The organism is Paramesorhizobium endophyticum, assembly GCF_014640615.1.
Classification (GTDB): domain Bacteria; phylum Pseudomonadota; class Alphaproteobacteria; order Rhizobiales; family Rhizobiaceae; genus Paramesorhizobium; species Paramesorhizobium endophyticum.
On the sequence record NZ_BMHH01000022.1, the window covers coordinates 1 to 57,671 of the forward strand.

Below are 57,671 nucleotides of genomic sequence, written 5' to 3' on the forward strand. Positions count from 1 at the left end.
CGCAGGAATGTGCCAACTACTTCAAATCCTGCGGATATGACCCCGAGTAAAGTGGACGCGCTCTAGAACGCATCGTGCTTACCCCTCGCATTATACGATGCGAACAAAAGATCGAATTTGCGGCGCGTTCGATAATACCGCTCAATCACAACAATGACTCCCGGAGTGTCTCATGGAGAGAACGGACGCGCTGCACACGCAGGAATCGATCGGCGCCCATTCGCCTGGGGGCGGTATGATACCGACGGATCGGCTTGGCCTCGCGACTGCGCTGAGCCGGTTTCAGCATCAGAGACGACAGGCCGCTTTTCTCATCATAGTGCTGACGATCGGGTTGCTCTTTTTTCTTCAAGCCCGCTCCAGTGAATTCACCGTCGGCATTGTCGAAACGTTCGGAATCGGACTGATCGCGGCGGCCATCATCGGCCGACTCTGGTCGACGCTTTACATCGGCGGCCGGAAAAATGGCGAACTGGTTGCGAGCGGACCATATTCGATCACCCGCAATCCGCTCTACCTTTTCTCGGCAATAGCTGCGGCTGGAGCGGGGGCGCAAACGGGAAGTATCGTCGTAATGCTGGCGTTTGCCGCTTGCACCTGCATCATCTTCGCGGTCGTGATCCGGCGCGAGGAAAAATATCTCCGCCAGACGTTTGACGAGTACTACGACGAATATTGCGTGCGTGTGCCGCGATTTCTGCCGCGGTTCTCGGCATTCGTCGACATGGATTGGGTAATGGTAAGCCCCAAGCGGCTCTACGCGACCTTTTTGGACGGTCTGGTCTTTTTCGCAGCCGTGCCTGTTTCCGAAGGCATCGATTGGCTTCAGCAGCAAGGCATGATTCCTGTCCTGCTGCGGCTTCCTTGATCCAGGCAACTTTACATAACTTTACACTGACTTAACGGCACTTAACGTTGAGGCCGATAGGGTTCCCGTCACTCAATGTAGGATTACACGCGATGCAGCCAAAAGGTCTGGCGAGCTATTTCTTTCAGTTCGGGCTTGATCCGTTGATGGTGCGGCGCGCCGCGGAGGGGTTTGGAATACGTTTCACATGCGTTGGCCTCCTGATGTTCGCTTGCCTTGCCGGCTGCGCGAAGGTTCCCTTGCAATCGGGCGCTTCACTATCCTCATACGACAATCTCGTTTCCGAAAAGAGCCTCCTGGCCAAAGCGGCGATCAAAGCAGACCGTGACGCTCTCCTCAGTGCGCGTACGGTGCGGATCATCCCGACGGGGTTTACGCCAACGGCGGCGGCGATGGTCGAGGATCCGAAAGATCTCCGTTTGGTGGCGAACGCGATCGATCGTTCGTTGTGCGTGTCTCTCAGTGATCGGCTGCAGGTGGTGGGCAGCGGCCAAGCCGCCGATTTGACGGTACGCGCCAATGTGACTGTCCTGGTGCCGACAAACGCGGCCGCGGCCGCGCTCTCCACCGCCACTTCGCTCGGAACCTCCGTCGTCCTCCCCGTCTCCGTGCCGCGGTTGCCGTTGGGCTTGGGCGGGCTTGGGGTCGAGGCGGAGGCGATAGGAGTCGACGGCAAGCAAAAGGCGGCCATGGTCTGGGCGAGAGGCGCCAATTCGATCACCGAAAAGCCGCGGATGTCGAAGGTCGGCGACGCATATAGCCTGGCCTCTAAATTCGGCAATGACTTTGCCGCGTTGATTGTCAAAGGCAAATCTCCGTTCGGTGGCATGCCAGAGATCCCGTCCCTCCAGAAGATGCGCTCAGGACTCGGAGGAAAGGCCAAATACACCGCTTGTGAAACCTTCGGGCGAGCACCTGGAGTCGCCGGGCTGGTTACAGGCCAGCTCGGGATGCCTCCGGGATGGTCCGACAAGGGTGATGCGACAGCAAGAAAATAAGCGCCTGCGTGGCTCAACGATGAACATGAAACATTAATCTCTCTCCTCGACTGAAATTAAAGGAATTGGAATGACAGGCTTGCAACAGGCGGTCCGTTCGCTCGCTCTTATCTGTGTCTGGCTGCCCCTGGCCAGTTGTTCAGGCGAAACAGACACGTCAAAGGCCGGTGCGGCCCCTCAAGCCGAAGTCTCAGTTGTCGAAGTGAAGGCGGAGACGCTTCCTGTCGTCACTGAACTGCCGGGCCGCGTGGCGCCGATGATGACGGCGGATGTTCGTCCCCGCATAACAGGCATGGTTTTCAAGCGCGTGTTCGAGCAGGGCTCGACTGTCAAGGAAGGCGACGTTCTTTATATCATCGATCCGGCGCCGTTCCGGGCCAAGGTCGAGGCAGCGAAAGCCGCGCTGGATTTCGCGATTGCCGCTCAGGCGCTTGCCAAGCAGCGTGCCGACCGGCAAGCGGAGCTTCTTCGCAAAGGCGTTGCCAGCAAGGACAGCACCGACACCGCCGTTGCAACGCTTGCGCAAAGCAATGCCGATGTCGATCGCGCGCGGGCGGATCTGACGACGGCCGAGCTCGAATTGCAGTACACGGAAATCCGCGCGCCGATCTCCGGCAAGATTGGTCGTGCGCTCGTCACGCAGGGCGCCCTGGTCAGCCCCACCTCGGATATCATGGCCTCCCTCCAGCAGATCGATCCGGTCTATGTCGATTTCACCCAGCCGGCGGATAGCGTCATTGCCCTCAAGAATGCGCTTGCTGAGGGCAAATTGCAGGCGGATGCGCCGGGAAGCGCCCGTTTGAAGCTCCTTTCCACGGGCGGCGAGCCATATCCGCACGATGGCAAGCTTCTGTTTTCTGAGGCGTCGGTCAATTCGGCCACCGGCCAGATCATCTTGCGCGGCGAGTTCCCCAACCCCGAGATGAACCTGCTGCCCGGTATGTATGTACGCGGCCGTCTCGAGCAGGCCGCGCTCGACGGCGCCCTTGCCGTGCCCGAGCAGGCTGTCCAGCGTGACACCGCCGGCAATGCTCAACTCTATGTCGTCGCAGACGGCAAAGTGCAGCTTCGAACGGTTACGCTCGGCTGGATCGTCGATGGCCGCTGGGTCGTGATGAAAGGCATCAATCCGGGCGACAGAGTGGTGGTCGAAGGCTTCCAGCGTATCGCTCCTGGCGCGCCGGTGAAGACCACGCCCTGGACAAATCCCTCCCTCGCCAGCGCCGACAGTTCAGACAAGGGTTAAGACCGATGGCAGCCTTCTTTATAGATCGCCCGGTGTTCGCCTGGGTCATCGCTATTATTATCATGCTGGCAGGCGCGATTTCGCTCACCGTTCTGCCCGTCTCGCAATATCCCAAGGTGGCGCCGCCCCAAGTCAAGGTCTCGGCGGTCTATCCCGGCGCCTCGCCGGAGGATACCTATGAGGGCGTCACGCGGTTGATCGAGGAAGAGCTGAGTGGTGTGCCCGGCATGCTCTATTTCGAGTCGACCTCCGACGCCTCGGGGTCCATCGGCATCACGGCGACCTTCGAATCGGGGACAGACCCGGACGACGCCACCGTCGAGGTGCAAAACCGCGTGCGGCGCGTGGAGGGAAGACTTCCGAGTTCCATCGTGCAACAGGGGATCAGCGTCGATGCCGCCAGCAGCGGTACGATTCTTCTGGTGGCGCTGACCTCTAAAACCGGTCAGACCGATGGCCTTTCGCTCGGCGATTATATGAGCCGGAACGTTGCGAGTGAGTTACGCCGCATCCCTGGTGTGGGCAATGCCCAGCTCTTCGGCAGCGAGCGCGCCATGCGTGTCTGGGTCGATCCGGACAAGCTTCTCGGGTTCGGCCTTGCGCCCGCCGATGTCACGGATGCGATCCGAGCACAGAACGCGCAGGTGTCCGCGGGCCGTCTCGGCGCCGCACCCGTTGGGCCCGAGCGCAGAACGACGGGTTCCCTTATCGTCAAGGGACAGCTCACTTCTCCCGATGAGTTCGGCGGCATCGTGCTTCGCGCCGCGCCCGATGGCTCCACGGTGCGCCTGCGCGACGTTGCCCGCATCGAAATCGGGGCGGAATCCTATGGCACCTCGACGCGCATCAACGGCAAGCCTGCGGCTGGCGCCTCCATCGAGCTTGCGCCCGGCGGAAACGCCCTCGACGTGGCGACGGCTATCCGCGAGCGAATGCAGGAACTGCAAACATCGTTTCCCGAAGATATCGAATGGATGATCCCTTATGACACCACGCCATTCGTCGAAATCTCCATCGAAAAGGTTCTGCATACCCTGATCGAGGCGATCGTTCTCGTCTTTGCCGTCATGTTCCTGTTTCTGCAAAACATCCGCTATACGCTCATTCCCACTCTCGTCGTGCCGATCGCCCTGCTTGGTGCGTGCGGTATCATGTTCGTGCTGGGCTTCTCCATCAACGTGCTCACCATGTTCGGCATGGTCCTGGCGATCGGCATTCTCGTGGATGATGCCATCGTCGTCGTGGAAAATGTCGAGCGGATCATGATGGAGGAGGGGCTTTCGCCCAAGGAAGCCACCAAGAAAGCAATGACGCAGATCACCGGCGCGGTCGTAGGCATCACGCTGGTGCTGACTGCGGTCTTCGTGCCGATGGCGTTCTTTCCGGGCGCTGTCGGAGTGATCTATCAGCAGTTCTCGCTGACGATGGTCGCATCCATCCTCTTTTCGGCCTTTCTAGCTCTATCGCTGACGCCGGCGCTTTGCGCCACGTTCCTGAAACCCATTCCCAAGGGTCATGCCCATTCCAGGAAGGGGTTCTTCGGATGGTTCAACCGGACGTTCGATGCCTCGTCGCATAGCTATAGCAACTGGGTTGGCCGGCTGCTGCATAAAAGCGCACGCGTTATGCTCGTCTATCTCGTGATCGCAGGCGTGACCGGCTACCTGTTCCTGCGGCTGCCGACGGACTTCCTGCCCATGGAGGATCAGGGGACATTGCTTGCCCAGGTGCAGGCGCCTGCGGACGCGACGTCCGCGCGAACGCTCGAATCCATCGAGAAGATGGAGAAGACCGTACTGGACAATCCGGCGGTGACACGAGCTGTCGCCATCAATGGCTTCAGCTTTTCCGGCGCGGGCGAGAATGCGGCGCTGGTGTTCATGACGCTCAAGGACTGGAGCGAGCGCACTGCCGAACAAGGAGCGGCAATGATCGCCCAGAAGCTCAACGCGCAATTCCAGAATATCAAGGACGCCGTCGCTTTCGCCACGTCGCCGCCCGCGATCTCGGGACTCGGCAGCACCAGCGGGTTCGCGTTCCGTCTTCAGGATCGTGGCAACAAGGGAACAGAGGCGCTATGGGCCGCGCGCGACCAGTTCTTAGGCGAAGTGCGCAAGAGCCCGGTTCTGGCGGGCGTGCGCGAAGAGGGGCTTGCCCCCGCGCCGCAGGTGGTGCTGAAGCTTGATCGCGAGAAGGCTAACGCTTTCGGTGTCACCTTCGCCCAGATCAACCAGACGATCAGCACCAATCTCGGCTCGTCCTATGTGAACGATTTTCCGAATGCCGGACGAATGCAGAGAGTGACCGTTCAGGCCGAACCAGGCAAGCGCGGCGACATTTTCGATGTGCTGAACATGAGCGTTCGCAACAGCAATGGCGAGATGGTGCCGCTTTCCGAGTTCGCCAGCTACGAATGGTCGAAGGGGCCGATTCAGCTCGTCGGCTACAACGGGTTCCCCGCCATCCGGATTAGCGGGCAGGCGGCCCCCGGCCATTCTTCCGGCGATGCGATCGCCGAGGTCGAGCGCATCGCGGACCTGCTGCCGGAAGGTTTCGGATATGAATGGACCGGTCAGACGCTTCAGGAAATCCAGTCCGGCGCGCAGGTTCCCATGCTGCTCGGCCTCTCATGCCTGCTGGTCTTCCTGTGCCTTGCCGCACTCTACGAGAACTGGGCCATTCCTCTGGCCGTCATGCTGGTGATACCGCTTGGCGTGATCGGATCGCTAGCGGCAGTGATGCTGCGCGACATGCCGAACGACGTCTATTTCAAGGTGGGGCTCATCACCATCATCGGCCTGTCGGCGAAAAACGCCATTTTGATCATCGAATTCGCCAAGGATCTGCGAGCATCGGGAAAATCGCTCGCCGAAGCTGCCGTGGAGGCGGCGCATCTTCGTTTCCGTCCGATCCTGATGACTTCGCTGGCCTTCACGCTCGGTGTCGTGCCTCTGGTCATCGCGAGCGGGGCCGGGTCGGCAAGCCAGCGCGCCATCGGAACCGGCGTGATGGGCGGCATGATCTCGGCCACGGTGCTCGCCATCTTCTTCGTACCGGTGTTCTTCGTCTTCGTGATGCGCTGGACGAAGACCACTCCGAGACAACTGGAAGCCGATGCGGCAGGGACCTCGACGGAACCGCAGCACGGTTGAAAGGCGATTTGTCAGAGACCCCGGATCAAATCCCGAAAAAATCTAAACGCGGAAGAAGGAGCATCATGAAAAAGCGTTTGATAATACTGGCCGCCTTTGCGACAGCGGCTGTGACCCCGACCATTGCGCAAGCCGCCGTTCGCGGCTTTGCGACCACCGATGTCAACATGCGGTCTGGGCCAAGCACGGCCTATCCCGCCGTGACCGTCATCCCCGTGGGCGAACCTCTCAGGATCAACGGCTGTCTGCGGGACGTCAACTGGTGCGACGTCTCTTGGACAGGCGGCCGCGGCTGGGCCTACGGACGGTATGTGCAGGCCGATTACCGCTCTACCCGCGTGTACGTCGAGCCCGACTATTATCCCCGTCTGGGCATTCCCATCGTCACTTTCGATGTGGACACCTACTGGGGCCGGCACTACCGCGACCGCAGCTTCTACCGTGAGCGGGACCGCTGGCGCGGTCACGACTGGCGCCACGACCGTCATCTGCCGCGAGGCTGAGGAGCGATTCCCGCCACAGCAGTAAATGTGAGGTTGCCAGGGACGCGATCAATCCCAACGCCCGGCAATCTCCGACCCCACAATCGTTTTGTACTCAACAATGGAGACTATGAATGCGTAAGATCGTCCTTTCAGCCGTCATTGCGGCAGCCACTCTGTCCGCCATGCCGGCTTTCGCAAAGCAATGGAAGCTTCAGGCGTCCGTTCAGCGGCAGATCCAGTCGGACATCAACCAGTTGGACCAACGGATCGATGCGGCGGCGCAGAGGGGTACAATTTCACGGCGGGAAGCCACAAGTCTGCGCGGCGACGCTTCAAGCGTGCAAAGCCTTTACAATCGCCTTTCGCGGAATGGGCTGGACCATGGTGAAGTTGGACAGCTTGAGACGCAGGTAAACCGAATCCACCAGCGTTTGAAGTTTGAAAAGCGTGATTGGGACGGCCGCCGCGGCTAAGCCGAGGTAGCGGCAGCATACTGTCGGTTTGCTCCGACAGCATGCTGCCGCTGGATAGGCCAAGCGGTGGCAGGCAACGATGCCAGGCTTTCCGAACAGGTGTGCGCCACAATGAGTGGATATTGCCAGCGTCCGCTTACTCCGATGAGGGATTCCAGGGCGTGAGCCGTCAAGGCTAAGCCCGGGATCGCTCCCGGCGTCCCGGTCGGCCATACGATGAGATCGAACTCAACGGTGAGCCTCCCATAGAAAATCGTTTCGCTGGATTTCTGCTGTTGCCGACAAATGACATGCGGCGGGATCGTTCCCGCCTGATCGGAGGCTTCACCCAGCGGCGCCGACAACGGTTCCCTGGGCCAGCGCGCACAAAGTTTCATGCCCTTCGACAACCGCGAATATCTCGCATTGGCAGACGGCCTGCCGCTTGCCGGAGCTCTTGGTGTTCGCACGCGCAATCAATTCCGTCCCGCGCGCAGGCTTGAGGTAATTAATCTTGAACTCCGAGGTCAAGGCATTGCCGCCCAATGCAAGCCCGCCGGCAAAGGTAATGGCATTGTCTGCCAGATAGCTCTGAGCACGCCGCCATGCACGAAACCATGCTGCTGTTTCAAATTGTCGGAGATCGTAAGGCTCAATTCTGCACTTCCCGGACCAACATTCGTCAGGCGCGCGCCGATGAATTGGCTGAACGGCTGGGCATCGAAGACCTGGTGGGCAAACGAGAGAATATCTTCCATGTCATCCCATCCTCAAGCGATCTGTGGCTCGGCTGATCGGCAGGCAGATGGCGCGGGAAGATTTAGCAGCCCGGATTGCTGCCAATGATAATCGGAAGGCAAAGGCGGCGGATGATGATTAGCCCTGTAGTTGCTTTGTGGGCACTGGAAACGGCTTGCTTCAGGATGCCGCTTCAATTTAGGATTCATGACGAGGCCGCACAGTCCGAACCTGTTTGGCGCGATGAAAGCCTTTTTGGGCTTGCAGGGATTGGGCCGGAACGAATCCGCCCCCTCAAGGCCAAGCCGCTTCGCGGTGGCGCTGCGCGCCAGCCTTGACCGGTCGAATGCGTTCCGGCGTTTGGCTCTGAAGCAGGAAAGGCGCGGCGTGCGCTGGCAGGCAGCGCCAGCCGCAACGGCTTGGCGCAAATGCTGGCAATCACAGCGCATTGTCGATGAGAGGAGAAGCCCGAACATGACCCATGCAGCCCTTTATGCCCGCTATTCGTCCGACAATCAGCGCGAGGCATCGATTGAAGACCAGTTCCGGCTTTGCCGTGAACGCGCCGCCCAGGAACGGTGGGAGATTGTCGGTTCCTACGAGGATGCTGCCCTATCCGGCTCCAGCACAATCTTGCGTTCCGGCATCCAGCGGCTTGTGCGGGACGCGCAGCGCGGCGACTTCAAAATCCTGCTGGCGGAGGCGCTGGACCGGATCAGCCGCGATCAGGCTGACGTGGCAACCCTCTACAAGCAACTGAAATTCGCGGGCGTGAGCATTGTCACTTTGGCCGAGGGCGAAATCAGCGAGTTGCATGTCGGCCTGAAAGGCACGAAACGCCTTATTCCTGAAAGACCTCGCGATGAAGACGCATCGCGGTTTGCGCGGGCGCGTCGAGAAGGGCAAGGCGGGCGGCGGTTTGTGCTACGGCTACAAGGTGGTGAAGAAATTCGACGCCAACGGCGAGCCGATCCGGGGAGACCGGGAAATCCTCCCCGAGGAAGCGCAGATTATTATCCGCATCTTCCGCGAGTTTGCTTCCGGCAAAAGCCCCAAGGCGATTGCTGTTGACCTTAACCGGGAAGGCGTTCCCGGCCCGCTTGGCCGTGCATGGGGTGACACCAGCATTCGCGGCCACGTCAGCCGGGGGACCGGCATCATCAACAACGAGCTTTATGCGGGCGTTCTGGTCTGGAACCGTCTGCGGTACATCAAGGACCCATCCACCGGCAGGCGGGTGTCGCGCATCAACCCGGAAAGCCAATGGATCAGGACAGAGGTTCCGCATCTGCGCATCGTGGACGATGAGCTATGGAACGCCACCCGTGCGCGGCAGAAGCAGATATCGGAAATCTTCGGCCCCAATCCAGCCAATTCCCTGGAAGGCCGCATGAAGCGCGTGCGCCAGACAGGTCGTCCCGTCCATCTCCTTTCCGGCCTTCTGACCTGCGGTTGTTGCGGCGGCAAGATCGGCATCATCACGCCGAACCGCTATGCCTGCCTCAATCATCATCGGCGCGGCACCTGCGACAATGGCCGGACCATCACCAGCGACAAGATCGAGGCCCGCGTGCTGACCGGCCTGAAAGAGCGGCTTGTGTCCAGCGAAGCAGTAGCGGAAGCTGTCAAAGCCTATGCTGAAGAAATGAACCGCCTCAATCGCGACCGCCGCGCACAGGTGCAGACCGATCAGAAGGCGCTTGCCAAGATCGAAAAGGCCATTGCCGGGATCATCGCGGCTATCGAAGACGGCATGTATCAGCCGAGCATGAAAGCGCGCATGGATGAGCTTGAACGGCAGAAGGCCGAAATTGCCGCCCGCATGGGCGAAGCGCCCGCCGATGTGCCGGACGTTCATCCCAATGTCACCAATGTTTACCGGCTGCGGGTGGAGCGGTTCATAGACGCTCTGGACGATTCCGATGGCGGGCGGCAGGCAGCGAAGGCGTTGCGTTCCTTGATCGGGGAAATCATTCTCACTCCCGGCCAGAAGCGCGGCGAGGTTCATGCCGAGCTACGCGGCGAGTTGTTCGGCATACTCGAATTGGTCAGAGGCGAGGATTATCATAGGCTGGACAAAGTTATGTTGACGGCCAATGCCTGCCCCCGCAACCATTCTTGTCGAATAAACCCCGTTGCCCTCGCGACGGGGGTTTTTGTTGTCGTCATCCCCAAGCAGCATGATCGCGCCCAATTCGCCCACAAGCTCGATCTGCCGCTCTCCGGCCTCATCGGGAACGAGACGGATCGTGCCGATCAGCTGCGCAGCTTTGCGGCGCGGAGACACAGGATGGCTGGATGGCCCGAAATGTCCCCATGGATATTCAACCGTCAGACCAGAGGGTGCATGCGCGAAAGACGGGAGAGCGCCCCTGTTGGAAGGAATTTCCACCGCCAGGACAGATTGTTTTCCACGTGCCCGCATTCACTGTCTGTGTCGCCATTGGGCAAGGGCGGGAACTGATTGCGAAGGGAAGACGAGCACGTGGAAAAACGCTGCCGGGCGCGTCTTGAGCTCGAGGCAAGCTTGCCGCCGGACGAAGGGCGTCTCTACGGCTCTGTCATCCACGCACCGCGGCAATTCGGCGGCGTGCTGTCATAAAGACGTTCCGCATGGCGGCTGGACGCAGCAGCCATGTCGCCAGCAGGAAGATCGCGGAGCCTGCCGCGCCGCCCGCGACCAGCGTAACCAGAGGCGGCATGCCCTGCAGAGGTAGGATGGCGAGGCTGGCGGCGGCTCCGCTGGCGACGGCCACCGTCAGTGAAACGGCGATATCGCGCCAGGGAACGGGAACCGGCGTCAGCCGTCTGGAGATGAGGATTGAGGTGAGAAGCTCGCTCACCGCTCCTCCGGCCAGTGCAATCGCCGCGCCAAGCGCGACCATATGCGGAATGAGCAGGATCGACAGGCCGATGGTCGCGACCGATCCGAGCGATGTCGCGCCGATCAGCAGCCATGTCCGCTTATGTGCGTAGATGACGGTGCCGTAGACGAAATTCGTGAGGTTCGCGCACAGCACGGCAAAGGCAATCACGGGAAAGAGGAAGCCCAGTTCTCCGTGATAGCTTTGCGGCAGGAGAAGCCCGGTGATCGGCCCGTTGAGGGCAACAAGCATGGCGGCGACGGGCAGGCAGAGCTGCATCAGGAGGGCCATGATCTGAGACAGCAATTCGGCCGCCGCTGTCGCCCCTTTTTCATCGAAGCGGCTCATCACCTCGGGAAACGCGCCCATGTTGATGGCATTGCCGACCATGTCGATGGGCTGGCGGGCGAGCACATAGGCCGCGGCAAAAACGGCGACGGCGGCGGCGTTGTGATAGGCATTGAGGAACAGGCGCTCGGCGCTGTTGAGGCCGAAACCCACCAGCGCCATGACGATGAGCGGTATGCCGAGCATGAAAAGCTCGCGTCCGGTGAAGCGTGGCGGACCCGTAACCACGTGCCGGGCCGCCACCGCAAAAGCAGTAATGCCGGCGATGAGCATGCCGGCGCTCGAACCCAGCGACACCACCAGGAAATTATCCGGAAACACCGTTATCGCTGCGATAGGCAGAATGAGTTGCAGCAGGGCGCGCAGGGATTCGACCAGCGAATAGGCCGAATGTCTCTGTTGCATCTGCAAGACGGTGAGGGCAAAACGCGCGACGGCGCCGACAACAAGATAAACGCAGACAGCTGTGGCGAATTCCTCCCAGCGCGCCGGGACGACAAAGAACGAAGCGACAGCCGAGATCACTAGCGCCAGCGCGGTCGTGCCGATGAGTACTTTACCGGCGAGCGCGAGACTGCCGCGTGATATCTCGCCCTTGCCGCCAAGCCGCAAGAGGGCGATGCGCAGCCAGTTGGTCAGCGCCGTGTCCGTCATCTCGCCCACGGTGACCACGAGGGTCAACAGGCCGTATTCCTCCTGATTGAGGAGGCGGGTAACGATGACCAGCACCAGCAGCGCGGATATCCGCGTCAGGAGGATGGCCGGGCCGTAGATGAGGGTGGAGCGCAGAAGCAAGGAGTGGACCCTGAGAAAGTGAAGGCTGTCGGGTACCCTGTCTAGCCGTCATTTTGAGACTTGTCCCGAGAATCTACCGCGGCCAGACATGCCTCCATGGGAATTGCTTATTTTTTCCTTGTGAGAGGTTCTCGGGACAAGCCCGAGAACGATGATAAGATGACGAGCTACGGCAATCCTACTGCTTGAGTCCCAAGGCCTTGAGCAGCGCATCGTCGGGCACTGCCGGTCCTGTGGGCTGGATCAGCGTCATGCCATAAGGATTGGAATATTCCCAGACCGACCAGGGAATATGGAATTGCTCCGCAAGCGTCCTGGCGGCGGTAATATAGCGCGACCGGTCGGCCTCCGGGGCGCCGCTGCGGCCATCCGCCGACATGAGGATCACGCCGAACTCGCCCATGAACAGCCTGCTGGCCGGAATGCCATGCTTGCTCGCCCAGGCCATCGCCTCGCCGAAACGGCTGCTCAGCTGGTTCGGCCCCCATTGGTCCTGGAAATATTCCGAGATGGCCGGTTGGGCCTCGGCCATGTTCGCCTGTTTTTCGCTCGCGCTTAACCCCGCATCGTCCATCTTTTTCAACAAGGCCGCGCTTACGCCTTCGGGGGTGCCGCAGGATGCCGGCCATGGGAAGCCGGACACGAAGCCGTTTGAACGGTCCGAGCGCTGATGGGTGAATGCATGGGGCTCATACATGTGGAAGCTGTAATAGATGTTCGGATCGTCGAAATCGGGCAGAAGGTCGGTGAGCCCGGTTATGCTTCCGCCGCAGGCGCCGGTCGCCACGATGGTGAGGTTGCGGCTTACAGAGCGGATATCGCGCACGGTATCGGTCATGATGCGCTGCCAGTCATCAGTGCCGCCGGCATCGCACGGATAGTGGGCCGGTTCATTAAAAGGCTCGAACGCGACCTGGCCCGCGCCGGCCTCGACGAGCATGCGGGCCACGTCCTTCACCATGTCCCGGTAGCGGGCAATGCCCTCGCTGTCCGCCGGGCCGTTGATGAGGTCCATGGAATAGGCTGGAACCTGCGAATTGCTGTGCAGATTGAACACGATTTTGAGGCCCGACGCGGTGACCTGCCCGACCGCATCGGACAGGACCTTAAGCGCCTCCTGCCGCTTCGCGCCCTGGCTGGCGAGCAGCGGGCCGGGATCGACGGTGAGGCGGATGAAGTCGAAGCCCATGGATTTGATCCGCTTGAACTCGTCGCCTTGCGGCCAGTCCGTAAGCGGCCTTCCCCCGGAGAGCCATTCCTTCTGGCTCAGATATGGCGGCCAACGATAGGAGCCGTCCGGGTTGAGGGGCGACCAGTTCAGCCATTCGTGTACGCCAACGCCGCGATGCAGGGGAAGAGGCGCAGCCGCCGCGCCGGTGACCGCCAGGCATAGCGCCGCTGCAATAACCATTAATGCTTTCACACCCAATCTCCTCAGTTCAGGACAATAACGTTTAGAGTATGGTCCTGGAAAGCCCGAGGAGGATAAGTTCATGCGGCTTAAATAAAAATCTGGGGCTCTGTTCTGATTTTGTTAGAACGAACCGGGCTTTAGGAAAGAGCCGTAGAAAAGATATCCCCGCAATGCGTTTATTGCGGGGTCGGGAGTTGGAGCGTTTCGATGAAACTCGGCTGGTATATCAACCGATTGCGCAACATGGAGCCGGCCGAGATTATGCATCGGCTTGTCGAGCAGCAGCGCAGGACCGTCTCGAGATATCGCGGCGGCGGCTGGCGGCGCGTGTCGGCCCGCGCGCTCAATCCGGTTTTCCCGCAATGGCGCGAAGCTTTGCTCAAGGCGACCCCGGCCCAGAAGGAGGCCATAGAGATTGCCGCGCAAGCCGCGCTTGGAGGAAAGTTTTCGGCGCTCGGGCGCGATTGGCCCGCGCGCGATCCCGACGACCTCTATCCCGCTGATTTCTGGCGCCTCGATCCGGTGACGGGCACGCTCTGGCCGGGTGCTGAAGCCTATACGTTCGACATCGATTTCCGGCATTCCGCAGAGCGCGGCGACATCAAATATGTCTGGGAAGCGGGCCGGTTGCAATATCTGCCCGTGCTCGCCGCTTATCTCACCCTGACCGGCGACGAGCGGGCAAGACGCGCCATCGAGACTGCGATTGCGAGCTGGCATTCCGCCAATCCGCCCTTTCGCGGCGTCGCATGGGCTTCGGGCATCGAAGTGGCGCTGAGGGTTATCAGCCTCATCGTCACGCTTGATCTCGCGGGCGAAAAGATTGGCGGCGAGAGCCGGGGACAGTTCGCGCAAATCCTCGCCGCAAGCGCTTATTGGCTGGCGCGGTTCCCTTCCGCTTATTCGTCCGCCAACAACCATCTGGTAGCCGAGCTTGCGGGGGAGCATCTTGTTGGCCTTGCCTTCGGTGAGAAAGCGGAAGGCGCGCGCGCGGCATTGCTGGCCGAAACCCTCAAACAAATTCTGCCTGACGGGCTCGGTGCGGAACAAAGCCCGACCTATGGTGCGTTCACCGCCGAAATGATCCTGCTCTGCGCGGCAGCGGCAAAGGCGAAGGCGAAGGATGCCCCCTTTCCGCCTGATGTGACGGCGCGGCTCGCCGCCTTTGCCGATGCCGTGAACTGGCTGCCTGACAACGCCTCCTATGGCGATGACGACGAGGGCCGGGCCCTGACGCTCGGGAACGAGGGCGACTATACGGGCTCGATCGCCGCAGCCATATCAGGCTTTCTCAGCCAGACGGGTGCCATGCCGGAAGCGGGGGATTTCCGCTCGATCTTCTTCGGCGCGCCCGCCAAATCCCTGCCCAAACCTATGGGGCTCAAGACTTTCGACGATGGCGGCCTCTCCGTCTGGCGCGGGACCATCAATGGCCGGGATGTCGAGATGATGTTCGACCACGGCCCGCTCGGCTATCTCTCCATCGCGGCGCATGGCCATGCGGATGCCCTGTCGCTCACGCTGTTCGTCGATGGCGAGCCGGTGCTTGTGGATCCGGGTACCTGGGCTTACGGCTCGGGCGGTGTGTGGCGCGACTGGTTCCGCTCCACCCCGGCGCACAACACGCTCAACATCGAGGGTAAAAGCCAGAGCATCATTTCGGGCAAGTTCAACTGGTCGCACAAGGCGGCGGCGGCCCTTGTGTGCGTCACGCCGGAGCCGGACTGGAGCCTTTGCGCCCGCCATGATGGCTATGAAGGGCGGTTCGGGGCCGTGCATCAGCGCACCCTGTCACGCCATCCAGAGGGCATTCTGGTGACCGACCAGCTTCTGGGGAAAGGGCAGGAGGCGGAAGTGGTGTTTCAATTGGCTGCGGGCATCGCAACGCGGACCGATGGAAATGTCGTCACATTGATGCGGAACGATGAGAAGCTGCTGGCCATCCGTTTTCCCGATCCTGCCATCGAAATCCGCGCGGGCGGCGACAAGCCGGGGGAGGGAGGCTGGGTTTCCCCGCGTTTCGGCGTCCGGCATCCGGCAGCGCGGATCGCCTGGCGCGGCACGGTCACCGAGGCAGGGAGCAATTTCGAGATCAGCCTGATCGCGCCGCAGGCCGCTGGGTAAGCGCCGCACCGGACAGGCCAGCGATTAATCATAGGCAGACTTTTTGCAGGTTCGGGTAGGGCAGACCTGCTAGTGTCCGGCACGCAAACACGGGACGTATCCTCTTCATGAATATGCATGCAATCGAAGCGATGGAAGGCGTGGATCGCCTGGAGATCGTCGAGTCGCCGGACCGCCTGGCGGCGGTCGAGGAGCCGTGGACGCGGCTGTGGCGTGAATGCGACGGCCTTATCTTCCAGAGCCATGGCTGGGTGTCCGCCTGGTGGAAAACATTGGGGCGCCCGGAGCAGACCGGGCTTCGCATCGGCCTTGCCTGGAAGGGGGACAGGCTTATCGCCGTCATTCCGCTGGCGATCACCCGGCGGAAGGGGCTGCGCTTTCTTGAATGGGCCGCAGCCGCCCATTCCGACTATTGCGATATTCTTTGCGCGCCGGAATGTCCGGATGCGGTGCTCGATGCACTGTGGGCCCGCTTATGCAAGGCTGGGGGATTCGACCTTGCCTTCATCAACCGGCTTTTGCCAGACGCAGCAGCGCGGCGGGTTTTTTCTCCCGGCAAGCGGACAGGCGTGAGGCTTCATCTCAATCACCGGCAGGAAATCAGCTACCGCATTGCCGGCGATTGGCAGAGCGGGGCGGCCTGGTTCAAGACCCGCTCCACGAACGCCCGCCAAAATCATCGCCGCAAACTGAAGATGCTGGAGAATGGCGGAGCCCTGCGCATCCGCCTGCTTGGGCCCGACGAGCCACTCGAACCTGTCCTCGACCGGCTGGTGGCGCTCAAGCGGCACTGGCTGGAGAAGAGCGGCCGCTCTTCCGAGCTTTTCGAGGGCGGGGGACCGGCGCTCAAGGCGTTGGTCGATGTGCTGGCGCGTGCGGGGATACTGCATCTGTTCGTGATCGAGCGTGACGGCATCGTTGTCGCCGTTTCGGTCAATTTCGTCCAGCACAACACGATGATGGTCTGGATGCCGACTTACGATGCGGAATTCGCGCGTGCGTCCCCAGGACTGTTGCTGCTCTTCGAATATGTGCAATGGTCGATCGATCATGGTCTCGGCATGGTCGATCTGCTTTGCGGCGAAGAGGCGTATAAGGGCCGTGTTGCGACCCACACCGTCACGTTGGAGACGCTCGTCGGCGCGCGCACGGCGAAGGGCTCGCTCGCGCTGCTCATGGACGGGCTGCGGCAGAAGCTGAGGCGGAAGGAGACGGATGTTTCGGCAGAAGATGGGCAGTAGGGCATAAGCGGCGCCAGGCACCCCCTCATCCGACCGCGCTTATGCGCGGCCACCTTCTCCCACAGGGGGAGAAGGCCGGCGCACTGCACTACCGCTTCCGCCAACCGCTAACGTTGCCAGTTGGGCAATAACCATCATGCCAGACACCTCCCTTCTCCTCTTGTGGGAAAAGGTGGCCGCGCGTAAGCGCGGTCGGATGAGGGGGTGCCTGGCAATTCCATTAAAAACAAAATCTGGCGCACACCAACCGGCTCGCTCAGTCCACCAGCCGTCTCACCAGGGGCGCTTTTCCGCTCTTGGTGCGCGTCACGCTCTCGACGGTCTTGATCACAACATCAATGCTGGAGGGGATTTTCTGCCGGGCGTTGGCGAGAATGGCGCTGGTGCTCCCCTCGCCGAAATCCTTCAGCGGGACGACATGGATTTCGATTTCGGCGAGGCTTTTCTGGATGATCTGCATCTGGGCGATGCCGGGAACGCCGCGCGGTATGTGGTTCATGCCGATGAGACGCCGCCCATCGGGTGACAGGACATAGTCCGTGCGCCGCCCTTCGATCCCCTGGAACGGAAGGAGACCGAGCGTCACGGCGTCCAGTTCATCGGGGCTCAGCCCGCGAGGGAGCCTGGCCAGATCTCCGGTCCGGAAACGCACCAGCGGTTGCGCGGCGTTCCAGTACGAGGTCCCGACGATCTCGTAAAGGCTCGACTCGTCCTCGTCATAGGCGGGTATGAGTTCGACCCGCCCATAGGCCGGAAGGAAATAATGCTCGTCGGGCCTGATGGCATAGGAAGCGCAGACGCGTTCCGCCTGGCCGTAAAAATCGATGACCGGCACCTGGAGAATGTCTGAAATTTCGCCGGATACGCCCGCATCGAGCACTTCCGACGAAGCAAGGACGAGTTTCAGCCCCGGAAGCCCGCCGTCTTTCAGCGCTGTCGCGCCCAGCCTTGCAAAGGCCTCCAGCGAGGAGGGATAGACCCAGAGCATTTGCGGCTGGAACGACCGGATGGCTTCGATGAAGCTGCCTGATGTCGAAGCGTTCAGGTGAAAACTCGAACAGATGAGCTGGCGTCCACCCTGCCGTACCCGCCAGTACGGCTCGCTCATGTCGTCGGGGCTTTTGACCATGTCGCCGCGCAAGATTGCCGTGCGCGCGGTCTTCATCTCCAGGCCGGACTGCCGCCGCACCAGATGGTCGAGCGCCGCCTGCTCGAAGACGACCGCTTCCAGCGAGCGCTTGAGCGCGACGGGAACTCCGGTCGTGCCGCCGGTCGAAGCGGCTGCGGGGGGAATGAGCGTCCGCGCCAGGCAGATGTGAGGGTTCTGGCTGAGCGTCTCCTTTTCGAGAAGGGGCCACTGATCGTAGCCGGTCAGCGCCGCCATGGTCCGCCCATAGGGCGTCTTGCGGGCTGTCGCGAGCGTCTGGTTGGTCAGCGCATCGCGCAACGTCCGCCGCTCGTCGAGCGCCATCTTCTCGGAGCGAAGGATGAGCTTCGTGAGATGCGCGTAGATGCCGGGCGTCCGGCGCACCAGATTCTCCGCGATCGAATTTTTCAGATATGCGGTGGCACCCATCGCGGCTCCGTCATGGACCCATGACCGGACGCGGCGAAGGGCCTTGAATTCACCTCACGATTGCCGGAAATCAGGCCGAAGTCAAGCAGAGTTGTGGCGGGCGGCGGCGCGCCAGACGGCGCAGATCCTGTCCGCAAAAGGGCCGATATCCAGATGGCGGCGCTGGAAGTCCTGGGCGGCGGCGCCGAGCCTATGCCGCAGCGTTTTGTCCTCGACCAGCCGCGTCAAGGCCTCGGCAAGCGCTCTCTCGTCGCCGGGGGGGACGAGCAGGCCGATTTCGCCGTCTTGGACGATGTCTTTGATCGCGCCGACCGGGGTGGTCACGATTCCAAGCCCAGACGCCATGGCTTCGATGACCGATATGGGAAGGTTTTCGGCGTGGGATGGCAGGGTGAGGATATCGCCTGTGGCAAGAAGACGCGCCGTGTCGCCGGCCTTGAGCCATCCGGGAACCGTGACCCGGTCCGCGAGGCCGAGGGCCTTGATCTCAGCCCGCAGAGCCTCGACCGCCCCGTCGCCCGCCAGCGTCGCGCGCCAGCCGGGGACGTCCTTCATCCGTGCGAGGGCTTTCACCAGCTCCGGTATGCCCTTGCGCTCCTCTATCCGCCCGAGGAAGAGGATATGGACGCTTTCGCCACCCCCTTCATGGGCTATCCGGGGTGCCTCCACCGCATTGGGAACGATGGTGATGCGCGCCCGCGCGCCGGGAACCTTTTCGGCGATGAAAGCCTGCCAGGGTGTGCCGAGCACGATGATGCCGCTCGCCTTGTCGAAGAGCGCATGGATCGACCGGCTTACGAGCGCGCCGCTGCCGTCCCAGAAGGTACGGAACTCCGCGCCGTGCAGATGGACCACATAGGGGATACCCAGCGAGCGCGCGACGGCGGCGAGGGCGATCTTGCGGTAGGTGCTGCCGCGGCTGGCGAGATTGATATGGACGAGGTTGATCTTGCCTCGCATCCGCGCCGCCGCCATCCGGGCGCAAAATCGCAGGAGAGGGAGCCATGAGAGCGCCACGGGCCCGGTGCCGCGCGTCGGCAGAAAATCCGCCGCGACATTGCGCGGGCGCTGGTTGAGCTCGGCCTTGAGAGAGGCCATGATGCGGTCGATCCCGCCTTGCCCGGTGCCGCCGGCGGGTGTCGCGACCAGAATTTTCAAGGGTTTGCCGGTCTCAGTCATGCGAGCAATGCCTCGTAGAGGTCGCCGATCCCGGCGATATCGAAATCGGTCGCCCGGCGCTTCAGTTCCGCCCTCGGCGTCGGATGGTCCAGCATGTGCGCCATTGCCTCGGCCAGAGCGGGGGCATCGCCGACGGGCACGAGCATCCCATAACGGCCATTGTCGAGGATTTCGCGCGGCCCGTGCGGCGCGTCGGTGGAAACCACCGGGACGCCCGCCGCCATCGCCTCCACCAGCACATTGCCGAAGCCTTCACTGGTGGATGAAAGCACGAACAGGTTGGCGACGGCATAGCAGGCGTGGGGATCGTTGACATAGCCCGCGAACAGCACGGCGTCGCCGATCCCCGCTTGCCGCGCTTGCATGCGCAACTCATCATCGAGCGGGCCTTCACCGAAGATGACCAGCCTTGTGGGCCGCTTTGCCCTGAGCAGCGCGAAAGCCTGAATCAGGGTGCGGTGATCCTTGACCGGAACCAGCCGTCCGGCCGTGACGATGACAGGGCCGTCGCCCATCGCCGCGAGGTCCTGCCGCCAGCCATTAGGTTGTTCCGGTGCCGCCACGGGCTGCGGCAGCGGGTTGTGGATGATTGCGACCTTGGAAGCGGGGTAGCCGCGCGCTTCGAGTTCGCGCCCGACCCCGGCGGAAACCGCAATGGCCTTTGTCGCCCGCGCGGCGACGAGCGAGGACATCGCATGCGCGATCCGCGCCCCCAGCCGTTCCGTCACCAGCGCGCTGGCCGCATGGAATGTCGGAAAAAACCGCGCGCGGCTTCGAGCGAGGATGAGCGCTGCCGCGGCAAGAAGATTGACGAATTCCGGCGCGCTGAAGACGGCATCGGGTGCGAGGCTCCGCAGCAGGCGCGCCGTCCGCGTCAGGCCCTTCAGCGTCGTCGGCTTGCCATATCCCTCGCCCTTCAAGGGCAGGGCGAAATCGATGAGCTTGACGGAGCCGGCGATAAGCGCGGCATTCGGTCCCTCGGCATTCCAGGCAAGCAGCGTAACGTCATGGCCGCGCGAGGCCATTTCGTTCGCCATCAGCACGAAAACGCGCTCGGCCCCGCCGCCCCTGAGGCTAGCCAGAAGAAAGACGATCCGCTTGCGCACGTTCAGGCCGTCTTGAGTTGCGGAGCATCGGGCGGCAGGCGCATATCCTGCCGGATGCCCCTTGCAAGCGCCAGCAGCAGTCCCAGGCCGAAGCCGCCGATAGCGCCGAGGACCACCAAAAGCTTCGTGCTGGGGGGCCAGGAGCGTCCCTTCGGAGGCGTCGGGGCCGAAATCACCTGCACATTCGTGGTATCGATCCGCTCCCGTTCGTTGAGCTGGCGGGTGCGCTCGAGATAGCGCTGGTAGATTGCCGCCTTCGACGCGGATTCCCGCTCGAGTTCGCGCAGCGCGATTTCCGAGTCCCCGGCGTTGAAGACGGCGCCCTGCAACTTGTTCATCTCGGCGTTAAGCGAATTGAGCGAGATCTGCGCCGCATCGCGATTGGCCTTTGCGCCATCGACCGTGCGCTGGTACTCGGCCCTCAATTGGGCGTTGATCGTATCCAGCGTAACCTTCAGCTTGAGGATCGACGGATGGCGGGGGCCGAGCTGCACGGACAGCGAATTGAGTTGCTCGCGCGCGGTATTGGCCTTGTTGCGCAGGTCCGCCAGCGTCGGCGAAACGGCGGGATTGGCGTTGGTGCCGTTGATGCCGCCGGCCACCAGCGTGTCGTAATTCGCCTGCGCGGTTGCGAGGCGCGCGCGGGCGTCCAGGATCTGCGTATTGAGCTGGGTCATGGACTGCGAGCTGACGAGCTGGCCGTTGCTGGAGACGAGCTTGTGCGCGCGCTTGTAATCCTCGACATTCTTTTCCGCCGCGAGCACGTCCTGCTTCATCTGGCTGAGGCGGCTGTCGAGCGCCGCCGCGGCGCGGTTCGCCCCTTCGGATTCGGTCTCGGCGAGCTCTTCCCGGAATGCCTTCACAATGGCTTGCGAAAGCTCGATGGCCTCTCCCGGCGTCTCCGCCGTGACGAGGAGAGTGGTGACGAAGGACTGCTCGTCCGCCCTGACATTTACGTCCTGCTGCAGCTTCGAGAGGGCGGCGAGCTTGCGGTCGGTTGCCGGGTCACTCGTGCGCGGCGCGAATTCCGGGTCGTCCGCGAGGTGCAATTCATCCACCACGCGCGAAAGCACGTTGCGCGACGTCAGGACGCGCTGCCGGCTGCGCGCGACGAGCACCTGGCTGTCGATCTGGCCGGCTTGGGGGAAGAGATCATTGTCCACGACCTGCAGATTGCCCGGGTTGATCAGGATGTCGGTTGCGACGGTGTAGCGCTTCGGGGCCATAAAGCCGTAAATGCCGCCCGCCAGCGCGCCGAGAAGGGCCAGCGCGAGCGCCAGCATCAGCCCGGCGCGCAGCCAGACGAAGATGCGCCGGAAATCCAATTCGAGGAAATCCCCTACCTTTTCCATGGTCACGGGGGCGGGAGCCTCGCGTTCCTGTTTGCTTTCCCGGAGCGGAGCCGCCGCCGCGCGCTGCGCGGCCCCTCGGGCCGCCAGGGAGCCCAGCGACACACGCGGCCGCTCATGCAGGCTCCCTGATGACGAAGGGTGAGGAGGGTCCTCGGACATGGACATTTTACTCATGAACGCTGATTGGCAATGCCATCGTTAGGTCAGGTTCGTTAATATACGGTTATCCAAGTTTCTTTACGACTGCGCCATCGAACGTCCGTTGGCCGATAAACCCACACAAGTGAACAGGCAAGGCTGTGAGCATACCTTTGAGAGAAGAGCAACTCACAATGATGGAAGCGCGTCGTCACAACGCGCTCTCGTTGATGTTTTTCCTTTGCGCGGCGTTCGCTTTCCTTCTGCGTGCGGCCATCCCGCCGCAGATATTGAACATGTTCACGTCCTACACGAGCGAAGGCGGCTCCTTTCCGGAAAAACTCCATATCGGGACTTATGCCATCTTCCTGGTGCTGGGGATGATCTGCATCAGCCGTCCGATCCGGCTTGCGGGAGACGATATCCGGCTGTTCCGGGCGACATTGTCCTACGCGCTGTTCCTCTCGTTGCTGGTTCCTTATCTCTTCATCGTCGGCAGGGCAGGTTCCGCCGGCTTCATCGTCGATTCCTATCTTGTCGCATGCGCCGCCGTGCTGGTCATGCTGTGCCTCGAGGAGGAGATCGGCAGGGCGCTTGGAAACGTCCTCCTCGGCATGCTCATTCTGAGCGCCATGATCGGCACATTCGAGGCGATGACGCATTTCCGGCTTTTGCCTTACCCCAATACGGAATTATCGTTTCGCCCGACGGGCCTCACGCCCCATCCGCTGGCGCTTGGCGCGCAATGTGCCATGGCCATCGGCTTCGTCGCGCTCACGCGCTGGCGCCTCTGGGTGCGGGTGCTTTGCATCTTCATCCTTTATGTCGGCACGGCGGCGGCGGGCGCACGGGCGGCGCTGCTGCTTGCAACCGCCGAGATTCTGTTCCTGCTGATCTTCCTGCCCTGGCCGCGCCTGTCGCCCGCGCATAGGCGTCAGGCAAAGCTCGTCGTGCTGGCAATGACGCTGATGGCCGGCGCGGTGCTGGTCGCGGTGCTCTTCTCCGCGGGGTTCCTGAACCGTTTCAGCGCTACGCTCTTCGACGAAAATTATTATGCGCGCATCAAGATTTACGATGTGTTCCATCTGGTGGAGTGGAAGGACATCCTGTTCGGCATGAACGCCAACGAATTGTTGAAGATCGTCAACGAGCAGTTGAACCTGCCCTATATCGAAAGCACACCGGTCGTTCTCTCGCTCCTGTTCGGCGTGCCGATCGCCTTGATCTTTGCCGCCGCATTCTTTCGCTATGTTCTCCAGCTTCTCTACAAGGCGCCCCTGGCGGCCTATGCCGGCTCCACGGTGTCCATTCTGGCGGCGCTGTCCAACAACGGTCTTTCATCGAAGGCGCCGGATCTGATGCTGTTGTTCATTTTGATCATGGCTTACCGGAAGCCGGTGCGGCGTTTGCATTCCGAGCAATAACGGTCAGTCGCAACTATCCACCACCTCCACCCCGCCAGCCCGGTTGAGCGTGTGGATGCCTTTGCGGTTCCATGCCGGGCCGGGCAGGATGGGGCGGGGCGGGGAGAAGCTGACATCGGCATGGTCGAGCCGCTCCAGCCGCATCAGGCCGAGCCCGCCGCCATAGGTCTGCGAGCCGTCCTGTACGGGCAGCAGCAACCCTCCATCCTGCCGGATGAACGCGCCGCCGGGCCGGGTGGCGGAATGATCGACGGCGAGGGGATTGAGCGCATGGGGCAGCCACGGCCCGCGCAATGCGGGGGCGGAATAGGCCACCATCGTATCCGACGCGCTGCCATAGCCGAAGCGCTGCGTGCCGATGAGCCAGAATGTTCCGTCCGCCTCGAAGAGGGTTGCGTCGTTGATTTCGATATCGCTGAGCAGAACAGTGTCGCGCACCCAGCGATGGGGGAATTGCGTGGCACGATAGAGGACGAGCTCACGCGCCGCCGCGCTTTCGGGGATCATGTAGATTTCGCCGTCTCGCGCGAAGACTTGCGGATAGGACAGATGGTGCGGCTCTTCCAGCACAGGCTGCGGTGTCCCGAATGTGCCGTCCTCGCGCAGTTCCGAGGCCGAAATGATCCCACGGCCTTTGCCGTAGGGAAACTCCTCCACGAACAGATAGACGCGGCCATCCTGCTCGAAAACGAAGGGGTCGGCATAGAACCGCTCCCCATCGTCGGGGAGGAGCGTGAATTCCGGTCCGTCCAGCCTGCCCGTTTCGGCGATGCCCGGCCCGTCGATCCGGCGATAGGCCACCTGCCAGTAAAAGGGGCGGCGCTTGAGTTTCTGGGTGGCGCGCTCCGCGATGCCTCTTGCCAGAAAACGTGGATAGCTCAATGCGAACGCATTCTTGCTGATGCCATGGCCACCACCGTCATTCGAAGTCCTCGGGTCAAACCCGAGGATGTCCCGAGAATCTACGACGTGTGGTTCGTCAGGACGATCATCGCTTTGCTCTTCCGCCGTCGCAGATCCTCGGGACAAGCCTGAGGATGACGTGAAGCGGGTTGCAACGGCCCGCATGATAAGTGAAATGGCCCCGGCGAGCAGATTGTCGGATGCGCGCGTCAGCCAGAGCCGATCCTGAACCATCGGACGTCCGCGCGCAACCACAGAGCCGTCGATGGACACGGCAAGCTCAGCCTTGCCGCCGTTTGCGACCATCGCGGCGAGGCCTGCCGGAAAATCTTTTTGATCGCAGAAGGTGAGCGTCATCACCGGCGCGTCATGGCGCGCCGTTCTGGATGTGAGGTCGATGATGAGATCGGCTGGGCTATCGCCGTCAGCGGGCAAAGGCGCGCATGGGCTGGCGAGCGATGTGCCGAAGCGCCGGGCTTCCAGCGCCAGCACGGCCCGCAGTCCCATCGGCTCCGCCGCAGCGGCGGCTCCATGCCGGACAGACACGGCATGGCCAGCCGCAGCGAGCCGCGCCACGAGTTCGTTCTGCCACCGGCGGCATCCCGCAGCCGGCAATAGGACGCAAATCCGCATCACGAGGAAGCTTCGCTATCCCGCCGCGCCGGATTGCGTGATGCTCCCGTTATGCGGCGGCTCCAGAATTCCTTCGCCAGCAGCCCGACATAGGCGGTGTTGGTGTCGTAGTATCGCCGCCATAGCCGCCTCGGCTCTTGCGCGACCCGGAACAGCCACTCCATCCCTGCCGCCTGGACGATTTTCGGCGCGCGGGCGACCTTGCCGCCATAGACATCGAAGGCGCCGCCGACGCCCATGATGAAATTCGCCTTCAATTCGGCGCGGTAGCGCTTGATGAACCGCTCCTTGCGCGGCGTCGGCATGGCCACAAGCATGCAGTCCGCGCCGGAGGCGTTGATATCGGCGACGATGGCGGCTTCGTCTTCCGGCTTGAAATAGCCGTTGCGCGCGCCCGCCACCACGAGCTTGGGGTGATCCCGGCCAAGGCGGGCGATAACGAGATCAAGCACGCTCTGCTCCGCGCCGAGCAGATAGGGCTTGTAGCCGCGCCGCTCGCACAGTTCGAACAGGTGGAACATGATGTCGACGCCGGTGACGCGTTCCGGCAGGTCCACGCCGCAGAGGCGCGCGCCCCACAGTACGCCCTTGCCATCGACATTGACGATATCGGCCGAGGACACGTCCTCATAAAGCTCGTCATTCTTGCGCATGTTGACGAGCTTGGCGACGTTGACGACGACGTGATGCAGCGGGCGCTTCGAAGCCATCGCCTCGTCGGCGAGTTGCATCGTCTCCTCCATGCTCAGGGCATGGATGGGCGTGGACAGGAACTCGCGCCGGCGCGCCGCCAGCATCGGATGTTCGGCCCAGGAGGGGATGTCCGTTGCGATCATGCCACCTTGTCCATGGGTTCGATATTCTTGCGGCCCTCGATGCGGGCGTCGGGCTTGCGCGCCTTGCGCCAGGTCCACAGGCCGCGCGTGTCGATGAGCTTCTTGTCCTTCAGCGCTTCCGGATCGATCAGGTTGAACTGCCGGTGATCGACCAGCAGCACGACGATATCGGCCTGGTCGATGGCGGAAAGCGCATCGGTGAACTCGATGCCCTTGCCCTCGAGCTGACGCGGCAGCGCGCGCGCGTTCGGCTCGGCGGCGATGAGCTTCAAGTTCGGGATTTCCGACAGAAGCTCGACGACTTCGACCGCCGGGCTCTCGCGCATGTCGTCGATATTGGGCTTGAAGCTGAGGCCGAGGCAGGCAATCGTTTGCTTGCGCGAGGGGTCCAGCAGCGCCTCGATGTCGCGCACCACGGTGTGCGGACGGCCCGAATTGATGCGCCGGGCAGAGGCGATCAGCGGCGTATCGTCGGGCGCGGAATCGATGATGAAATAGGGATCGATCGCGATGCAATGGCCACCGACGCCGGGGCTCGGCTGCAGGATGTTGACGCGCGGATGCTTGTTGGCGAGGTCGATCACCTCCCAGACATTGAGCGACAGATGCTGGCAGACGGCGGCGATCTCGTTAGCGAAGGCAATGTTCACGTCGCGGAAGGCGTTCTCGGTGAGTTTCACCAGTTCGGCGCTCTCTGGCGTGGTCAGGAACAGATCGCCCTGGACGAAGGTCGAGTAAAGGGCCGCGGTTTGCTGCGAGGACTTGCGCGACAGGCCGCCGATGGAGCGGTCATTGTTGACGAGCTCGGTCAGCACCTTTCCCGGCAGAACCCGCTCCGGCGAATAGGCGACGAGTATGTCGGCATTCTCGCCATCGGTGATTGGGAATTTGAGGTCGGGACGCAACTCGGCCATCAACTTTGTGATGGCGCGCGTGGTGCCGACGGGAGAGGTGGATTCCAGCACCACGAGATCGCCCGGCTTCAGCACCGGCGCGACGCTTTTCGCCGCCGCGTGGACATAGGTGACATCAGGCCTGTGATCGTCGGTCATCGGCGTCGGCACGGCTATGATGAAGGCATCCGCGGTCTGCGGCGTGGTGAATGCCCTAAGCTTGCCATTGGCGACGACCTTCTGGATCAGACCGTCCAGATCCGGCTCGACGATATGGATCTCGCCCCGGTTGACCTTTTCGACAACCGTCTCGTTGATATCCACCCCGATGACGTCGAGCCCGTGTCCGGCAAGGATGGCGCAGGTCGGCAGGCCGATATAGCCCATGCCGACGACACATACTTTGCTGATTTCAGCCATGCAATAATTCCTCGATGATGCGGCGGCTCGCCTGGCCGTCTCCATAGGGGTTAACCCGCGTCGCCGTGCTGAGATACGCCTCGCGATCGTCAAGCAGATGGTTGGCGGCGGCGGTGATTTTTTCGGCATCGGTGCCGACCAGGCGCGTGGTGCCCGCCTCGACGCCCTCAGGCCGTTCCGTGTTCTCGCGCATGACCAGAACCGGCTTGCCCAGCGAGGGCGCCTCTTCCTGTACGCCGCCACTGTCGGTCAGCACAAGATAGCTCTGTTTTAACAGAAAGAGAAAAGGCAGATATTCCTGCGGGTCGATCAAATGGATGTTCGCCGTATCACCCAGCTCTGCGCGGACCACAGAGCGCACATTGGGGTTGGGATGCACGGGGTAGACGATTTGCACATCCGGGCGCGCCGCCAGCGCTTTCAGCGCGGCGCAGATGCGATGAATGCCGCCGTCGAAATTCTCGCGCCGGTGGGCGGTCGTCAGGATCATCTTCTTCGCGGGATCGAGGAAGGGGAAGCGGCTGGCCAGTTGGGCGCGCAAATCCGCATTCGCATCGATCTCGGCGGAAAAATGCAGGAGCGTATCGATCACCGTATTGCCGGTGACAAAAATCCTGCCCGCAGGGACATTTTCCTTGAGGAGATTGGCGCGCGCCTGTTCGGTCGGCGCGAAATGCCAGGTGGCGACATTGCCGGCGATCTTCCGGTTCAACTCCTCGGGAAAGGGAGAGTTGATGTCATGGCTGCGCAGGCCCGCCTCGACATGGGCGACCGGGATGCGCTTGTAAAAAGCCGCGAGCGCTGCAGCCATGGCGGTCGTCGTGTCCCCCTGCACGATCACCACATCGGGCCGGGAGCGCTCCAGCACATCAGCCATGCCCTGGAGCACCCGCACGGTGACGTCGAACAGGGTCTGGTTCGGCTGCATGATGTTGAGGTCGTAGTGGACAGGCAGCCCCGTCAGCTCGATCACCTGGTCCACCATCTCGCGATGCTGGGCGGTAACGCAGATTTCGACGGCGCAGTCGCCCCTCGCCAGCGCGGCCTTTGCGATGGGGAAGCATTTGAGCGCTTCCGGCCGGGTGCCGAACACGATGAGAAGCCGACGGGGAGAGTTTGTGTTGGATGAGGAGTTCATTGCGGCCTGGACAGTATTTTCATGGCGGTAACCTATAATGGGTCACTTTAGGAAAGTTGAACGTTCTCCCCGCCTACACTTCATTTTCCGGGGGCGCGAGGAAAATTCCAAACATACTTAACGGGAAATTGCGGCCCCGCCGGGACGACAGGTTCTCAATCGAGCGAGAGATCGAGCCTCTGGTCGACGAAGGCGCGTTTGCCGCCGCGACCGCTGGCGAGCCGCTCGACCTGTTCCAGCCGGAAATCCACTCGGCCCTGGCAGAGGTTGGCGAGACGGTCCGCTACCTTTCGGGCGCAGGCTTCATCTCCACCCGGTGCCAGCATATAGCGGAAGAGCACTTCGCCGGGCGTATCCTGATAGAACTGGAATTCCTGGACGTCCCCATAATGGTCCGGATCTTCAGAGGTCAGCGCCATGATGACGATCCGGCCACCATCCCGCCCGATCAGAATGCCCGGCTTCCGGCGGGGCGCGATGGCTTTTACCTTCAATCGCTGTCCGTTGGCCGGGCTGGGTAGTTCAACGAGCCGGGCAAAATCCTTGGTGTCGTAGCGGATGAAGGGCATGCCGGTGGAGAGAAAGCCGGTGCCGATGAGCCGCCCTTCGCGCCCGGGCTCAGTGACCGGGTTACCCGCGGCATCGACCAGTTCGGCAAGCCCATAGAGCGGATTGAATTCGTAGACGTCCGGCTGCCCGTTCACTTCACTGGCGAACAGCACCTTTTCGCTCATGCCGTAGAAGCAGGAGACCGGCACATCGCCGAATGTCTGCCGGTAGATTTGCCGTTGGTGCGCATAGACCGGCTCGGAGATGAGCAGGATTCCCTTCAGCGGCAGTTTTGGCCTGCGACCAAGATGATGCAGGTTGCGGCAGAGGATTTCGATGGCCGAGGGGTAGCCGTAGAGATAGCGGATGCGGCGCTTGTCGATGAGGTCGAGATAGAGCTCCGCACTCTCCGGCGTCAGCGGAAAGGTCGCGAGCCGCAATTCCCTGAGCGCCGGGTCCCATCCATGGATATCGCCGGCCCTGACGCCGACATCCACCCCGCGCAGCGTTGCCCGGCGCTCGTCCTCGGAAAAGCCTGTCCGAGACCAGACGTTATAGACGAAGGCCATTTCACGCGTGCTGCGGTCCTTGTCGAGATAGAAGGCGAAGGGCTTTTCGCCGTTGGACCCGCTGGTCTCGGCGCGGTCCAGCGCCTGTTTCGGCACCGCCAGTGCGGCATCACCCGCAGCGCTTAGGTCCTCTTTCGTGAGGATCGGCAGGCGGCGGACGTCCTCAAGCGTGACACGGTTCGCGTCGAACTTGTTGTCGAACGCACGGTCGATCAGATCACGGTAAAAGGGGCTGCCTTCATGCGCTTTTGCCAGCAAGCGGCGAAGCGCATCGAGATGTTGTGCGGCGGCAAAATCCAGATCGGTCTCGGCCCGCGCCACGATCTGCCGCCAGTGCCAATAGGTCCGTCCGAATTTCAGCCGTGTCGGCAAAAAGGCGATGGCGTGTCCCAGTGTAGCACGCACGACATGCGGGCTGTGCGCATAGGCGCCGCGTGCGATGTCCATCAATCGCCCGGATTTATAGGTCATTCTTACTCTCACAAATGTCACGGCATACAGAAAGTGCCGCGCGCTTCTGTAATCATCCTTTATGTGAGAATCCATTTTGATTGGGCATTGTGGGCAATATACGGACATTGCCTGATATGGCCTTGCCACGGAGCGCAGCCGTAATGCAGGGTTCACTTAATATTTCTCGTACCCAAGAAATTTGTCCCTATTAATTCATCGTTTCCATAGATGGTTAAAAAATCATATGCTACGTTGCACTGCAACATAATAGCACATTCTGCCGTTCACGAAGCTTAACCGCAGCAAACCTTCCATCCTGAAGGGATGGTTGCCGTTGCACTATGGGGGCATGCATAGATGAATATTATGGTTACGGGGAACATGGGCTATGTCGGCCCCGTCCTCATATCCCACATCCGAGAAGTACTTGGTTCTTCGACGATTATCGGTGTCGATAGCGGCCTGTTTGCTCATTGCATCACGCAGGAAAACCTTCCGGAGCACGCGGTCGATATCCAGATATTCCGCGATGTACGGGATCTTGACCTTGCGGTGTTCGAAGGCATCGATGCGGTCGTTCATCTGGCTGCCGTCTCCAACGATCCGATGGGCTCGCGCTTCGAGGCGGTGACGGAGGAAATCAATCAGCAGGCAACCATCCACGTTGCGGAGCTTGCCGCCGAGGCGGGTGTCGGGAGCTTCGTCTTTGCGTCCAGCTGCTCGATGTATGGCTATGCCGAGGGCGGCGCGCGCTGCGAAGGCGATCCGCTCAACCCGCTGACCGCCTATGCCCGCTCCAAGGTCGGGGCGGAGATTGGCCTTGCGGAGGTCGCAGCGAAAAGCGGGATGACCGTGACGGCGCTGCGCTTTGCCACCGCCTGCGGCTTTTCCGGGCGTCTTCGGCTCGACCTCGTGCTCAATGATTTCGTTGCCTCAGCGCTCGCGACGGGCCGTATCTCGGTGTTGAGCGACGGCACGCCCTGGCGCCCGCTCATCCATGTGAAGGACATGGCGCGCGCCATCGAATGGGCGATTTCGCGGGGGGCGACGGACGAAGACAGGTTTCTTGCCGTCAACGCCGGTTGCGATGAGTGGAATTACCAGGTGCGGGAGCTGGCGGAAGCGGTGCGCGCGGCCCTACCGGGCACCGAAATCGACATCAATGAACATGCGCAGCCGGACAAGCGGTCCTATCGCGTGAGCTTTGCCGCTTTCCGGGCGCTTGCGCCTGACCATCAGCCTCGAATTCACCTTAAGGAGGCGATCGAGGACATCAGGGACGGCCTCAAATCGATCGGGTTCGATGACCCCAGATATCGTCAATCGCATTTCGTCCGGTTCAATGTGCTGGGGGCGGCACTGGAACAGGGACGGCTCCGGCCCGATTTGCGTTGGGCCAATCTCCCTGCGGCCAGGTCCGTTCGTGTGCCGGTTTTCGAGCCGGCGCGGGCGGCAAGCGCCGCGTAATTCATCTTTGCAGTTCCGCGATTGGGCGCGCGGAAAATCGGTATGCCCGCCAGCTTGGGTGGCGGCATATGTGAGAGTTCGGCATCGGCCATGAGGTTGCTCATGGGCGCCCGCCGGACGCATCGCGGGGACTGCCGGAATGATATTTCATGAAACGGAATTGCCGGGTGCCCGGCTGATCGATCTCGACCGGAAGGGCGACGAACGCGGCTTCTTCGCGCGCCTTTTCTGCCAGAGGGAATTTGGCGCGCAAGGGTTGGAAACCGGCTTTGTGCAGGTCAATACATCGCTGAGCGCCAAGGCAGGCACCCTGCGCGGAATGCACTACCAGCTGATGCCTTCGGCGGAGGTGAAAATGGTGCGCTGCATTCGCGGCGCGCTATGGGATTGCATCGTCGATCTGCGGCCCCATTCGCCGGCATTCGGCAAATGGTTCGGCGCGACACTCTCCGCCGAAAACCGGACGATGATGTATGTGCCGCGCGGCTTTGCCCATGGCTTCATCACGCTGACCGCCGATACCGAGGCCTTCTATCTCGTCAGCGCCTTCTATGCGCCCGAACAGGAGCGGGGCCTGCAGTGGGACGATCCGTTCTTCGCCATCGAGTGGCCGCGCGAACCCGCCGAAATATCGGCCAAGGACAGGGCGTGGCCTTCCTTCGATCCGGCCTATCACGGGGGCGAGGACTTCCGTTCGCTCGCAGTCGATCCTGTCCCCTCAAACGGTTCGCCAGTTCACGGAGTTGACGCATGATCATTGTCGACAATGCCATCAAGGCCCGGCTCAGGACCGGGCGTCCCGTCATGGTCGGCATGTACGGCATCGGTTTCATGGGCCGGGGCATGCTCATCAATGTCGAGCGCCACATGAAGGTGCTGCATGTGGCTGCCATCTGCAACCGCAATGTGGAGCGGGCGATCCGGGCTTTCATGGATGCGGGCGTTGCGCGCGGCGAGATTGTCGAGGTGACGAGCGAGACGGCGATGGCTCACGCGCTTGCCGCCGGAAAGCGGGTGGTGACGAGCGACCCGGCGCTCATCGCGCGCTCCCCCGCGATCGATATCGTCGTGGAGACGACCGGCCATGTGGAATATGGCGCGCGCGTCACCATGGAGTGTATCGAAAACGGCAAGGACATAGTCTCGCTCAATGTCGAGCTCGATGCCACTGTCGGCCCGCTTCTGCGCCGGAAGGCGGAGGCTGCGGGCGTGATCTTCTCCGGCGCCGATGGCGACCAGCCGGGCGTGACGATGAACCTCGTGCGCCATGTCGAGGCGATGGGATTGAGGCCCCTAGTCTGCGGCAACATCAAGGGCTTGCAGGACCGCTACCGCAACCCTGCCACGCAGGAGGCTTATGCCCGGCAGTGGAACCAGACGCCGAGCATGGTCGCAAGCTTCGCCGATGGCACCAAGATGACCGCCGAGCAGGCGATCGTCGCCAATGCGCTTGGGCTCAAGGTATCGCGGCGCGGCATGATCGGGCGGGACTATGACGGCCATGTCGACGATCTCGTCAATTTCTACGATATCGATGAGTTGCGGTCGCTGGGCGGCATCGTCGATTATGTCGTGGGGGCGCGGCCCAGCCCCGGCATCTATGTGCTTGCCGAAGCGCGTGACGAAAACCAGGCGTTCTTTCTCAATCTGGGCAAACTTGGCAAGGGGCCGCTCTACAGCTTCTACACCGCCTGGCACCTGACCGTGCTCGAATTCGGCATATCGGTCGCGCGCGTGGCGCTGTGCCGCGATGCGGTGATCGGCAACGGCAATGCGCCTTCGGTCGATGTAGTGGCGGCGGCGAAACGACCGCTCAAGACAGGCGAAACCATCGATGGCATCGGCGGCTACATGACCTATGGCGTGGCCCAGAATTATGAGGTTTCGCGGAAGGAAAATTTGCTGCCGATGGGGCTTGCCGAAGGTTGCCGGCTGAAGCGCGACGTGCCCATCGACCAGGCTCTCAGCTATGACGATGTGGAGACTCTCGCGGAGAGCCGCGCCCATGCGCTGCGACGCGAGCAGGACGCGCTGTTTCCCATCGAAGCCCATGACGAAGCATTGGAATATGAAAGGACGGAAGCCCTATGAAAGTTGTCATTTTCGCAGGCGGCTATGGCAGCAGGCTTACGGAGGAAACCACCCTTCGGCCAAAGCCCATGGTGGAGATCGGCGGACGCCCCATCATCTGGCACATCATGAAGATCTATTCGCATTTCGGCTTCACCGAATTCATCGTGCTTGCCGGATACAAGGCGGACTTCATCAAGTCCTATTTCCTGAACTACGCCATGATCAACAGCGATTTCACCGCCGACCTTGCCACGGGCGAGATCGTCTGGACGCGCCGATATTCGGAGAACTGGAAGATCACGGTTCTCGACACCGGCCTCGATACGATGACGGGCGGGCGGCTCAAGCAGGCGCGCCAGATCATCGGCAACCAGCGCTTCCTCCTGACCTATGGCGACGGCGTGTCTGATATCGACATACCCGAGGCGATCAGGGCGCATGAGGAGGGCGGCAACTGGATAACGCTGACCGCCGTCACCCAGCCGGGGCGCTATGGCGCGCTGGGCTTATCGGAGGATGCCTCGAAGGTGCGGGCGTTCCGCGAGAAGGCGGCGGGCGATGGCGGCCTCATCAATGGCGGGTTCTTCGTCGTGGAGCCTGAAGTCTTCGATCTCATCGACGGGGACCAGACGGTCTGGGAGGAGGAGCCGATGGAGCGGGTGATCGAGCGCGGCAAGCTCGGCGCTTATTGGCACAGGGGCTATTGGCAGAGCATGGATTCGCTGCGCGACAAGATGGTGCTGGAGAGGGAATGGGCGAGCGGCAGGGCGCCCTGGAAGCTCTGGACCGAAGCGGCTTAGGAATAGCGGGGGGCTATGATGGACGCAGGAAATGACAATGCCATCGATATATGGATCGATCTTCCGTTCGATCTTTTGCAGACGCTCAGACTGGCGCATGCGATTGGAGAAGCCGGCTTCCGGATATGCATCGAGCCGCAGGACGAGAAGAAGCTGGTGCTGCTGAAACGGATTTTCAGCCTCGACTACAAGGTCGGAACCGCGGGCGCGGGCAAAGTTTCCGGCCTTTATCTCGATCATATGACGCCGGTGAGCCGGATCGGCTCAATCGAGCGGCCACTAATCATGCCGAACGCGATTCTTAACCATTGCCGGGCGCGGTGGCCGCGAGCGCGCGGCGTGGATGTCTCCTTCGCCGGACTCCTGACGGAGAGCCGCCGCGCTGCGATCAACGAATGGCTTCGCCTGTCACATCTCGAAGAGCTTTCCGTTGTCCCGAAGAAGCCGGCATTCATCAGCCAACTGGCGCGCAAGATCGCCCGCAAAGCGGGCATTTCGATTGCGGACTATGTCGGCACCGAAAACGTCAAGATTTATATGTCAGACCAGGGCCGCGTCTTCCCGCGCAAATCCTGGAACGAGGCCTATTACGATCTGCTGCTCGATTCCAAATTCGTGCTTTGCCCGAGCGGGGATTTCAAGAGCAACGGCGTCGTCTGGACCTATCGTTTCTTCGAAGCGGCGATCTGCGGCGCAATCCCCGTCATCGAGGAGCCCTGTGCGGCCTACGAAGGCTATCACTACCGGCTGATGAGCGCGCCGCTCGACTCCCTGCAATGGTCGCGCGAGCAGGCGGAACATAATTTCGAGCTGGCGCGGCAGAGGCTGACGGTCGACCGCGATCAATTGAAGGCCGAAATCCTTCGCCTGCTGCCTATGCCGGGCGTCGTGGCCGATACGGTGCATAAGGACTATGTCAACGGAATTTACGCGACGTGACACCAGTCAAGCTCGAAGTTCGAGCGTCGCCGATCATTTCTTGCTTTTACCGTTGCGGCATGTTGGATTACTAAAATAGCGACCGTGCCGGACAGTTTAAGCAATATCGGGGTGGACATAGGCGGTCATGCGCAAATGGGTATTGCTCGCCTCTGCGGTGATCGTCGTCGCCTGTTTGGCCAATCTGACGGGGAGGGCAAAAATGCAGGATATAGGTGGGTTCCCGCTTCAAAAGCAGGCGCCGGTACCATTACCGTCCACGCGCGGGGCGTTGAGCGCTTCGCTCGCGCAAGTGGGCGAGCTGACGCCCGATCTGGTGGAACGGTTAGCGGGGCAAGCCGCGCCGGCCATCCTGCTGGAGACGGTAAAGACCACTGAAGACGCTATCCCACTTGGCGCGAGCAAGTTTGGCGGCGCGCCTGACTTGCCCGCGGACATACCTTGGCCCGTGCGCCCGCCCTATCCGGACTGGCAGAAGAAGCGGGATCAGTACCGCAAGCGCATGGCGCAGACATTGGCGAAGGCGGGCATGATGCCTGACTGGATGACGCCAGAGGAAGGCAGGCGCTACATCGAGGAACAAAAGCGCATCGAAAGAGAAGTGGTCGACAGCACGCTTGCAATGCTTTCCGAGGAAGATGCAAAACGGATGCGGCCAATCTTCGAGGAGCAAATGACCTATACGCCTGAGCGCGCGCGCGAAGGAATTCGCGACGAGGTGCTGCAGGCAGAGATGGTAGGCAAGAGCCTGCCATTATCCTTCATCGCGCAATTTGACCTTGGCGCGCTTTCCGCCGAGCCGGGCTTCGATCCCGACCTGCCGAAAAGCGGACGGCTTCTCCTGTTCTACGACTTGCTGGAAATTCCACCCGGCTGGGAGCCAAGCGCGCGCACCGGCTTTCGCTTGATCTGGGACGACACGCCAGCGCAAAAGCTACGCCGTGCGTCCGTGCCGGAGGCGCTGAGCAGCATCAGCTACCAGGAAAAGCTGGTGCTGGAGCCTGCGCGCGTCCTGCCACGCAGCGTGGTCACTCCGATCACGCCCGATGAGGAAGCTTGGGATGCGATTCCGCTCGATTCCAATCTCGAAGAGAATTTCGGCAAGGGACCCTATTGGGCCTACATGGCTTGGCTTTCGCGCTTTGGCTCGCCGGGCGATGCCGGCCGTGTCAATCATCAGCTTGGAGGCTGGCCGCAGCCATTGCAAAATGGGATGCAGGCCCGTGCGCAACTCGCTTCCAGTGGCATCGCGGGCGGAAATTCGGATGCTTATGATACGCCCGAAGCCGAAGAGGCGCTGAAGGGCGCGGCGGAGTGGAAGCTCGTGTTGCAGATCGGCGTCGACGAGGCTGTCGGACTGCGTGCCGGAGCTTATTACGTGCTGATGCGCCGCGCCGATCTACTGGCCCGCCGTTTCGACACGGCCTGGGTCGTTTACGAGTCGGACTGACGCTGTAATTCCACGCAGTATCGTGGCCTCTCGGCCCTTATCTCGAGAGATTATCCCGCGCGCAGCGCCAGAAGCGAGGAGAGCACGGATCGCTGGGTGGCGACGAGGAGGGCGAGATAGATCGCTCCGCCCGCTGCCGCTCCGGCGAGAAGCAGGATCAGGTCGCTTGCGATATGGGGTTGTAGATAGCCCAGCAGAAGGCGGACGAGCGCGGCCATGACGATGGCGCTTCCCAGGGGTAGGACGACGCAATGAATGGCGGCGCGCGCGGGGATGTTCGCGACGCGGAATACTACCCCGGCATAGCCGATCATGATGAAGACATTGGCGATGCAGAGCGCCAGGCAGACACCGGTGAGGCCGTCTAGCATCGCGCCGATCCATGTACCGACAACGATGATGGAGGCGCGGGCGAGGGCAAACCACCAGAGGACGCCGGCATGGCCGGTGGCTTTCAGAAAGGGGATGAAGCTGCCGCAGGGGGTCATGATGCCCTTGGCGACGGCAAGCAGGCCAAGCACCGGCCATGCGAAAGTCCATTGCGCGCCGAAGACAATTTTCATGGTGGGCTCGGCCACGGCCCAGAAGCCGAACAGCATGGGCGCGAGCAGCACGCTCGTCATCTGCGTGCTGCGCATCAGCGCGTAGCTGCGGCGCTCCGGCTCATTCGCCATTGTCGAGAAGGCGGGGAAGAGCACGCCCATCAGTCCCGATAGCACGACCTGGTTGGGGAGGTCCGAGAGGCGGTTGGCGACGCTGTAGGCCCCTGCATCGGAAAGGCCGAGCGCCCTGGTGATGACAACAAGGGGCGACTGGAACGAGATGAAATTGGCGAAGTCCGCTCCCGCGATGCGGCTGCCATAGCCGAAGAGCGCGCGAAGCTTGGGCAGGGAGAAGCGGAGGCGCGGCCGGTAGCGGCTGGCATACATCAGCCCGATCAAGCGCACGATGGCGCTGACGAATTGCTGGAGGATGAGCGCCCAGACGCCGAAGCCGGCGATGGCGGTGGCGATTGCGGCGATTGCGCCCAGTGTTTCTGATGTCACGCTCCAGAAGGCGTCCCTGGCGAAGGCCATGCGGCGGGAGAGGAGGGCGGAGGCGACATCCGCGCCGAGATAAACCGGAAAAAGAAAGGCGAAGATTTGCAGCAGCCACGCGGCCTCGGGCGCGCCGAGAAGGCGGGCAACGAAGGTGGCGTTGAAATAGAGGAGCAGGCCGAGCGCGCTCGCAACCGCCAGATTGGTCCAGAAGACGGTGTCGTGCGCTTCCGCATCCTCTTTTTCCGCCTGCACGAGGCCGGAGGCAAGGCCCGCGCCGCCGATGAGGATGAGGAAGGAGATGACGACCATGCCTGACGCGACGATGCCGAATTCCGCAGGCGTCAGCAGATGGGCGAGGATCGGCACGCTGACGAATTTCAGCGAGAAGACGACCACCTTGGACAGGATGCTCCAGCCGACATTCCTCGCGATCCCGCCGCCGGTCCTGCTCACGTCCATCCAGTTCTCCCGTTTGTCGCCGCCGGGGAAATCTTATGAGGCAGGGAGGAAATGGTAAAGCGGGAATTTGTGCGATGCAGCATTTCCATGCTTGGATACGGGGATCTAATAGAGCATACTCATGAGCGGGGGGCACAGCGAAAGAGGTGCCGATGAATTCCGGGACAGCCGTCGCCGTCGTCATTCCGTTCTATCAGCGCGAAAAGGGGATTCTGGCGCGGGCGCTCCGCTCCATCTTTGCGCAGGATATCCCCGACGATATCCGCCTGAAGGTGGTGATCGTGGACGATGCCTCGCCGGTTTCGCCGGCAGAGGACATCGCGAGCGTCACCTTCGATCCCAGGCATAAGGTCGAACTCATCAGCCAGCCGAATGGCGGTCCGGGCGCGGCGCGCAACCGGGGTCTGGCCGCGCTCGATCCGGCGGAGACGCCGTTCGTCGCCTTTCTCGATTCGGACGATGAATGGAAGCCGAACCATCTGCGAAAAGCGCTCGCAACGCTTTCCGCTTCGCCGGACCACGACTTTTACTTCTGCGACCACACGCGCTTCAACACAGAGAAAAGCTGGTTCGAGGAGAGCGCGATCTTCCAGAAATGGGCAAAGGGCGAGGCCAGCCCCGTGCCTGATCTCGACAATATCTACCGGATGCCGTCGAAGCTCGCCTTCAGTGCGTTCCTCGCCGAATATCTGAGCCAGACGTCGACGGTCGTCTATCGCTTTGCCAAGTTTCCGGAAGCACGTTTCGACACCGATCTCAGGAGCGCGGGCGAGGATCACATGCTGTGGATCACGCTCGCATCCAGGGCGGAGACGGTGGTGTTCTCGACCGAGCGCAACGTCATATGCGGGGAGGGCGTGAATATCTATTTCTCCGCCTTCGACTGGAACCTGCCGCAGACGGCGGACCGCTATGGCTATCTCGTCGTGTTTCTCACCAAGCTCAGGCGCAATTTCCATATCGAAGGGCCTGACCGCCGGATGATCGACGCGCGCCTTGCCAAATTCAGCAAGGTCTATGCCTATCTGCTCACCCGCGGGCTTGCGAAAGGGAGGGCGCCGAATGGAGCGGTGCTGTCGCAATTGTTCAAGCTCGATCCGGCGCGGGTGCTGGGCCTGCCGGTCGCGCTGGTTCTGATGCTGAAGGACAAGCGCAGCGGCAATTGGGACTGGTGATCAGGTGGCCACCTTGGGCCTTGGCCGGGGGGTGATGAGACCGCGCAAGATCTGCCCGACGGGGCGCTCGAAAAGATAATAGGATAGCATCGCCACCGCGATCGAGGCGACCAGCGCGGTGAGGATCGCCAACAAGCTGCCATGCCAGACGAACTTGCCGACGACGGCAAGTACGAGGCCGTGGGTCAGGTAGAGGGAGTATGAGGCGTCGCCGACCTTTTCGAGAGGGCGCAGCGCCTGGGCGGGAAACGCGCCGGCGCGCTCGATCGCTACGAAGCCCGCGACGATGGCGGCAGCAGGCAGCCCCCAGAAGACGATGCGCCATTCCGGCGTGTCGCTTGCAAGCCCCCACGATAAGAGGCTGACCACCCCGGCAATGGCCAGTGCGGCGCCGAGGAGGGCGTTCTTGAAGAACATCGCGCGCGACAGGAGAAGGCCGATGGCGAATTCCAGCAGGAGTTGGTCGGTATAGAAGCGCGGGATGGTCGCTTCAGGGCGCAACAGCCATCCGTTGGCTGTGAGCGCGGCAATGGCCAGCACCGGCACGAGGATCGGGCGGCGCAGCCAGAGGCCCAGAGCGAAGAGGACGTAGAAGAACATCTCATAGTTCAGCGTCCAGCCCACCACCACCAGAGGCCAGATTTTCCCTTGCGGGTTTTCGAAGGGGATGAAGAAAAGCGACGTGACGAGCCGGGGCAGGTCGAAGGTGAAGTTGGCGAAAAGGCCGGGCACGAGCGAGGCCGCGCACATGAGCAATGTGATGGCCCAATAGAGCGGCACGATGCGCAGAATGCGCTTCACCATGAAGCCGCCGGGGCTGTCGGACAGGCCGACCGTACCCATGATGAAGCCGGAGATGACGAAGAAGAGATCGACACCCGCCGCGCCGAGTGTCCAGGAGGTCGGGGACAGGTGGAAGAACACCACGGCAAGGGCGGCAACGGCGCGCAGCACCTGGATCGATTGCAATTGCCTGGTCATGCGGTCTCCTGCGGGCTTGGCATCCGGCCTTGCCGCCGGACACGGGGCACGGATGGCTCGCGCTGCGGTATCGCCAGGAGACCGGCTGAATAATAAAGCAGGAATGCTCCGATGTGGTAGGGCGTCAGGAAATCGATCTCGAAGAAGGAACGGATCAGCAGCAATATGGCGATGCCGAACATCAGCTGGGCCTGCTGCGCATGGTTCTGCGTCAGAAGCTGCCTGAGCGAACCGATGAGGATGCGCGCCAGGATGAAGGCGATCAGCCCGAGCCCGACAAGGCCCAATTCCACCGCCGCCTCGATATAGGTGCTGTGGAAATGGAAGCCGCTGCGGCTGGCGATATAGAACTCGTCCCACAGGCGCTCCGCCTCGGAAAAGCCCTGCACCCAATAGGCATAATAGCCGACGCCGATGAGCGGCGATTCATGGGCGGCGCGCATTCCCTGATCCCAGAGATAGGTTCGCCCGGTGAGCGTCGTATCCTTGCCGAAGGCGCCGAGGATCGCCTCCACCGCGCCCGCATTTAGCCCGACGATCGCAACGGCGATGGCGATGACGACCCCGATGGTGAAAAAGGCGCGGCGGTTGCGCGGCGAGAATTTCAGCACAAGGCCCACCGTCATGACGACAAGGAGGGTGGCCGATGTCGCGAGGATGGATGTGGCCGAACTCGACGCCAGCAGCGAATAGGCGGATAGCGCGCCGAGCGGAATGGCGACCACGCGCCACCGGCGGCTGGTCTTGAGCACGAAGAAGCTGGCGAAGACGAAATAAAGGCCCAGCGAGGCGAAGAAGCCGAGCTGGTTCTTGGAGGAAAATGCGCCGACGAAGCTGTAGGAGCCGTCGAGCGGATCATAATAATATTGGCCGAAGGCGAGCGAATAGAGCAGGACCACACACACGCCCAGGCTGACGCCGCGCGTCAATGTGGCGGCATCGATGACGCGCGATGCGATGAGCGCGCAGATGATGGTGGTGGTGTACTGGATTCCGGCGCGCAACGTCACCGCCGGGGCCGCCGACCACATGAAGGACATGCAGGCGAACAGCGCAAAGGCCAATATCCACCAGAACCGTGCATAATTGCCGATCACATGGCGATAATCGACGAGGATGAGCGGCAGCCACAGGGCGTAGAAGACGAGAATGGAGACTTGGCCCAGCCGCGCCGAATAGGCAAAGATGAACACCGAAACGGCGACGGCGAAGCTTCCGTAGAGGGCGTTTTCACCGGATCGGACGAGGGTGGATCTGGGGATTTTCATCGACCGTTCCGCTCATTTCATTGCGTTCGTTCCGCCCATCCGGTTTGGCATGTGCTTGCTCGCCACCCCTCATCCGGCCCTTCGGGCCATCTTCTCCCACGGGGGAGAAGGGAGGTGCTTGGCATTGGCGGCGCAGCGAGCAATCCTCACGACCGCTCATTCGAAATCGCGACCTTGATCACATCCCCCGGCAGGAGAGGCGTGCTCTCCTCCGCCGGAAGCTCCTTCGTTTCGCCGTTGCCGCCATTCCTGACAATGCTGTATTTCAGCGCCGGGCCGTCCCCGTTTCCCGCGGCTAGTGTGCCGGCGGCGGGGGCATTCACCAGCGCTTCGGTCATCAAATTGCGGTACATGCCCAGCTTCAATTCCGCCTCGTCGAGCGCGGCCTCGGTCGCCTGCATTTCGGTGGTCAGTTCGGCTCGGCGGCTATTTTCCAGATCGGCTGCGTCACGGGTCGCCTTGTTGATCTCCTGCTTGGCGCGCAGGGAATTGGTCTCCATGTCCAGGAGCTTGCTCTGCATGTCGGCGAGCGAGGTTTCGAGCGACATGACGCGCGAATTGACGACGAGGCCGCGGTCGTGGAGATTGCCGATGGAGGCCAGTTCCTTGCTGAGAAGATCCTTCTGCCTGACTTGCACGACCATCTTCTTTTCCAGCGAGGCGATCTCGTTCTGGTATAGGGTTTTCAGCTCGTCGAGCGCGGCGAGCTGGCGTTGCAGGGCGTCCTTTCGCGATTGCATGATCGCCGTCTCGTCCGCGATTAGCTTCTTTGCTTCCGGACTATCGGCCAATTCCTTCGGGATATTGATTTCCTTGGTGTCGGCAAGTTCGGCCTCCAGCCGGGCGCGCTTGGCCAGAAGCCGGTGGCGCTCGGCGACGAGCACATCGTAATTGCCGCGTGCATTGAGGAAATCCCGCTCGAAGCGCTGGCCTATCTCGGCGCGGCGCATTCCGCCCGCAAGACTCACGGCCTTCAGGACCGTCAGTTCCGGATCGTAAGGGTATTTGCCGGGCGTCTGCACCTCGCCCGCGACGAAGATCGGGCGGAACTCGGCGATCTCCACCGACGCTTCGGGGCGGTCACGCAGGCCGAATTTCTGCTGGAGGCTCTTCGCGATTTCGCCAGCAACCTCGGACGTGGTTTTGCCGCCGGCCTGCAATTCCCCGGTGAAGGGCAGGGAGAGGCCACCCGAAGGGCCGACCGTGAAATTGCCAGTAATGGTCGGCCACTCCCGGAACGTTCCCTCCGCCGTCTGCCATTCGACGACGCGGATGGAGAGCTTGTCCATGGGCCCGAGCCTGTATTCCTCCGCGCTTGCGGAAAACGCCATTGGCAGCAGGGCGATGAGGGCGAAAAGAGCGCGGGACATGCCCGCAGCTCGCGAAAAAGCAGCCGCCATCAATAGGATCCGCGCGATGCGCACACGGCGGGAATGGTCTTGAGAAGGATGACAAGATCCTTCTGGAAGGACCAGTTTTCGACATATTGCTGGTCGAAGGCGATGCGGTCGTCATAGGAAACATCGTTGCGGCCGCTGATCTGCCAGACGCCGGTGAGGCCGGGCCGGGACTTGAAATAATAGATCGCGGCCGGTCCGTAACGGTCGATCTCCTCCTTGACGACGGGACGCGGGCCGACAAGGCTCATCTCGCCGCGCAGCACATTCACCAATTGCGGCAACTCGTCCAGGCTCAGTTTGCGCAGGACGGCGCCGACAGCGGTGACGCGGGGATCGTTCTTGAGCTTGCGCGTCGCCTGCCATTCCGCCCGGGCTTCCGGGTTGGCGGCAAAATGGGCGGCGAGGACCGCGTCTCCATCAGGCACCATGGTGCGGAATTTCAGGCAGTAGAATGGGTTTCCGTCGCGTCCGATCCGGCGATGGCCATAAAAGACCGATCCGCCGGCGGAACATTTGACCAGAATCGCGAGGAGAAGGAAAAGCGGGCTCAACAAAAGCAGGCCGGCAGTCGCGCCGATCACGTCGAAAGACCGCTTCAAGGCCCCTCCCACAGGGAGTTTCTCCGCTTTTTTCGACGGTTGGAGAAAAGGGAAACTGGCCAACTTCGTTGCAGGCTTCATCAGGGCTGCTCCGTCCAGGGGATACGAATGGTCACGTAAAACGATAACACGGAATTTGTGCGATGCAACATGTTGTGTTCGCATCTGCTCACATGAAGCAGGCTGAATTGATGCGATGTAATCGGGCGATTTTGTGAATCCCTGCAATAACGATTCAGGCGTAAAACCGGCATAGGCTAGATTTATCAATAAGTTGCGCGGATATGGCGGCCTCGGTAAAATATTGTAATTGAGGATAATATTATGTGCGATCAGAATTACACTATTTAATTCTCTGATACTAAAGGCTTATCCGTCAATAAACGTGAAGAATTACTTTGTCGTTTCGAAGTTTTTGGATTCTGTATTCATGTTGCCCTGCGGTATAAATTCCCATTCTCTAATGTAAAGCGGCAGAATGGGTCCGGTTTCAGCGGCCGGTTTTCTTGCCTCCTGTTCAAATTTATTTTTCCCGGCGAAATCAAGATGTGAAAGCCGGCTTAAAACTATATATTGCGTGTGACCCTGCGGTTTAATACAATTTCAAAGCCTTCTCATCAAAATGCGGCGCGGGGCCAATGAGAACGAAGGCGGGTTTTCATGCGCGTGGGTAGCCATGCGTATGAAGGGAGGCGAACGATGCAGTCCGTTGAAAGGCCCCAACTCGGGTAGAGAATGGGGGCAAACGAGATGAGGTTTCCAAGGTTTCTGGCCGGCATGCTGGGCGCGTTGATCGCCTTTGGCATCACGACCTATGTCATGTCGAATTCACTCTGGACGACTGTGATCGAGACGCTGATTTGCGCCGTGGTCATCCAGGCCGGCTATTTCGGGGCGATTCTTTTCCAGGTGATGCAAGAGAAGGCGCGCAGTGCGAAAGAGCAATCGCGCCCGAGCGACGGCGCGAGTTCGAAAGAGCCTTCCCCGCCGTTCAAGACGTCGGCGCCCAAGGCTCCGTAGCGCGCCGCAGCTTTCTATTTAGCGCAGCCTCTTGCGAGGGATCGAAACCCCTGTATCTTCTGATGCGGGGGCATAGCTTGCGGATGAGGCTGCCATGGCTGCGACAGCGGAGCAGAAAACCACCGTCAACGGGGCGGATGACAGCGTATGCGTCATCATTGCCGCGAAGAATGCCGCCGATACGATCGGCGCGGCGATAGCCTCGGCATTGAATGAACCGCAGGTGACGGAAGTCGTGGTGGTCGATGACGGCTCGACGGACGGGACGAGCGAGGCCGCGCGCGCGGCGGATGACGCCAGCGGACGGCTCCGCATCATTCGCTTCGAGGTCAACAAGGGACCCTCATATGCGCGCAACCAGGCCATCGCCTCGTCATCGGCGGCGCTGATCGCCATTCTCGACGCGGATGATTTCTTTCTTCCGGGCCGTTTTTCCCATCTCCTGGCAAGGCGGGACTGGGACCTTGCCGCCGACAATATCGTCTTCATCGACCAGCATCGGCTTGGCGGCTTCCATGTCTCGGCGGTGGAACGGTTTTCGCCCGAGCCGCGCTTCCTCGATCTTCCCACCTTCGTCGAGCGCAACATCTCAAAGCGCAACCGGCAGCGTGGGGAACTGGGTTTCCTCAAGCCGGTCATCCGGCGCGATTTCCTCGACCGCCACCAATTGCGCTATGACGAAAAGCTGCGGCTCGGCGAGGATTACGATCTGTACACCCGGGCGCTGGCCCTGGGCGCGCGGTTCCAGATCATCAACAATTGCGGCTATGGCGCGGTGGTCCGGTCCGATTCCTTGAGCGGGCGGCACCGGACGGAGGATCTGAAGGCGCTCGCCGACGCGGACAGGGCCATTCTGGCAAACGGGCTGCTCACGGGCGAGGCGAGGCAAGCCGTTGCCCGGCACGAACGCCATATGCGCGGGAAATATCATCACCGGCAGCTGCTGGATGTGAAGGCGCAGCGGGGGATTATCGGGGCGCTGGGCTATTGTGCGAGCAATCCTTCCGCCATCCCGCCGATTGTCCGGGGAGTGGCGGCGGACAAGCTGGAGGGCTTCATGCGCCCGGGCGGCGGGAAGGCGCAGGCGGACGGGGCGATGGCGCTGCGGTATCTGTTCTCGGGGCGTGTGGTCCGGGACCCACCCCCCTCTGCCCTGCCGGGCATCTCCCCCTCAAGGGGGGAGATTGGCTGATACAGCCATCCCCGCTCAACTTTCAATGTCGGCGATTGATGCCGACATCGATGAAGGCTCAATCTCCCCCTTGAGGGGGAGATGCCCGGCAGGGCAGAGGGGCGTACTGTGGCACACCGATATATCTAAAAATACGTCCGCCTCACCCCCTCGAGCGCCTCTGCAAAACGTTCCTTGCACTCGTCCAGCCGGCCATCGGGGCTCAAGTTCGGCTCGGCTTTGCTTGCCTGCCATAGCGCCAGCATCGAGGGGGCGGCGAGGAGGCGTTTGGCGACATTCTTCGCGGAAAAATCCAGCGGCTTGCGGCCTGCGGTGAGGACGGTTCCATCAGGCGCGTGGCGCATCCGGACGGGCTCTTCGGCCTGCGGATGGCTGCGGTCTTCATGTTTCAAGCCCCAGAAGCGCTCGCCCTTGAAAATCGCTTCCGCGCGGGTGGAGACCGGAATCTGACGGGGCTTATAGACCGCGCCGACGGACTGCGCCCAATCGTTCCACTTGAAGCTGTTGATGTTGCCGGAGGTGCTGACGGCGATCCAGGGTACGCGGAACGCGTCGGCGAGGATGGCGGCGTGCATGGATTCGGCGACGACCAGCTCGGACTGCGCGATCTCGCGAATGACGGATTTCGCCTCGCCGCATGGGTCGACAAAAGTGAGGCCGACATTTTCGCACACGCTGTCCCAGATGCCGCCGAGGGCCGATTCCCAATGGGGGATGAAGATGGCCTTGTTCTTCTTCGGCAGGTTCCGGAATTCCGGCATCTCGGTGACCATCACCGCCGGATCGACAATGCCGAGCTTCGGATCGAGCCCCAGCTTGGCAGCGGTTTTCGGGCCGCGCACGGCGTGGATGTCCCATTCATTGGGGTCGGAAGTATCCGGAGGGGTGTCGTAGCCGTAGCCGCTGCCGATCACCAGTTTCCTGACGTTGTGCGGCAGCAAGGCGGTGTTCAGGACCGTGCCGACGCCGACAAGCAGCACCTCGTCATGCACCTCGCGCACTCCGGGAAGGAGGAAATCCCAAAGCCAGAGATTGAGATCGTCGCCAAAGTTCCCGTGGCTGGATTCCCAATGAAACAGACGCATGCAACCCCCCTTCCGGAAATTGTGCAGTGCACCTAGTATTGGGCCATTCCGGCTCGTTGGCAAGGGCGGATGAGAGGCTTGACACTGCCGCCCATCGACACCAAGCTTGTGGACATCCGGGGCGGGCATAGTGAAGCGCGTTAGAGCGTATACGCTCTAACTCCTTTTTTGCCGCATGATCTTATCCGAAAAGTCTGCAACTTTTCGGGATCATGCTCTAACGAGGGCAAGGAAATGGCGTTGTTTCGCTTCCGCACAAGAAGCCCCGGCAGGGACCTTCAGGCCGATATCGCCCGTTTTGCGAAGGTCAGGCAGGCGCTTGATGAGGTCTGCGCGGCCATCGAGCAGGAGCGCGACGGCTTCCGGCACCGCTACGACGAAGTGGCGATGAATGCAGCTTTTTCGCTCGAAAACATGGAAAATGAGGGCGAAACCGAGCGAGTTTCGGCGAAAATAGACGATTTCAGCGACGCGCTGGAGCGCTTCACGCAGCGCATCGCCTCGCTCGAAAAGCAGCTTCATTTCCTCAAGGAGATCGACGGGACGGTTGCGGATTTCGCCGCCGGCAATGGTTTTGCGGGGGGCGGTACCCCGCCTCAGGCCGACATTTCCGCCTGATTTTCCGCCTCGCGATTTTTGACGGTTGACAGCGGCGGCATGTGCCGCGAAATTGGTGCAGTGCAATAAGATTGGGATAACGGACTAACACGCATTCGTCAGACGCGCTGTTTTTGGGGGCGCAGCCAAAACAGAAGGTCGCCATGGCGATGGATGCCAACATATCCGCCCGGATCGATCTCATCCGGATCACGCTCATCTGCGGCATCGTGCTCGTGCATGTGCCCTATGGGCCGGAGACGACGCCGTTCAACGGCGAAAACGGAATTCTGGACTGGCTTCGCGTCTTCCTCGCCGAGAGCGTTTTCCGCGTCGGCGTGCCCTGTCTCAGCGCCATCTCGGGCTATCTGCTGATGCGCAAGGGAACGCTCGATTACGGGAAAACCTTGAAGCGCAAGGCGCGGAGCATCCTCCTGCCGCTGCTGATCTGGAACGGCGGGTTCTTCCTTATGGTCTACCTCGTGCAGAGCCGGGGCATGGGCCATGGCTATCTGCCCGACGTCACCCAGGCGCAACTGCCCGATCTCCTCAACCTGATCTTCGCGCTCAATGGCGAGCCGATCAATCTGCCGCTTTATTTCCTGCGCGATCTCTTCGTGTGCATTCTTTTGTCGCCGGTGCTGGCCTTTCTGGTGAGGCGTTATCCGGTATCGACGCTGGCCGTCCTGCTGGCGATCACGGCCGCGTCTGTTCCTGTCCATATCGTGCTGCGCCAGTCGATCCTGTTCAGCTTCGCCATCGGCACGGCGTTCGCGATTCACAAGGTGGATGTCAGGCGCATGGATGCGCATGCCGTGCTGGTCTTCGCAGCGTTTCTCCTTGCCAGCGGCGTGCTCGCAGCGGCGCTCTATCATTACGGTCCGGACTTTCCCCGGTGGCTCGGCGTCACGCGCAACATCTTCGTGCTCATCGGCATTCCCGGGTTCTGGGCGCTGTCGGCGCTGCTGATCCAAACCGAAATCGGACAGCGAATGGCGCGGACGGGCAGTCTCAGCTTCTGGATATTCTGCGCCCATTATCCGGTGCTGCTGATGCTCTGGATGATCTGGAACCGCGTCCATTTCAACGAATATGCCGTGTTTTATGCCGGCGCGCTCGCCATCGGCGGCGTGCTGCTCATCACCTCGAACGCGATCACCCGCCGCATCCTTCCCGGCACTTACGCCCTGCTTGTCGGAAGCCGGGCCTGATAGTTTTTCAAAGGAGCCGCCTATGATGTTCTCAAGACCGCTTCGTCCGCTTCTGGGCCTCATGGCGATGGCGTCCGTGGCGCAAGCGCAGGAGACGGGGAAATCCTTCGTCGAAAATTTCGCCAGCCTCGACAAGCGTCGCTGGTATGTTTCCAATGGCTGGAGCAATGGCGATCACCAGAACTGCACGTGGTCAGCGGATCAGGTGAAAGTCGCCGACGGCACGCTGAGCCTCGGCTATGAGCGCAAGCAAACCAAGGACCGCGCCCATGCCTGCGCGGAGATCCAGACCCATGCGCGCTTCGGCCATGGCGTCTATGAAGCACGCATCAAGGCGGCGGCGGGCTCGGGGTTCAACACCGGCTTCTTCACCTATATCGGCCCCACGCACAAGCAGCCCTGGGATGAGATCGACTTCGAGTTCCTCGGCAAGGATCCGTCGACCGTCCAGCTCAACTCCTATGTCAATGGCAAGGGCGGGAATGAGAAGCTGGTTCCTGTGCCTGGCGGCGCCAATACGGGATTCAACGATTACGCCTTCGTCTGGGAAAAGGAGCGCCTGCGCTATTATGTGAACGGCAAGCTGGTCCATACGGTCACCGACCCGGCGGCGCTGCCGACCCATGCGCAGAAAATTTATCTCAGCCTCTGGGCGAGCGACAAGCTGACGGACTGGCTCGGCAAGTTCGAAAGCCCCGCCGCGCCTTTGAAGGCGGAGTTCACCCGCGTCTCCTTCACGGCGCTGGGCGCGCCCTGCCAGTTTCCGGAGTCCGTCGCCTGTGACCTTAAATGATTTTGCAGTGCGCCATAGGTATTATTGCAGTGCAGCAAAAGCTGTATTACGCTTCACCCTCAGATCAACAACTTTAGCCGCATGGCCTTACCTGGAAGTCTACAACTTTTCGGGACCATGCTGGGGGAATGATCGTCATGCTGCAAGTCCTGTACCTGGTGCATGATCTTTCCGACCCCGCGGTTCGGCGCCGCGTGGTCATGCTGCAGGCAGGCGGCGCCGCGGTGACGCTCGCCGGGTTCCGCCGCAGCCGTGAGCCGGTGCTTCAGGTAGCAGGGGTTTCGCCCATCGATCTGGGTAAAACCGGCGACGGCCGGTTCGCCCAGCGCATGGCGGCGGTGGCGCGGGCGGCATTGACGCTTAAGGCCTCGCTGAAGCACGTGGCGAAGCCCGACGTGATCATCGGGCGCAATCTGGAAATGCTGGCGCTCGCCAACCGGGCGAGGAGCATTTTTTCGGGCGGGGCAGAAGATATTCCCGTCGTTTATGAATGTCTCGATATTCACCGACTGCTTCTGAGGCAGGATCCGGTGGGGAGGGCGCTCCGCTCCATAGAACGCGCGCTTGGCCGCAAGGTGTCGTTGCTCATCACCTCTTCGCCGGCGTTTGTTCGGAATTATTTCGAGCCGTATGGGCAGGTGAATGCGCCGGTGGAGCTGGTTGAGAACAAGGTGCTGGAGGTGGCGCCGTCGCCCTTCTTCCCCCTTGCGGGGAAGGTGTCTGCGGAGCAGACGGATGGGGGTGGTGACGTTTGCGCTTTTGCTGGAGATCTTGATGTAAACGTCATCACCCCCATCCGTCCGCTAACGCGGACACCTTCCCCGCAAGGGGGAAGGGGGGGGCCAGGCGAGCCCTGGAAAATCGGCTGGTTCGGCGCGCTGCGCTGCCGCCGCTCGCTCGCGCTCCTGTCCGAATTCTCGCGGCGGATGGAAGGCCGGGTGGAGATCATCCTGCGCGGCCGTCCGGCCTATACGGAGTTCGAGGATTTCGACGCTGAGGTTGCCGCCGAGCCGTACATGCAATTCTTTGGGTCCTACCGCAACCCGGAAGACCTTTCGGGCATTTATGGCGAGGTGCATTTCACCTGGGCCATCGATTTCTTCGAGGAGGGGCTGAACTCGAGCTGGCTCCTTCCGAACCGGCTCTATGAGGGCTGCCGCTATCATTGCGTGCCCATCGCCATGGAGGGAACCGAGACGGCGCGGTTCCTTAAACGGCTGGGCATCGGCTTCACGCTGGCCCGGCCTGATGCGGACGAACTTGCCCGCCTGCTCGATGCGGAGCGATACGAGCAGGCGCGCGCGAGGGTCGCCGCGCAGGATTCAAGCACATGGATATGCAACGAAGATGATTGTCGTGCGTTGGTAGGCCGCTTGAGCACGCTCTTGTCCGTGCGCGAGCGCGTCGTCTTGCCGGCTGCGGCGTAGAGGATGGAACAGGAGAGGGGACTTAAGATGCCAGGCGCAAAAGAGCGGAGGTTTTCGGGCCGTTGCCTCATCATCATTCCTTGCCTGAACGAGGCCGGCTTCATCGGCGCGCTGCTGGAGCAATTCAGCCTGGAAGCCGAACAGCTCGACATGAAGATCGTCGTGGCCGATGGCGGCAGCACCGATGGGACCGTGCACATTGTCGAGGACATCATGCAGCGCAATCCGCGTGTCGTGCTCCTGCACAATGAAAAGCGCATCCAGAGCGCCGCGGTCAATCTGGCTGTAGCCGCCCATGGCGATGGCTACGACTATTTCATCCGCATCGACGCGCATGGAAAATATCCGGCGGATTATTGCAGAACGCTGGTCGAGGAAGCCCATATCACGGGCGCCGATTCCGTCGTGGTCGCCATGGCGACGGAGGGTTTCAGCCTATTCCAGAAGGCGACTGCTGCGGCGCAGAATTCCCGGCTCGGCAATGGCGGCTCCAAGCATCGCAAGGGCGCGAAGGGTGGCTGGGTCGATCATGGCCACCATGCGCTGATGAGCATAAAGGCGTTCCAGCAGGTGGGCGGGTATGACGAGACGTTCACCCATAACGAGGATGCCGAGCTTGATTACCGGCTGAGAAAAGCGGGCTTCCGCATCTGGATGACCGACCGGACGGTGATGGTCTATTATCCCCGCGCGTCCGCGTCTTCGCTCTTCCGGCAATATCTGGGCTATGGCCGGGGCCGGGCGAAGAATGTGCTCAAGCACCGCGTCGTGCCAAAGCTGCGGCAGGCCCTTCCGTTGCTGGTGCTGCCGGTGGTGGCGGGCACCTTCCTCGCCGTCATCCATTGGTCCGCCGCCGTGCCCGCCTTCCTGTGGGTGGCGATCTGCATGGGCTATGGCGTATGGATGGCCGTGGGCGAGCGCAATCCTTACGGCCCGCTCGCGGCGGTTTCCGCGATGATCATGCACCTCGCCTGGTCGCTGGGATTCTGGCTCCAACTCATCGGCTTCCGCAAGCGCAGGGAGCCATCGTGATGAGTGCCCTTCACTCTCGTGGGCCGCGAGGCACCCCCCTCTGCCCTGCCGGACATCTCCCCCACAAGGGGGGAGATTGGGCCTTCATAGACGCGCGGCACCAATCGCTGACCTCGCAGGATGAGGGCGGAGCGTCGTGTCAGCCAATCTCCCCCCCCGTGGGGGAGATGCCCGGCAGGGCAGAGGGGGGTACCTTGCGCCGCCGCTTCCATTTCAATGTGAAAAGCTCAAGCGCCGGTTCAGATGATAAAGAGCGACCTTCCAGTAGCCCTCATCCTGAGGTGCGAGCGCAGCGAGCCTCGAAGGGCGACGGCGACAGCCACCCCCTCTATCGAATTGATATCGGCGTCTGCACCTATCGCCGCCCGGAACTGGAGGCGACGCTCATCTCGCTCGGGCGGCTGGCGGTTCCGGCGGATTGCAGCATCCGCGTCATTGTAGCCGACAATGATGTCACCCCGAGCGCGAAGGAGCGTGTGGTCAAGCTCGCCGCTACGCTACCCTTCGAAATTACCTATGTTCACTGCCCCGCCTCGAATATCTCCATTGCGCGCAATGCCTGTCTCGATACGAGCGATGGCGATTTTCTTGCTTTCATCGATGATGATGAAACGGCGTCGGAGAACTGGCTGGCTGCGTTACTTGCCATCGCTAAGGAGACGAAAGCCGATGCCGTGCTGGGGCCGGTTCAGGCCATTTATGAGCCCCAAGCGCCGCGCTGGATGCGCAAGGGGGATTTTCACTCGACCTTTCCGGTCTGGGTGAAAGGCGAAATCCGCACCGGCTATACCTGCAACGTGCTTTTGCGGCGTGCTTCGCCTGCAGTTGCCGGACGGCGTTTCAGCCTGGCGCTGGGACGCAGCGGCGGGGAGGATACGCAATATTTCTCCGAACTCCATGAGGCAGGCGGCAGGATCGCCTTTGCGCCCGAGGCCTGGGTGCATGAGCCGGTGCCGGAAGGCCGGGCGCGGTTTTCATGGCTCGCCAAACGGCGGTTCCGTTTCGGGCAGACGCATGGCCGGCTGCTTCAACGCAATGCGGCGGGCTTCGGCCTTGTGAGGCAATTGGCCCTCGCTACCGCCAAAGCCGCTTACAGCTTCGGCGCGGCGCTTCTCACCCTGTTCTCTTCCACGCATCGCAACCGCTCCATCCTGCGCGGCGTCATGCATGTGGGCGTCGTCAGCGGCCTGATCGGCATCCGGGAAATCCAGCAATATGGCAAGCCCGCCATCGTGCCCTCAGGCGGAGGCAAGTCCCGTGCAACCTGACGTCAGCTTCATCATCGCCGCCTATAATGCGGAAGATACGATCGCCCGGGCCATCGAAAGCGCGCTGGCGCAGGAGGGCGTGATCGTCGAGGTGATCGTCGCCAATGACCGCTCCACCGACCGCACGGAGGCCATCGCCGCGTCCTATCCCAATACACGCGTCGTCACCCTGCCCAGGAACAGCGGCCCCGGCGGCGCGCGCAATGCGGCCCTCGATGTGGCGAAGGGCCGCTGGGTCGCGGTGCTCGACGCTGATGATGCGGTCCTGCCTGATCGCATGGCGCGGATGATCGCACGGGCCGAGAAGGCTGGCGCGCAGGCGGTGGTGGACAATATCGAGGTGGTGCCCGAGGGCGAGACGAGCGGGGAGCGGATGTTCCCGCCCGGGCGGCTGGAAAAGATCGAGCGGATCAGCCTGGCGGACTTCATCGGATCGAACCTCGTTTTCAGGTCCACCTTCAATTTCGGCTATATGAAGCCGGTTTTCGAGCGCGCGTTTCTGGAGACGCATGGGTTTCGCTATGACGAGGCCTTGCGCATCGGCGAGGACTACATCTTCCTGGCATCCGTGCTGGCGAAGGGCGGAAAGCTCATCGTCGAGCCCATAGCGGGATATGTCTATCACTTACGCGCGGGCTCGATTTCCCGTGTCCTCGAAATGCACCATGTCGTTTCCATGCTGGAGGCGGACAGGAAATTTCTGGCAAGCTTCGAACTCGACGCCGGGACGCGGGCGGCGCAGGCGCGGCGGACGCGCAGCCTCGAGGAGGCGCGGTCCTTCCTCGCGCTGGTCCATCACATCAAGCGCCGGTCATTCAGGGACATTGTCAAGGTGGCGGTGAGCGACCCGCTGGCGCTGCGGCATCTTTCGATGCCCATCGCGGTGCGGCTGAAACGGCTCATGCCGCTGGGGCAGGCAGGTTAGGGGAATTACAAAACGAGAAGCGAGGCAATCGCTCGGGGAATTGGGTGGCGGGGTTTTGAACAGCAATCGCATTTCTACGCTCGAACGAAAGGACATTTCGATGAAGAACGTCAAGAAAGCCGTCATACCCGTTGCCGGTCTGGGCACGCGGTTTCTCCCCGCGACGAAATCAACGCCCAAGGAACTGCTGACCATCGTGGATCGCCCGGTGGTGCAATATGCCGTCGATGAAGCCTTCGAGGCGGGCATCGAGCACATCGTCTTCGTGACCGGCCGCAACAAGGGCGCGATCGAGGATTATTTCGATATCCAGCCGGAACTCATCTCGACGCTGACGGAATCGGGGAAGTTCGAGCAGCTCGCCTCGCTGCAGCGGCTGCTGCCGAAAGCGGGAAGCATGAGCTTCGTCCGCCAGCAATCGCCGCTCGGCCTCGGCCATGCGGTCTGGTGCGCGCGCGACGTCATCGGCGACGAACCGTTCGCGCTGCTTCTGCCAGACATGGTCACCTTCGGTGCGCGCGGCTGCCTGGCGGGCATGGCCGAACTGTATAGCCGCACCGGCGGCAATCTGATCGCGGTGGAGGAATGCGATCCCTCCGACACGGGCAAATATGGCATCGTCGCCAGGGGGCGGGATATCGGCAAGGGGTTTGAGATTACCGGCATGGTGGAGAAGCCTGCTCCCGCAGTTGCTCCGTCCAACTATTACATCAACGGGCGCTATATCCTGCAGCCGGAGATCTTCGACATATTGGAGCGGCAGGAGCGCGGCGCGGGCAATGAAATCCAGCTGACCGACGCCATGCTGAATCTCTCGGGGAAGCAGGAATTCTTCGCCTATCCCTTCGAAGGCCGCACCTTCGACTGCGGATCGAAGGAGGGCTTCATCGAGGCCAATGTGGCCTTCGCGCTGGCGCGGGCGGATATCAGCGGCAAGGTTTTCGAGCCGCTGCGCAACATCATCCTCGCCCACGAACCGGCCGTCGAAGCGGCGGCATAAACTACCTGCCCGCGCGGCCCGCATTGCGGCGGGCCGTGCGCTCTTCGTTTAATTTGCATATGGAATTGGCGGTATCATGCACCAGGGCAATCTTCCGAGGTTCGCGGTCAATGCGAAGGGGCAGCCGGATGCCGACAGTTTCATCGATATCGAGCATTTGCTCGCCATGGCGCGGCGCCAGGCAAAGACGGTCGCCATCGTCGCGGCGCTCGGGCTGCTGCTCGGCATCGTCAGCCTGATCTTCTCGACATCCTATTACACGGCCTCGACAAGCATCCTGCTCGACGACAATCTCGGCAAGCTCGCCGACGAGCCGTCCCCCGCGCCGGCCAATGCGCAGACCGACGCGATGATCCTGAGCCAGATCGCCATCCTCAAATCGGCGGAATTGGCGGGGAAGGTGGTGGACCGGGAGAAGCTGACCGAAAACCAGGCCTTCATGAACCCGCCGCGCTCGCTCGTCTCCCGCATCAAGGGCATGGTGCGGGGCATCATCGGCATGTTCGGCGGCGGGGCCGGTCCGGCGGCGGATCCGTCCAATCCGGCGGCGCGCCGCGGTTTGGCCGCTTCATTGCTCCAGAAAAGCCTCAATGTGGAGCGGCAAGGACGCAGCTTTGTCATAGATTTGAGCTTTACATCCAAAGATCCCGACCTTGCCGGGCGGATTGCGCGGGCTTATGCCGATGTCTATCTCGCCGACCAGCTCGACGCCAATTTCGATGCGACGCAGCGGGCGACTGTCTGGCTGCAGGACCGGCTGGTGGATTTGCGGACGAGCTCGCAGCAGGCGGCGCTGGAGGTGGAGCGGTTCAGGGCGGCGAACGGCCTGACCTCCGCCAAGGGCGCGCTCGTCTCGGAACAGCAGCTTTCGGATCTGAACAGCCAGTATATTCTGACGCAGGCCGATACGGCGCGGACGCTTGCCCAGTACAACCAGCTGAAATCCATCGTCGATGGCGGTCCGGAAGCGGCGGTCAACAATGCCGCCGTGCTGTCCGAGCAGGGCAACGCCTCGGTGATCGCGCCGCTCAGGACCCGCTATCTGACGATCAGCAAACGCATACAGGAAATCACCGGCCAGTTCGGCGAAGATCACCCGCAAGCCGTCAGCCTACGCACCGAACAGCAGGAGGTCGCGCGGCAGATCTTCCAGGAAATCCGGCAGATGATGGAAAGCGCGCGCAACCAGTATGAGGTGGCGCAGGCGCGTGAAACCTCGCTCCGGGACAGTTTGGAGAAAGCGACCGGCGCGACCTCCACGGCGAACCAGTCCCTCGTGCAATTGCGGGAGCTGGAGCAGCGGTCCCAGGCGCTAGGCGATCTCTACCAGACTTATCTCAAGCGCTATCAGGAGGCGTCGCAGCAGCAGACCTTCCCCATCGCCAAGGCGCGGATCATCTCGGTGGCGTCGAAGCCGACCGATCCGTCGAGCCCGAAGCGGACCATGGTGCTGGCGGGATCGCTGCTTCTCGGCCTCTTCGCCGGGGCCGGCATCGGGGCATGGCGGGAATTCCGCGAGCGATTCTTCCGGGTGGGTGAGGAAGTGAGGGGGGTATTGGGGGTGAAATTCCTCGGCTATCTCCCCCTCATTGGAGGGCAGGGAGAGGTAAAACCCGACGATCAAGGGCGCCCGCCGCGCGTCACCAACATGATGCGCATCGCCATCGAGGCTCCCGCCTCCGCCTTCGCCGAAACGCTGCGCAACGCCAAGATCGCCGCCGATGTGGTGCTGCAGGGACAGAAGGCGAAGGTGATCGGAATCGTCTCCGTCCTGCCCGACGAGGGCAAATCCACGGTCGCCGCCAATTTCGCCGGACTCCTCGCCGCCAATGGTGCAAGGACGCTGCTCATCGATGGCGATTTGCGCGACCCGGGCCTGACGCGAGCCTTGTCGCTGACGCGCCAGAAAGGGCTTGTCGAGGTGCTCGTCGGTGAATTGCCCTGGCAGAGCGCGGTGAAAGTGGACGGCAAGACCAAGCTCGCCATCCTGCCGACGGTGGTGCCGCGCCATCTCTCGCACACTAGCGAACTCATATCTTCGCTGGCTATGAAGACGCTTCTGGCGGAGGCGCGCGAGGTCTTCGACTATATCGTCGTCGATCTTCCGCCGCTCGGGCCGGTGGTGGACGCCAAGGCCTTCGCGCCGCTCGCGGACGCCTTCCTCATGGTGGCCGAATGGGGCGTCACGCCGCGTGCGCTCGTCAAATCGACCTTGCAGGCGGAAGGCCATATCCAGTCGAAAGTGCTGGGCCTCATCCTCAACAAGACCGATATGCGCGGCCTGGCGAAATACAGCTCCTATGGCAGCTCGGAATATTTCATGGAGCGCTACGCGAATTATTATCTGGACGATGCCAACGCCGCTTCTTCGAGGGGTTAGACGGAAACGTTGGCAGGACAGTAACCCCCTCTGCCCTGCCGGGCATCTCCCCCACAAGGGGGGAGATGGGGCCTTCATAGGCACGCAGCACCAATCGCAGACCTCGCAGGATGAGGGCGGAGCGTCGTGTCAGCTAATCTCCCCCCTTGTGAAGCCGACCGCCGGCGAGGTCAAGCGCTATCGCTGGTGGCTGGAA

Annotated in this window: 47 protein-coding genes and 2 pseudogenes (1 of these 49 running past the window's edge); 30 read left to right on the forward strand and 19 right to left on the reverse strand. The window is 61.8% G+C overall.

Going from position 1 to position 57,671, the window contains the following annotated elements; genetic code table 11:
* The first annotated feature begins 235 nt into the window (after window positions 1–235).
* The 6 genes and pseudogenes from IEX53_RS19610 (at window position 236) to IEX53_RS19635 (ending at window position 7,222) form a co-directional block, all read left to right on the forward strand.
* Window positions 236–868, forward strand: coding sequence for a methyltransferase family protein (locus tag IEX53_RS19610; protein ID WP_188825917.1), 633 nt, complete (start codon window positions 236–238; stop codon window positions 866–868).
* Between the two features lie 92 nt (window positions 869–960).
* On the forward strand, window positions 961–1,866 hold the full coding sequence (locus tag IEX53_RS19615) for a DUF3313 domain-containing protein (protein WP_236016283.1): 906 nt from the start codon (window positions 961–963) through the stop codon (window positions 1,864–1,866).
* A 70-nt stretch (window positions 1,867–1,936) separates the two neighbouring features.
* On the forward strand, window positions 1,937–3,112 hold the full coding sequence (locus IEX53_RS19620; protein ID WP_188825878.1) for an efflux RND transporter periplasmic adaptor subunit: 1,176 nt from the start codon (window positions 1,937–1,939) through the stop codon (window positions 3,110–3,112).
* A 5-nt stretch (window positions 3,113–3,117) separates the two neighbouring features.
* Entirely contained in the window at window positions 3,118–6,264 is a 3,147-nt protein-coding gene (locus IEX53_RS19625; protein WP_188825879.1) for a multidrug efflux RND transporter permease subunit, read from the forward strand.
* Between the two features lie 65 nt (window positions 6,265–6,329).
* Window positions 6,330–6,725 (forward strand): annotated as a pseudogene (locus tag IEX53_RS19630) (SH3 domain-containing protein); the annotation flags it as partial.
* Window positions 6,726–6,880: 155 nt separating this feature from the next.
* On the forward strand, window positions 6,881–7,222 hold the full coding sequence (locus IEX53_RS19635) for a hypothetical protein (protein WP_188825881.1): 342 nt from the start codon (window positions 6,881–6,883) through the stop codon (window positions 7,220–7,222).
* 324 nt (window positions 7,223–7,546) lie between these two features.
* Here the strand turns inward: IEX53_RS19635 and IEX53_RS24415 are convergent, their stop codons facing one another.
* Window positions 7,547–7,786 carry a PaaI family thioesterase gene (locus IEX53_RS24415; RefSeq protein WP_373288700.1) on the reverse strand — a complete coding sequence of 80 codons (240 nt, stop codon included), beginning with the start codon at window positions 7,784–7,786 and terminating at the stop codon, window positions 7,547–7,549.
* Window positions 7,729–7,959, reverse strand: coding sequence for a PaaI family thioesterase (locus IEX53_RS24020; RefSeq protein ID WP_236016284.1), 231 nt, complete (start codon window positions 7,957–7,959; stop codon window positions 7,729–7,731). Before IEX53_RS24020 ends, IEX53_RS24415 begins: the two co-directional genes overlap by 58 nt.
* A 295-nt stretch (window positions 7,960–8,254) precedes the next feature.
* Between IEX53_RS24020 and IEX53_RS24025 the strand changes: the two genes are divergently transcribed.
* The gene (locus IEX53_RS24025; RefSeq protein WP_236016285.1) at window positions 8,255–9,010 is read left to right on the forward strand and encodes a recombinase family protein; all 756 of its coding nucleotides are present in this window, start codon (window positions 8,255–8,257) and stop codon (window positions 9,008–9,010) included.
* Window positions 8,961–10,403 (forward strand): recombinase family protein, encoded by a 1,443-nt coding sequence (locus IEX53_RS19650; protein ID WP_236016293.1) that lies wholly within the window; start codon window positions 8,961–8,963, stop codon window positions 10,401–10,403. The genes IEX53_RS24025 and IEX53_RS19650 overlap by 50 nt, the downstream gene beginning before the upstream one ends.
* 97 nt (window positions 10,404–10,500) lie before the next feature.
* On the opposite strand, the gene IEX53_RS19655 is transcribed toward IEX53_RS19650, so the two are convergent.
* Window positions 10,501–11,946, reverse strand: a complete 1,446-nt coding sequence (locus IEX53_RS19655) for a lipopolysaccharide biosynthesis protein (RefSeq protein ID WP_188825882.1) — start codon at window positions 11,944–11,946, stop codon at window positions 10,501–10,503.
* A 178-nt stretch (window positions 11,947–12,124) separates the two neighbouring features.
* Window positions 12,125–13,369: a glycoside hydrolase family 5 protein gene (locus IEX53_RS19660; protein WP_236016286.1), complete on the reverse strand. Its 1,245-nt coding sequence runs from the start codon at window positions 13,367–13,369 to the stop codon at window positions 12,125–12,127.
* 198 nt (window positions 13,370–13,567) lie between these two features.
* Between IEX53_RS19660 and IEX53_RS19665 the strand changes: the two genes are divergently transcribed.
* A complete protein-coding gene (locus IEX53_RS19665) occupies window positions 13,568–15,484 on the forward strand; it encodes a heparinase II/III family protein (RefSeq protein ID WP_188825883.1) in 1,917 nt (638 codons plus the stop codon).
* Between the two features lie 107 nt (window positions 15,485–15,591).
* Complete coding sequence (locus IEX53_RS19670) at window positions 15,592–16,725, forward strand: GNAT family N-acetyltransferase (RefSeq protein ID WP_188825884.1); 1,134 nt, start codon at window positions 15,592–15,594, stop codon at window positions 16,723–16,725.
* 256 nt (window positions 16,726–16,981) lie between these two features.
* Here IEX53_RS19670 and IEX53_RS19675 read toward each other — a convergent pair whose 3' ends face one another.
* The 4 genes from IEX53_RS19675 to IEX53_RS19690 all read right to left on the reverse strand — a co-directional run bounded on the left by IEX53_RS19675 (window position 16,982) and on the right by IEX53_RS19690 (window position 22,040).
* The gene (locus IEX53_RS19675) at window positions 16,982–18,301 is read right to left on the reverse strand and encodes an AMP-binding protein (RefSeq protein WP_188825885.1); all 1,320 of its coding nucleotides are present in this window, start codon (window positions 18,299–18,301) and stop codon (window positions 16,982–16,984) included.
* Window positions 18,302–18,382: 81 nt separating this feature from the next.
* Window positions 18,383–19,480 carry a glycosyltransferase family 4 protein gene (locus IEX53_RS19680; RefSeq protein ID WP_236016287.1) on the reverse strand — a complete coding sequence of 366 codons (1,098 nt, stop codon included), beginning with the start codon at window positions 19,478–19,480 and terminating at the stop codon, window positions 18,383–18,385.
* The gene (locus tag IEX53_RS19685; protein WP_188825886.1) at window positions 19,477–20,586 is read right to left on the reverse strand and encodes a glycosyltransferase; all 1,110 of its coding nucleotides are present in this window, start codon (window positions 20,584–20,586) and stop codon (window positions 19,477–19,479) included. The genes IEX53_RS19680 and IEX53_RS19685 overlap by 4 nt, the downstream gene beginning before the upstream one ends.
* Window positions 20,587–20,588: 2 nt before the next feature.
* The gene (locus tag IEX53_RS19690; protein ID WP_236016288.1) at window positions 20,589–22,040 is read right to left on the reverse strand and encodes a GumC family protein; all 1,452 of its coding nucleotides are present in this window, start codon (window positions 22,038–22,040) and stop codon (window positions 20,589–20,591) included.
* 230 nt (window positions 22,041–22,270) lie between these two features.
* Between IEX53_RS19690 and IEX53_RS19695 the strand changes: the two genes are divergently transcribed.
* Window positions 22,271–23,500 carry a VpsF family polysaccharide biosynthesis protein gene (locus IEX53_RS19695; RefSeq protein WP_210311672.1) on the forward strand — a complete coding sequence of 410 codons (1,230 nt, stop codon included), beginning with the start codon at window positions 22,271–22,273 and terminating at the stop codon, window positions 23,498–23,500.
* Window positions 23,501–23,503: 3 nt separating this feature from the next.
* Here the strand turns inward: IEX53_RS19695 and IEX53_RS24030 are convergent, their stop codons facing one another.
* The 5 genes from IEX53_RS24030 to IEX53_RS19720 form a co-directional block, all read right to left on the reverse strand.
* A complete protein-coding gene (locus IEX53_RS24030) occupies window positions 23,504–25,018 on the reverse strand; it encodes a glucosamine inositolphosphorylceramide transferase family protein (protein WP_236016289.1) in 1,515 nt (504 codons plus the stop codon).
* Between the two features lie 17 nt (window positions 25,019–25,035).
* Complete coding sequence (locus IEX53_RS19705; RefSeq protein WP_188825888.1) at window positions 25,036–25,872, reverse strand: WecB/TagA/CpsF family glycosyltransferase; 837 nt, start codon at window positions 25,870–25,872, stop codon at window positions 25,036–25,038.
* The gene (wecC, locus tag IEX53_RS19710) at window positions 25,869–27,185 is read right to left on the reverse strand and encodes a UDP-N-acetyl-D-mannosamine dehydrogenase (RefSeq protein WP_188825889.1); all 1,317 of its coding nucleotides are present in this window, start codon (window positions 27,183–27,185) and stop codon (window positions 25,869–25,871) included. The genes IEX53_RS19705 and wecC overlap by 4 nt, the downstream gene beginning before the upstream one ends.
* Entirely contained in the window at window positions 27,178–28,323 is a 1,146-nt protein-coding gene (gene wecB / locus IEX53_RS19715) for a non-hydrolyzing UDP-N-acetylglucosamine 2-epimerase (protein ID WP_188825890.1), read from the reverse strand. Before wecB ends, wecC begins: the two co-directional genes overlap by 8 nt.
* A 155-nt stretch (window positions 28,324–28,478) precedes the next feature.
* Complete coding sequence (locus IEX53_RS19720; protein ID WP_188825891.1) at window positions 28,479–29,912, reverse strand: phenylacetate--CoA ligase family protein; 1,434 nt, start codon at window positions 29,910–29,912, stop codon at window positions 28,479–28,481.
* A 339-nt stretch (window positions 29,913–30,251) separates the two neighbouring features.
* Here IEX53_RS19720 and IEX53_RS19725 point away from each other — a divergent pair, with 339 nt between their 5' ends.
* The 6 genes from IEX53_RS19725 (at window position 30,252) to IEX53_RS19750 (ending at window position 36,623) form a co-directional block, all read left to right on the forward strand.
* On the forward strand, window positions 30,252–31,361 hold the full coding sequence (locus IEX53_RS19725; RefSeq protein ID WP_188825892.1) for an NAD-dependent epimerase/dehydratase family protein: 1,110 nt from the start codon (window positions 30,252–30,254) through the stop codon (window positions 31,359–31,361).
* 139 nt (window positions 31,362–31,500) lie between these two features.
* Window positions 31,501–32,115: a dTDP-4-dehydrorhamnose 3,5-epimerase gene (rfbC, locus tag IEX53_RS19730; protein ID WP_188825893.1), complete on the forward strand. Its 615-nt coding sequence runs from the start codon at window positions 31,501–31,503 to the stop codon at window positions 32,113–32,115.
* Window positions 32,112–33,452 carry an NAD(P)H-dependent oxidoreductase gene (locus IEX53_RS19735; protein ID WP_188825894.1) on the forward strand — a complete coding sequence of 447 codons (1,341 nt, stop codon included), beginning with the start codon at window positions 32,112–32,114 and terminating at the stop codon, window positions 33,450–33,452. Before rfbC ends, IEX53_RS19735 begins: the two co-directional genes overlap by 4 nt.
* Window positions 33,449–34,234 carry a glucose-1-phosphate cytidylyltransferase gene (rfbF, locus tag IEX53_RS19740; protein ID WP_188825895.1) on the forward strand — a complete coding sequence of 262 codons (786 nt, stop codon included), beginning with the start codon at window positions 33,449–33,451 and terminating at the stop codon, window positions 34,232–34,234. Before IEX53_RS19735 ends, rfbF begins: the two co-directional genes overlap by 4 nt.
* Window positions 34,235–34,249: 15 nt before the next feature.
* A complete protein-coding gene (locus IEX53_RS19745) occupies window positions 34,250–35,173 on the forward strand; it encodes a hypothetical protein (protein ID WP_188825896.1) in 924 nt (307 codons plus the stop codon).
* A gap of 127 nt (window positions 35,174–35,300) precedes the next feature.
* Window positions 35,301–36,623, forward strand: coding sequence for a DUF1963 domain-containing protein (locus IEX53_RS19750; protein ID WP_188825897.1), 1,323 nt, complete (start codon window positions 35,301–35,303; stop codon window positions 36,621–36,623).
* Window positions 36,624–36,673: 50 nt separating this feature from the next.
* On the opposite strand, the gene IEX53_RS19755 is transcribed toward IEX53_RS19750, so the two are convergent.
* Window positions 36,674–38,122 (reverse strand): lipopolysaccharide biosynthesis protein, encoded by a 1,449-nt coding sequence (locus tag IEX53_RS19755; RefSeq protein WP_188825898.1) that lies wholly within the window; start codon window positions 38,120–38,122, stop codon window positions 36,674–36,676.
* 152 nt (window positions 38,123–38,274) lie between these two features.
* Between IEX53_RS19755 and IEX53_RS19760 the strand changes: the two genes are divergently transcribed.
* Window positions 38,275–39,297, forward strand: a complete 1,023-nt coding sequence (locus IEX53_RS19760; RefSeq protein WP_188825899.1) for a glycosyltransferase family A protein — start codon at window positions 38,275–38,277, stop codon at window positions 39,295–39,297.
* Here the strand turns inward: IEX53_RS19760 and IEX53_RS19765 are convergent, their stop codons facing one another.
* The 4 genes from IEX53_RS19765 to IEX53_RS19780 form a co-directional block, all read right to left on the reverse strand.
* On the reverse strand, window positions 39,298–40,278 hold the full coding sequence (locus tag IEX53_RS19765) for an acyltransferase family protein (RefSeq protein ID WP_188825900.1): 981 nt from the start codon (window positions 40,276–40,278) through the stop codon (window positions 39,298–39,300). It abuts the gene before it with no gap.
* On the reverse strand, window positions 40,275–41,546 hold the full coding sequence (locus tag IEX53_RS19770; protein ID WP_188825901.1) for an O-antigen ligase family protein: 1,272 nt from the start codon (window positions 41,544–41,546) through the stop codon (window positions 40,275–40,277). The genes IEX53_RS19765 and IEX53_RS19770 overlap by 4 nt, the downstream gene beginning before the upstream one ends.
* A gap of 146 nt (window positions 41,547–41,692) precedes the next feature.
* On the reverse strand, window positions 41,693–42,946 hold the full coding sequence (locus IEX53_RS19775) for a polysaccharide biosynthesis/export family protein (RefSeq protein WP_188825902.1): 1,254 nt from the start codon (window positions 42,944–42,946) through the stop codon (window positions 41,693–41,695).
* A complete protein-coding gene (locus IEX53_RS19780) occupies window positions 42,946–43,626 on the reverse strand; it encodes a sugar transferase (protein ID WP_188825903.1) in 681 nt (226 codons plus the stop codon). Before IEX53_RS19780 ends, IEX53_RS19775 begins: the two co-directional genes overlap by 1 nt.
* A 669-nt stretch (window positions 43,627–44,295) precedes the next feature.
* Here IEX53_RS19780 and IEX53_RS19785 point away from each other — a divergent pair.
* The gene (locus IEX53_RS19785) at window positions 44,296–44,565 is read left to right on the forward strand and encodes an exopolysaccharide production repressor protein (protein WP_188825904.1); all 270 of its coding nucleotides are present in this window, start codon (window positions 44,296–44,298) and stop codon (window positions 44,563–44,565) included.
* 94 nt (window positions 44,566–44,659) lie between these two features.
* A complete protein-coding gene (locus IEX53_RS19790; protein WP_188825905.1) occupies window positions 44,660–45,757 on the forward strand; it encodes a glycosyltransferase family 2 protein in 1,098 nt (365 codons plus the stop codon).
* Window positions 45,758–45,882: 125 nt separating this feature from the next.
* Here the strand turns inward: IEX53_RS19790 and IEX53_RS19795 are convergent, their stop codons facing one another.
* Window positions 45,883–46,842 (reverse strand): polysaccharide pyruvyl transferase family protein, encoded by a 960-nt coding sequence (locus tag IEX53_RS19795; RefSeq protein ID WP_188825906.1) that lies wholly within the window; start codon window positions 46,840–46,842, stop codon window positions 45,883–45,885.
* 234 nt (window positions 46,843–47,076) lie between these two features.
* Here IEX53_RS19795 and IEX53_RS19800 point away from each other — a divergent pair, with 234 nt between their 5' ends.
* The 10 genes and pseudogenes from IEX53_RS19800 to IEX53_RS19845 all read left to right on the forward strand — a co-directional run.
* Window positions 47,077–47,460 carry a hypothetical protein gene (locus IEX53_RS19800; RefSeq protein ID WP_188825907.1) on the forward strand — a complete coding sequence of 128 codons (384 nt, stop codon included), beginning with the start codon at window positions 47,077–47,079 and terminating at the stop codon, window positions 47,458–47,460.
* 143 nt (window positions 47,461–47,603) lie between these two features.
* Window positions 47,604–48,650, forward strand: coding sequence for an acyltransferase family protein (locus tag IEX53_RS19805; RefSeq protein WP_236016290.1), 1,047 nt, complete (start codon window positions 47,604–47,606; stop codon window positions 48,648–48,650).
* Window positions 48,651–48,672: 22 nt separating this feature from the next.
* Window positions 48,673–49,443, forward strand: a complete 771-nt coding sequence (exoK, locus tag IEX53_RS19810; protein WP_188825908.1) for an endo-1,3-1,4-beta-glycanase ExoK — start codon at window positions 48,673–48,675, stop codon at window positions 49,441–49,443.
* 137 nt (window positions 49,444–49,580) lie between these two features.
* Window positions 49,581–50,870, forward strand: a complete 1,290-nt coding sequence (locus tag IEX53_RS24035) for a glycosyltransferase (RefSeq protein WP_236016291.1) — start codon at window positions 49,581–49,583, stop codon at window positions 50,868–50,870.
* 27 nt (window positions 50,871–50,897) lie between these two features.
* Entirely contained in the window at window positions 50,898–51,902 is a 1,005-nt protein-coding gene (locus IEX53_RS19820; RefSeq protein ID WP_188825909.1) for a glycosyltransferase family 2 protein, read from the forward strand.
* A gap of 281 nt (window positions 51,903–52,183) precedes the next feature.
* Window positions 52,184–53,170: a glycosyltransferase family 2 protein gene (locus IEX53_RS19825; RefSeq protein ID WP_236016292.1), complete on the forward strand. Its 987-nt coding sequence runs from the start codon at window positions 52,184–52,186 to the stop codon at window positions 53,168–53,170.
* Window positions 53,160–54,095 carry a glycosyltransferase family 2 protein gene (locus IEX53_RS19830; protein ID WP_188825911.1) on the forward strand — a complete coding sequence of 312 codons (936 nt, stop codon included), beginning with the start codon at window positions 53,160–53,162 and terminating at the stop codon, window positions 54,093–54,095. The genes IEX53_RS19825 and IEX53_RS19830 overlap by 11 nt, the downstream gene beginning before the upstream one ends.
* A 100-nt stretch (window positions 54,096–54,195) precedes the next feature.
* A complete protein-coding gene (locus tag IEX53_RS19835) occupies window positions 54,196–55,095 on the forward strand; it encodes a UTP--glucose-1-phosphate uridylyltransferase (RefSeq protein ID WP_188825912.1) in 900 nt (299 codons plus the stop codon).
* A 76-nt stretch (window positions 55,096–55,171) separates the two neighbouring features.
* The gene (locus IEX53_RS19840; RefSeq protein ID WP_188825913.1) at window positions 55,172–57,475 is read left to right on the forward strand and encodes a polysaccharide biosynthesis tyrosine autokinase; all 2,304 of its coding nucleotides are present in this window, start codon (window positions 55,172–55,174) and stop codon (window positions 57,473–57,475) included.
* Between the two features lie 151 nt (window positions 57,476–57,626).
* A pseudogene (locus tag IEX53_RS19845) lies at window positions 57,627–57,671 on the forward strand (uracil-DNA glycosylase family protein); its annotated part runs 245 nt beyond the window's last position; the annotation flags it as partial.

Excerpts from the sequence above, each read along its gene's own strand:
- IEX53_RS19665 (WP_188825883.1), top strand. The coding sequence starts at position 13,568 with ATGAAACTCGGCTGGTATATCAACCGATTGCGCAACATGGAGCCGGCC.
- IEX53_RS19785 (WP_188825904.1), top strand. The coding sequence starts at position 44,296 with ATGAGGTTTCCAAGGTTTCTGGCCGGCATGCTGGGCGCGTTGATCGCC.
- IEX53_RS19735 (WP_188825894.1), top strand. The coding sequence starts at position 32,112 with ATGATCATTGTCGACAATGCCATCAAGGCCCGGCTCAGGACCGGGCGT.
- wecB (WP_188825890.1), bottom strand. The coding sequence starts at position 28,323 with ATGAACTCCTCATCCAACACAAACTCTCCCCGTCGGCTTCTCATCGTG.
- IEX53_RS19805 (WP_236016290.1), top strand. The coding sequence starts at position 47,604 with ATGGCGATGGATGCCAACATATCCGCCCGGATCGATCTCATCCGGATC.
- IEX53_RS19635 (WP_188825881.1), top strand. The coding sequence starts at position 6,881 with ATGCGTAAGATCGTCCTTTCAGCCGTCATTGCGGCAGCCACTCTGTCC.
- IEX53_RS19770 (WP_188825901.1), bottom strand. The coding sequence starts at position 41,546 with ATGAAAATCCCCAGATCCACCCTCGTCCGATCCGGTGAAAACGCCCTC.
- IEX53_RS19820 (WP_188825909.1), top strand. The coding sequence starts at position 50,898 with ATGCCAGGCGCAAAAGAGCGGAGGTTTTCGGGCCGTTGCCTCATCATC.
- IEX53_RS19705 (WP_188825888.1), bottom strand. The coding sequence starts at position 25,872 with ATGATCGCAACGGACATCCCCTCCTGGGCCGAACATCCGATGCTGGCG.
- IEX53_RS19670 (WP_188825884.1), top strand. The coding sequence starts at position 15,592 with ATGAATATGCATGCAATCGAAGCGATGGAAGGCGTGGATCGCCTGGAG.
- IEX53_RS24035 (WP_236016291.1), top strand. The coding sequence starts at position 49,581 with ATGCTGCAAGTCCTGTACCTGGTGCATGATCTTTCCGACCCCGCGGTT.
- IEX53_RS19680 (WP_236016287.1), bottom strand. The coding sequence starts at position 19,480 with ATGACTGAGACCGGCAAACCCTTGAAAATTCTGGTCGCGACACCCGCC.
- IEX53_RS19745 (WP_188825896.1), top strand. The coding sequence starts at position 34,250 with ATGATGGACGCAGGAAATGACAATGCCATCGATATATGGATCGATCTT.
- IEX53_RS19765 (WP_188825900.1), bottom strand. The coding sequence starts at position 40,278 with ATGACCAGGCAATTGCAATCGATCCAGGTGCTGCGCGCCGTTGCCGCC.
- IEX53_RS19775 (WP_188825902.1), bottom strand. The coding sequence starts at position 42,946 with ATGGCGGCTGCTTTTTCGCGAGCTGCGGGCATGTCCCGCGCTCTTTTC.
- IEX53_RS19695 (WP_210311672.1), top strand. The coding sequence starts at position 22,271 with ATGATGGAAGCGCGTCGTCACAACGCGCTCTCGTTGATGTTTTTCCTT.
- IEX53_RS19620 (WP_188825878.1), top strand. The coding sequence starts at position 1,937 with ATGACAGGCTTGCAACAGGCGGTCCGTTCGCTCGCTCTTATCTGTGTC.
- IEX53_RS19835 (WP_188825912.1), top strand. The coding sequence starts at position 54,196 with ATGAAGAACGTCAAGAAAGCCGTCATACCCGTTGCCGGTCTGGGCACG.
- IEX53_RS19760 (WP_188825899.1), top strand. The coding sequence starts at position 38,275 with ATGAATTCCGGGACAGCCGTCGCCGTCGTCATTCCGTTCTATCAGCGC.
- IEX53_RS19780 (WP_188825903.1), bottom strand. The coding sequence starts at position 43,626 with ATGAAGCCTGCAACGAAGTTGGCCAGTTTCCCTTTTCTCCAACCGTCG.
- IEX53_RS19720 (WP_188825891.1), bottom strand. The coding sequence starts at position 29,912 with ATGACCTATAAATCCGGGCGATTGATGGACATCGCACGCGGCGCCTAT.
- IEX53_RS19615 (WP_236016283.1), top strand. The coding sequence starts at position 961 with ATGCAGCCAAAAGGTCTGGCGAGCTATTTCTTTCAGTTCGGGCTTGAT.
- IEX53_RS19675 (WP_188825885.1), bottom strand. The coding sequence starts at position 18,301 with ATGGGTGCCACCGCATATCTGAAAAATTCGATCGCGGAGAATCTGGTG.
- IEX53_RS19625 (WP_188825879.1), top strand. The coding sequence starts at position 3,118 with ATGGCAGCCTTCTTTATAGATCGCCCGGTGTTCGCCTGGGTCATCGCT.
- exoK (WP_188825908.1), top strand. The coding sequence starts at position 48,673 with ATGATGTTCTCAAGACCGCTTCGTCCGCTTCTGGGCCTCATGGCGATG.
- IEX53_RS19725 (WP_188825892.1), top strand. The coding sequence starts at position 30,252 with ATGAATATTATGGTTACGGGGAACATGGGCTATGTCGGCCCCGTCCTC.
- IEX53_RS19750 (WP_188825897.1), top strand. The coding sequence starts at position 35,301 with ATGCGCAAATGGGTATTGCTCGCCTCTGCGGTGATCGTCGTCGCCTGT.
- IEX53_RS19610 (WP_188825917.1), top strand. The coding sequence starts at position 236 with ATGATACCGACGGATCGGCTTGGCCTCGCGACTGCGCTGAGCCGGTTT.
- IEX53_RS19840 (WP_188825913.1), top strand. The coding sequence starts at position 55,172 with ATGCACCAGGGCAATCTTCCGAGGTTCGCGGTCAATGCGAAGGGGCAG.
- IEX53_RS19795 (WP_188825906.1), bottom strand. The coding sequence starts at position 46,842 with ATGCGTCTGTTTCATTGGGAATCCAGCCACGGGAACTTTGGCGACGAT.
- IEX53_RS19800 (WP_188825907.1), top strand. The coding sequence starts at position 47,077 with ATGGCGTTGTTTCGCTTCCGCACAAGAAGCCCCGGCAGGGACCTTCAG.
- IEX53_RS19755 (WP_188825898.1), bottom strand. The coding sequence starts at position 38,122 with ATGGACGTGAGCAGGACCGGCGGCGGGATCGCGAGGAATGTCGGCTGG.
- wecC (WP_188825889.1), bottom strand. The coding sequence starts at position 27,185 with ATGGCTGAAATCAGCAAAGTATGTGTCGTCGGCATGGGCTATATCGGC.
- rfbF (WP_188825895.1), top strand. The coding sequence starts at position 33,449 with ATGAAAGTTGTCATTTTCGCAGGCGGCTATGGCAGCAGGCTTACGGAG.
- IEX53_RS19790 (WP_188825905.1), top strand. The coding sequence starts at position 44,660 with ATGGCTGCGACAGCGGAGCAGAAAACCACCGTCAACGGGGCGGATGAC.
- IEX53_RS24020 (WP_236016284.1), bottom strand. The coding sequence starts at position 7,959 with ATGGAAGATATTCTCTCGTTTGCCCACCAGGTCTTCGATGCCCAGCCG.
- rfbC (WP_188825893.1), top strand. The coding sequence starts at position 31,501 with ATGATATTTCATGAAACGGAATTGCCGGGTGCCCGGCTGATCGATCTC.